The 55169-nt window shown below is 72.7% G+C and carries 55 protein-coding genes (2 of these 55 only partly in view); 31 read left to right on the forward strand and 24 right to left on the reverse strand.

The window, feature by feature from the left end; all coding sequences use genetic code 11:
* Positions 1–471 carry the final stretch of a helicase HerA-like domain-containing protein gene (locus ACFVUH_RS18495; RefSeq protein ID WP_355360655.1) on the forward strand. 1116 nt of this gene lie to the left of the window's left edge, so 471 of the gene's 1587 nt are visible here — the last part of the coding sequence; its start codon lies off the left edge, out of view; its stop codon occupies positions 469–471.
* Between the two features lie 19 nt (positions 472–490).
* Here ACFVUH_RS18495 and ACFVUH_RS18500 read toward each other — a convergent pair whose 3' ends face one another.
* Together ACFVUH_RS18500 and ACFVUH_RS18505 are read right to left on the reverse strand one after the other, a co-directional pair.
* A complete protein-coding gene (locus tag ACFVUH_RS18500) occupies positions 491–1654 on the reverse strand; it encodes a hypothetical protein (protein ID WP_387914305.1) in 1164 nt (387 codons plus the stop codon).
* 85 nt (positions 1655–1739) lie between these two features.
* Positions 1740–2417, reverse strand: a complete 678-nt coding sequence (locus ACFVUH_RS18505) for a rhomboid family intramembrane serine protease (protein ID WP_387914307.1) — start codon at positions 2415–2417, stop codon at positions 1740–1742.
* Between the two features lie 126 nt (positions 2418–2543).
* Between ACFVUH_RS18505 and ACFVUH_RS18510 the strand changes: the two genes are divergently transcribed.
* On the forward strand, positions 2544–3062 hold the full coding sequence (locus ACFVUH_RS18510) for a YbhB/YbcL family Raf kinase inhibitor-like protein (RefSeq protein ID WP_387914309.1): 519 nt from the start codon (positions 2544–2546) through the stop codon (positions 3060–3062).
* A 98-nt stretch (positions 3063–3160) separates the two neighbouring features.
* Here ACFVUH_RS18510 and ACFVUH_RS18515 read toward each other — a convergent pair whose 3' ends face one another.
* Positions 3161–4129 (reverse strand): helix-turn-helix transcriptional regulator, encoded by a 969-nt coding sequence (locus ACFVUH_RS18515; protein WP_387914311.1) that lies wholly within the window; start codon positions 4127–4129, stop codon positions 3161–3163.
* Positions 4130–4303: 174 nt separating this feature from the next.
* Between ACFVUH_RS18515 and ACFVUH_RS18520 the strand changes: the two genes are divergently transcribed.
* The gene (locus tag ACFVUH_RS18520) at positions 4304–5743 is read left to right on the forward strand and encodes an MFS transporter (RefSeq protein WP_387914460.1); all 1440 of its coding nucleotides are present in this window, start codon (positions 4304–4306) and stop codon (positions 5741–5743) included.
* Between the two features lie 78 nt (positions 5744–5821).
* On the opposite strand, the gene ACFVUH_RS18525 is transcribed toward ACFVUH_RS18520, so the two are convergent.
* Together ACFVUH_RS18525 and ACFVUH_RS18530 are read right to left on the reverse strand one after the other, a co-directional pair.
* Positions 5822–6097, reverse strand: a complete 276-nt coding sequence (locus ACFVUH_RS18525; RefSeq protein WP_387914312.1) for a DUF2087 domain-containing protein — start codon at positions 6095–6097, stop codon at positions 5822–5824.
* A gap of 61 nt (positions 6098–6158) precedes the next feature.
* On the reverse strand, positions 6159–6779 hold the full coding sequence (locus ACFVUH_RS18530) for an HhH-GPD-type base excision DNA repair protein (protein WP_355360637.1): 621 nt from the start codon (positions 6777–6779) through the stop codon (positions 6159–6161).
* Positions 6780–6951: 172 nt separating this feature from the next.
* On the opposite strand from ACFVUH_RS18530, the gene ACFVUH_RS18535 reads away from it, so the two are divergent.
* Entirely contained in the window at positions 6952–7149 is a 198-nt protein-coding gene (locus tag ACFVUH_RS18535) for a type II toxin-antitoxin system VapB family antitoxin (protein WP_387914314.1), read from the forward strand.
* Here ACFVUH_RS18535 and cyaB read toward each other — a convergent pair.
* A complete protein-coding gene (gene cyaB, locus ACFVUH_RS18540; protein ID WP_387914316.1) occupies positions 7091–7648 on the reverse strand; it encodes a class IV adenylate cyclase in 558 nt (185 codons plus the stop codon). The genes ACFVUH_RS18535 and cyaB overlap by 59 nt on opposite strands.
* A gap of 348 nt (positions 7649–7996) precedes the next feature.
* Here cyaB and ACFVUH_RS18545 point away from each other — a divergent pair, with 348 nt between their 5' ends.
* A complete protein-coding gene (locus ACFVUH_RS18545; protein WP_387914317.1) occupies positions 7997–9283 on the forward strand; it encodes a VanZ family protein in 1287 nt (428 codons plus the stop codon).
* A 17-nt stretch (positions 9284–9300) separates the two neighbouring features.
* Here the strand turns inward: ACFVUH_RS18545 and ACFVUH_RS18550 are convergent, their stop codons facing one another.
* The 5 genes from ACFVUH_RS18550 to ACFVUH_RS18570 are packed head-to-tail and all read right to left on the reverse strand — an operon-like array spanning position 9301 to position 12472.
* On the reverse strand, positions 9301–9507 hold the full coding sequence (locus tag ACFVUH_RS18550; protein ID WP_387914319.1) for a DUF397 domain-containing protein: 207 nt from the start codon (positions 9505–9507) through the stop codon (positions 9301–9303).
* Positions 9508–9518: 11 nt separating this feature from the next.
* Positions 9519–10253, reverse strand: coding sequence for an HNH endonuclease (locus ACFVUH_RS18555; RefSeq protein WP_387914321.1), 735 nt, complete (start codon positions 10251–10253; stop codon positions 9519–9521).
* Positions 10250–11416 (reverse strand): AAA family ATPase, encoded by a 1167-nt coding sequence (locus tag ACFVUH_RS18560; RefSeq protein WP_387914323.1) that lies wholly within the window; start codon positions 11414–11416, stop codon positions 10250–10252. The genes ACFVUH_RS18555 and ACFVUH_RS18560 overlap by 4 nt, the downstream gene beginning before the upstream one ends.
* Positions 11417–11430: 14 nt before the next feature.
* Positions 11431–11562, reverse strand: coding sequence for a DUF397 domain-containing protein (locus ACFVUH_RS18565; RefSeq protein ID WP_387914325.1), 132 nt, complete (start codon positions 11560–11562; stop codon positions 11431–11433).
* Positions 11525–12472, reverse strand: coding sequence for a helix-turn-helix domain-containing protein (locus ACFVUH_RS18570; RefSeq protein ID WP_387914326.1), 948 nt, complete (start codon positions 12470–12472; stop codon positions 11525–11527). Before ACFVUH_RS18570 ends, ACFVUH_RS18565 begins: the two co-directional genes overlap by 38 nt.
* A 169-nt stretch (positions 12473–12641) precedes the next feature.
* On the opposite strand from ACFVUH_RS18570, the gene ACFVUH_RS18575 reads away from it, so the two are divergent.
* The 10 genes from ACFVUH_RS18575 (at position 12642) to ACFVUH_RS18620 (ending at position 23385) form a co-directional block, all read left to right on the forward strand.
* Positions 12642–12977 (forward strand): hypothetical protein, encoded by a 336-nt coding sequence (locus ACFVUH_RS18575; protein WP_387914328.1) that lies wholly within the window; start codon positions 12642–12644, stop codon positions 12975–12977.
* Between the two features lie 8 nt (positions 12978–12985).
* Positions 12986–13123 carry a hypothetical protein gene (locus ACFVUH_RS18580; RefSeq protein WP_387914330.1) on the forward strand — a complete coding sequence of 46 codons (138 nt, stop codon included), beginning with the start codon at positions 12986–12988 and terminating at the stop codon, positions 13121–13123.
* Positions 13120–13353 carry a hypothetical protein gene (locus ACFVUH_RS18585; protein ID WP_387914331.1) on the forward strand — a complete coding sequence of 78 codons (234 nt, stop codon included), beginning with the start codon at positions 13120–13122 and terminating at the stop codon, positions 13351–13353. The genes ACFVUH_RS18580 and ACFVUH_RS18585 overlap by 4 nt, the downstream gene beginning before the upstream one ends.
* A gap of 163 nt (positions 13354–13516) precedes the next feature.
* Positions 13517–14875, forward strand: a complete 1359-nt coding sequence (locus tag ACFVUH_RS18590; protein ID WP_387914333.1) for a helix-turn-helix domain-containing protein — start codon at positions 13517–13519, stop codon at positions 14873–14875.
* A 100-nt stretch (positions 14876–14975) separates the two neighbouring features.
* Positions 14976–15776 (forward strand): TIR domain-containing protein, encoded by an 801-nt coding sequence (locus ACFVUH_RS18595; protein WP_387914335.1) that lies wholly within the window; start codon positions 14976–14978, stop codon positions 15774–15776.
* A 119-nt stretch (positions 15777–15895) separates the two neighbouring features.
* The gene (locus tag ACFVUH_RS18600; protein WP_387914336.1) at positions 15896–17716 is read left to right on the forward strand and encodes a hypothetical protein; all 1821 of its coding nucleotides are present in this window, start codon (positions 15896–15898) and stop codon (positions 17714–17716) included.
* A 5-nt stretch (positions 17717–17721) separates the two neighbouring features.
* Positions 17722–19212 carry a hypothetical protein gene (locus ACFVUH_RS18605; RefSeq protein WP_387914338.1) on the forward strand — a complete coding sequence of 497 codons (1491 nt, stop codon included), beginning with the start codon at positions 17722–17724 and terminating at the stop codon, positions 19210–19212.
* A gap of 140 nt (positions 19213–19352) precedes the next feature.
* A complete protein-coding gene (locus tag ACFVUH_RS18610) occupies positions 19353–21893 on the forward strand; it encodes a germacradienol/geosmin synthase (RefSeq protein WP_387914339.1) in 2541 nt (846 codons plus the stop codon).
* A gap of 173 nt (positions 21894–22066) precedes the next feature.
* The gene (locus ACFVUH_RS18615) at positions 22067–22870 is read left to right on the forward strand and encodes a VOC family protein (protein WP_355360589.1); all 804 of its coding nucleotides are present in this window, start codon (positions 22067–22069) and stop codon (positions 22868–22870) included.
* A complete protein-coding gene (locus ACFVUH_RS18620; protein ID WP_387914340.1) occupies positions 22867–23385 on the forward strand; it encodes a DinB family protein in 519 nt (172 codons plus the stop codon). Before ACFVUH_RS18615 ends, ACFVUH_RS18620 begins: the two co-directional genes overlap by 4 nt.
* A gap of 44 nt (positions 23386–23429) precedes the next feature.
* Here the strand turns inward: ACFVUH_RS18620 and ACFVUH_RS18625 are convergent, their stop codons facing one another.
* A complete protein-coding gene (locus tag ACFVUH_RS18625; RefSeq protein ID WP_387914342.1) occupies positions 23430–24134 on the reverse strand; it encodes an ArsR/SmtB family transcription factor in 705 nt (234 codons plus the stop codon).
* Between the two features lie 65 nt (positions 24135–24199).
* Here ACFVUH_RS18625 and ACFVUH_RS18630 point away from each other — a divergent pair, with 65 nt between their 5' ends.
* On the forward strand, positions 24200–25609 hold the full coding sequence (locus ACFVUH_RS18630) for a hypothetical protein (RefSeq protein WP_387914343.1): 1410 nt from the start codon (positions 24200–24202) through the stop codon (positions 25607–25609).
* Entirely contained in the window at positions 25606–26463 is an 858-nt protein-coding gene (locus tag ACFVUH_RS18635; RefSeq protein ID WP_387914345.1) for an isocitrate lyase/phosphoenolpyruvate mutase family protein, read from the forward strand. Before ACFVUH_RS18630 ends, ACFVUH_RS18635 begins: the two co-directional genes overlap by 4 nt.
* Positions 26464–26495: 32 nt before the next feature.
* Here ACFVUH_RS18635 and ACFVUH_RS18640 read toward each other — a convergent pair whose 3' ends face one another.
* A complete protein-coding gene (locus tag ACFVUH_RS18640; protein WP_387914346.1) occupies positions 26496–26984 on the reverse strand; it encodes an Lrp/AsnC family transcriptional regulator in 489 nt (162 codons plus the stop codon).
* A 161-nt stretch (positions 26985–27145) separates the two neighbouring features.
* On the opposite strand from ACFVUH_RS18640, the gene ACFVUH_RS18645 reads away from it, so the two are divergent.
* Positions 27146–28696, forward strand: coding sequence for a histidine decarboxylase (locus ACFVUH_RS18645; RefSeq protein ID WP_387914348.1), 1551 nt, complete (start codon positions 27146–27148; stop codon positions 28694–28696).
* 45 nt (positions 28697–28741) lie between these two features.
* On the opposite strand, the gene ACFVUH_RS18650 is transcribed toward ACFVUH_RS18645, so the two are convergent.
* Both ACFVUH_RS18650 and ACFVUH_RS18655 read right to left on the reverse strand, forming a co-directional pair.
* Positions 28742–29410, reverse strand: a complete 669-nt coding sequence (locus tag ACFVUH_RS18650) for a response regulator (protein WP_387914349.1) — start codon at positions 29408–29410, stop codon at positions 28742–28744.
* Positions 29407–30540 (reverse strand): sensor histidine kinase, encoded by a 1134-nt coding sequence (locus ACFVUH_RS18655; RefSeq protein WP_387914351.1) that lies wholly within the window; start codon positions 30538–30540, stop codon positions 29407–29409. Before ACFVUH_RS18655 ends, ACFVUH_RS18650 begins: the two co-directional genes overlap by 4 nt.
* 119 nt (positions 30541–30659) lie before the next feature.
* Here ACFVUH_RS18655 and ACFVUH_RS18660 point away from each other — a divergent pair, with 119 nt between their 5' ends.
* From ACFVUH_RS18660 to ACFVUH_RS18680, 5 genes are all read left to right on the forward strand, one after another.
* Positions 30660–30845, forward strand: coding sequence for a hypothetical protein (locus ACFVUH_RS18660; protein ID WP_387914353.1), 186 nt, complete (start codon positions 30660–30662; stop codon positions 30843–30845).
* 13 nt (positions 30846–30858) lie between these two features.
* Entirely contained in the window at positions 30859–31782 is a 924-nt protein-coding gene (locus ACFVUH_RS18665; RefSeq protein WP_387914354.1) for an ABC transporter ATP-binding protein, read from the forward strand.
* Positions 31779–32774, forward strand: coding sequence for a transporter (locus ACFVUH_RS18670; protein ID WP_387914355.1), 996 nt, complete (start codon positions 31779–31781; stop codon positions 32772–32774). The genes ACFVUH_RS18665 and ACFVUH_RS18670 overlap by 4 nt, the downstream gene beginning before the upstream one ends.
* 303 nt (positions 32775–33077) lie before the next feature.
* Positions 33078–33416: an RNHCP domain-containing protein gene (locus ACFVUH_RS18675; RefSeq protein WP_380681834.1), complete on the forward strand. Its 339-nt coding sequence runs from the start codon at positions 33078–33080 to the stop codon at positions 33414–33416.
* Positions 33417–33444: 28 nt separating this feature from the next.
* The gene (locus ACFVUH_RS18680) at positions 33445–33861 is read left to right on the forward strand and encodes an RNHCP domain-containing protein (protein WP_387914357.1); all 417 of its coding nucleotides are present in this window, start codon (positions 33445–33447) and stop codon (positions 33859–33861) included.
* Between the two features lie 14 nt (positions 33862–33875).
* On the opposite strand, the gene ACFVUH_RS18685 is transcribed toward ACFVUH_RS18680, so the two are convergent.
* Both ACFVUH_RS18685 and ACFVUH_RS18690 read right to left on the reverse strand, forming a co-directional pair.
* Positions 33876–34562 carry a response regulator gene (locus ACFVUH_RS18685; protein WP_387914358.1) on the reverse strand — a complete coding sequence of 229 codons (687 nt, stop codon included), beginning with the start codon at positions 34560–34562 and terminating at the stop codon, positions 33876–33878.
* On the reverse strand, positions 34559–35845 hold the full coding sequence (locus ACFVUH_RS18690; protein ID WP_387914359.1) for a sensor histidine kinase: 1287 nt from the start codon (positions 35843–35845) through the stop codon (positions 34559–34561). The genes ACFVUH_RS18685 and ACFVUH_RS18690 overlap by 4 nt, the downstream gene beginning before the upstream one ends.
* Before the next feature lie 262 nt (positions 35846–36107).
* Between ACFVUH_RS18690 and ACFVUH_RS18695 the strand changes: the two genes are divergently transcribed.
* Positions 36108–38300: an MMPL family transporter gene (locus ACFVUH_RS18695; RefSeq protein WP_387914361.1), complete on the forward strand. Its 2193-nt coding sequence runs from the start codon at positions 36108–36110 to the stop codon at positions 38298–38300.
* Between the two features lie 84 nt (positions 38301–38384).
* Here ACFVUH_RS18695 and ACFVUH_RS18700 read toward each other — a convergent pair whose 3' ends face one another.
* Entirely contained in the window at positions 38385–42512 is a 4128-nt protein-coding gene (locus ACFVUH_RS18700; protein WP_387914362.1) for a hypothetical protein, read from the reverse strand.
* A 392-nt stretch (positions 42513–42904) separates the two neighbouring features.
* Here ACFVUH_RS18700 and ACFVUH_RS18705 point away from each other — a divergent pair, with 392 nt between their 5' ends.
* Genes ACFVUH_RS18705 through ACFVUH_RS18715 form a run of 3 tightly spaced genes read left to right on the forward strand, consistent with a single transcriptional unit; the run spans position 42905 to position 44674 of the window.
* Positions 42905–43612, forward strand: coding sequence for a toll/interleukin-1 receptor domain-containing protein (locus ACFVUH_RS18705; protein WP_387914364.1), 708 nt, complete (start codon positions 42905–42907; stop codon positions 43610–43612).
* Positions 43609–44409, forward strand: a complete 801-nt coding sequence (locus tag ACFVUH_RS18710; RefSeq protein WP_387914366.1) for a hypothetical protein — start codon at positions 43609–43611, stop codon at positions 44407–44409. The genes ACFVUH_RS18705 and ACFVUH_RS18710 overlap by 4 nt, the downstream gene beginning before the upstream one ends.
* Entirely contained in the window at positions 44393–44674 is a 282-nt protein-coding gene (locus tag ACFVUH_RS18715) for a hypothetical protein (protein WP_387914368.1), read from the forward strand. The genes ACFVUH_RS18710 and ACFVUH_RS18715 overlap by 17 nt, the downstream gene beginning before the upstream one ends.
* 65 nt (positions 44675–44739) lie before the next feature.
* Here the strand turns inward: ACFVUH_RS18715 and ACFVUH_RS18720 are convergent, their stop codons facing one another.
* Both ACFVUH_RS18720 and ACFVUH_RS18725 read right to left on the reverse strand, forming a co-directional pair.
* The gene (locus tag ACFVUH_RS18720; protein ID WP_387914369.1) at positions 44740–45003 is read right to left on the reverse strand and encodes a hypothetical protein; all 264 of its coding nucleotides are present in this window, start codon (positions 45001–45003) and stop codon (positions 44740–44742) included.
* Positions 45004–45385: 382 nt separating this feature from the next.
* A complete protein-coding gene (locus ACFVUH_RS18725; protein ID WP_387914371.1) occupies positions 45386–45847 on the reverse strand; it encodes a prevent-host-death family protein in 462 nt (153 codons plus the stop codon).
* Positions 45848–46362: 515 nt separating this feature from the next.
* Here ACFVUH_RS18725 and ACFVUH_RS18730 point away from each other — a divergent pair.
* A complete protein-coding gene (locus ACFVUH_RS18730) occupies positions 46363–47568 on the forward strand; it encodes a PP2C family protein-serine/threonine phosphatase (protein WP_387914373.1) in 1206 nt (401 codons plus the stop codon).
* Positions 47569–47836: 268 nt separating this feature from the next.
* On the forward strand, positions 47837–48082 hold the full coding sequence (locus ACFVUH_RS18735; RefSeq protein ID WP_387914375.1) for a hypothetical protein: 246 nt from the start codon (positions 47837–47839) through the stop codon (positions 48080–48082).
* Positions 48083–48153: 71 nt separating this feature from the next.
* Here ACFVUH_RS18735 and ACFVUH_RS18740 read toward each other — a convergent pair whose 3' ends face one another.
* Positions 48154–49422 carry an ATP-binding protein gene (locus ACFVUH_RS18740; protein WP_387914377.1) on the reverse strand — a complete coding sequence of 423 codons (1269 nt, stop codon included), beginning with the start codon at positions 49420–49422 and terminating at the stop codon, positions 48154–48156.
* Between the two features lie 154 nt (positions 49423–49576).
* The gene (locus tag ACFVUH_RS18745; protein ID WP_387914379.1) at positions 49577–50026 is read right to left on the reverse strand and encodes a DUF5994 family protein; all 450 of its coding nucleotides are present in this window, start codon (positions 50024–50026) and stop codon (positions 49577–49579) included.
* A gap of 259 nt (positions 50027–50285) precedes the next feature.
* Here ACFVUH_RS18745 and ACFVUH_RS18750 point away from each other — a divergent pair, with 259 nt between their 5' ends.
* Complete coding sequence (locus ACFVUH_RS18750; RefSeq protein ID WP_387914380.1) at positions 50286–50714, forward strand: CBS domain-containing protein; 429 nt, start codon at positions 50286–50288, stop codon at positions 50712–50714.
* Positions 50715–51110: 396 nt separating this feature from the next.
* On the opposite strand, the gene ACFVUH_RS18755 is transcribed toward ACFVUH_RS18750, so the two are convergent.
* On the reverse strand, positions 51111–52364 hold the full coding sequence (locus ACFVUH_RS18755) for a serine hydrolase domain-containing protein (RefSeq protein WP_387914382.1): 1254 nt from the start codon (positions 52362–52364) through the stop codon (positions 51111–51113).
* A gap of 491 nt (positions 52365–52855) precedes the next feature.
* Between ACFVUH_RS18755 and ACFVUH_RS18760 the strand changes: the two genes are divergently transcribed.
* Entirely contained in the window at positions 52856–54706 is a 1851-nt protein-coding gene (locus tag ACFVUH_RS18760) for a Shedu anti-phage system protein SduA domain-containing protein (protein ID WP_387914384.1), read from the forward strand.
* A gap of 228 nt (positions 54707–54934) precedes the next feature.
* Here ACFVUH_RS18760 and ACFVUH_RS18765 read toward each other — a convergent pair whose 3' ends face one another.
* A protein-coding gene (locus ACFVUH_RS18765) for a DUF4365 domain-containing protein (protein WP_387914385.1) crosses the window boundary here: on the reverse strand, positions 54935–55169 show its end. Its footprint extends 986 nt past the window's final position; 235 of the gene's 1221 nt are visible here — the last part of the coding sequence; its start codon lies off the right edge, out of view; its stop codon occupies positions 54935–54937.

Consider the following 55169-nt stretch of genomic DNA (forward strand, 5'->3'; position numbering starts at 1 on the left):
TACGACCTGGCGGAGCTGCTGACCTCGCTGGGGACGGGCGAGGCGGTGGTCACGGTGCTGTCCGAGAAGGGCGCGCCGACGCCGGTCGCGGCGACCAGGCTGCGGGCGCCGCAGTCGCTGATGGGGCCGCTGGAGCCGGGGGCGCTGCGCGCGGCGGTGGACGGGTCGGCGCTGCTGGGGCGGTACCGGGACGCGATCGACCGGGAGTCGGCGTACGAGAAGCTGGCGGCGCGGGCGGCCCGGCCGCAGGCGGAGCCGGTGCCGGCGGGGGAGCGGGAGCCCGCGCGGGAGCCGGCCGGGGAACGGGAGCCCGCTCGGGAGCCCGGGGCGCGGCGGGAGAAGGCGGACGCCGGGCTGCTCGGCTCGCTGCTGGCCAACCCGGCGCTGAAGTCCTTCGCCCGGTCCGCCGGGACGCAGCTCGGCAGGGAGATCTCCCGGAGCCTGTTCGGCACGTCCCGGCGGCGCCGGTGAGGGACCGTCGCCCCCGGTGTCAGCGCAGCGCGGCGCCGATCCGGTCGAGGGAGGAGAGGCGCATCAGGCCGTAGTTGTAGAACTCGACCTCCGGCACGCCCAGTGCGCGCAGGACGGCGATCTTCTCCGCGAGGTTCGCCGGGCCGTCGCAGTCCGAGGCCATCGGGCGCAGGATGACCGCCATGTCCTGCGGGCGCACCCCGTGCAGGGCGAAGGCGGCGACCTTCTCGCGCACCGCCTCCGGGGTGCGCGCGTAGCCGAGCGTCTCGATCTGGTGGGCGGCCTTCGCCAGCCCCGGCAGGTCGATCCCGGACAGCCAGCCGGTGCCCGGCCCGCCGCCGTCCATGAAGGTCAGTCGCATGCCGTGCCGCGCCGCCTCCTCGGCGACCTCGGCGGCCAGCGAGGTCACCGTCGCCGCCGAGGCGTCCACGTAGGCGGCGACGGCGCCGTCCGCCAGCTCGTCCAGCGCGGCCGGCTCGGCGGCGGCCGACTCGTCGGCCAGCCGGCGGCGCAGCTCGGTGCGGACCGCCGCGGCCACCTCGTCGGCCGGCACGCCCGCGCGGACGGCCGCCGTCCGGCAGTGCGCGCAGAAGCAGAGGCCGAGCAGCGCCTCGGCGGCCGGGCCCAGCTCCTCGAAGTAGCGCTCGTGGTGGTAGCCGTGGCGCAGGCCGTGGAAGTGCAGCGACTCGGCCCGGATCGCGTCCACGCCGTACCGGGCCAGCTCCGCCACCAGGGTGCGGGCGTACTCGCGGACCTCCGGGTGGGCCGGGCACAGCTCGGTGAGGTGGCGGTCGCCGAAGGCGTTGGCGGGCGCGCAGTCCGGGTGCTCGAAGCCGAGCCGGTCGTTGTGGCAGAACACCGTCCAGGCGTGCAGCTTCAGCCCGCGCCGGCGGGCCTCCTCGGCGGCCTCGGCGAAGGGGTCGCGCTCGCCGATCGCGGTGGACGGCACGGGCCGCAGCCGCCGGCCGGACCAGCGGGCCGGGTCGGGGCGGAAGTAGGCGGCGCCCGGCTCCAGGTAGCGGATCACCCGGTGCGGGTTGTGCGGGAAGACGTCCCGGGCCTCGTGGTAGACCGAGGCGAGGGTGACGCCGCCGACCCCGGCCCGGTCGGTGAGGTTGCCGAAGAACGTGTCGGCGCCCTCGTCGAGGAGGTCGGTGGCGAAAGCGAGGACGGACGACTCCACGGTGCGGCTCCGGAGCAGGGGGCAGGTGCCTGCTCACGCTAACCGCCGTGGTGGGAATGGTCTATACCTGGCCGGGGTGGCGCGCTCAGATGCCCAGGTCGTCGAGTTCCTTGAGCAACGCGGAGCCCGGGCCGGCCGGGTTGGAGGCGGTCTTCGGGCCGCTCTTCGGGCCGCTCTTCGAGGTCCGCTCGCCCCGGTCGCGCAGCAGCCAGGCGCCGGCCAGGCCGCCGATCAGCCCGCCCAGGTGGCCGAGCCAGCTGACGCCCTGGGCGCTCGGCAGCACGCCCAGCAGCAGGTACGAGTACATCGCCGCGACGGCCACGCCGATCACCGTGTCCACCAGGTTGCGGTCGAAGATCCCGCGCAGCACCACGTAGCCGAAGTACCCGTAGACCACCCCGCTGGCACCCGCCGTGACGGTTTCGGGCCGCTCGAAGAACCAGATCGTCAAGCCGCTGGCCACCACGATCAGCACCGTCGCCAGCAGGAACCGCTTCATGCCCCGGTACGCGGCGAGGAAGCCGAAGGCGAACAGCGGCCAGGAGTTGGCCTCGATGTGCTCCCAGCCGAAGTGCAGCAGCGGCATGGTGAGGATGTCCGGCAGCTCGTCCAGCCGCCCGGAGTTCACCCCGTACTCGTACGAGAGCCGGTAGTCGTCGAGCCAGTTCGCCACCTGCACCGCCCAGATGACGGCCAGTGCGCCGAGCATCGTGAACAGCGCGGCGCGGGAGTCACGGAGCAACCGGGCGAATCGCGGGGACATAACCCGACTGTAGGGCCGGGGTGGGTGGTTGGTCACCCCACTAAGGTGAATCCTGCGCATCCCGTCCGACGGCCCGCACCCGGGTCCGGGCGGCCCTTATCCCACCATGCCGAGAGGTGACCCTCCATGAGTGTGCGTCCGCCGCTGCCGTACGAGTTCCTGCCGCAGGTGCCGTCCTTCCCGCTGACCAGCGAGGACATCACCGAGGGCGGGACGCTGGCCAAGGAGTTCAGCTACGGCGGGGACAACCTCTCGCCGCAGCTGGCCTGGTCCGGCCTGCCGGAGGGCACCCGCTCGATCGCCGTCACCTGCTACGACCCGGACGCCCCGACCGGCTCCGGCTGGTGGCACTGGCTCGCCCTCAACCTGCCCGCCGACACGACCGGGCTGGCGCGCGGCGCCGGCGCGTCCGACGCCGACCTGCCGGGCGAGCACTCCTTCCACGCCCGCAACGACTTCCCGGGCAACAAGTACGACGGCGCCGCCCCGCCGCCCGGCCCGGCCCACCGCTACGCCTTCGCCGTCCACGCCCTCGACGTGGACACCCTGGACGTCCCCGCCGACGCCCCGCCGGCCCAGGTCGGCTTCAACATCACCTTCCACACCCTGGCCCGCGCCGTCATCACCGCCGAGTTCGGCGCCTGACCCGCCGCCCGGAGCCCTGACGCCGCCGTCCGTGACCGCACGGGCGGTGGCGTCGTCTTGTCGGCCGGGCACTCGGGCCGGATGCTCGGGCCGGGAGCTCAAGCCGGGCCGGCGGCGTGGGTGGCGCGGGTGGCGAGGGCGCGCAGGCGGGTGCGCATCTCGGGGGGTGAGTGGACCTCGAACTCGCAGCCGAGCATCAGGAGGCGGACGGCCAGCCAGTCCGGGGCGTCGTTGCGGGAGCGGAAGCGGCAGCTGTGCTCGTCGATCGGCTCGATCTCGTCGGCCTCGCCGTAGCCGCCCATGCGGTGGCGGGCCTCGTCGGCGGGCAGTTGGAGGGTGGCGTCCAGGGTCGGGGTGGGGGACTGGCGGCGGAGCTTGCTCGCGACGTACGCGGCGGCGTCCTCGGCGGGCAGCGGGCGCGGGGTGAAGCGGGCGCCGGTGGCGAAGGGTTCGCCGATCCGGTCCACCCGGAAGAGCCGCCAGTCGTCCCGGTCGAGGTCGAAGCCGACCAGGTACCAGCGGCGGCCGGCCGAGACCAGGCGGTCCGGCTCGACCTGGCGCCGGGTCCGGGCGCCGTCGCCGGCGCGGTAGGCGAAGCGCAGGCGCTCGCGGTTGGCGACCGCGCCCGCCAGCACGGTGAGGTCCTCCGGGTCGACGGTCGGACCGTCGCCGCCGAGCAGCGGCAGGGTGGCCCGGTCGAGGGTGGCGACCCGGTGGCGGAGCCGGGTGGGCAGCACCTGGAGCAGCTTGCCGAGGGCGCGCACCGAGGCCTCCTCGATGCCGACCACGGCGTGCCCGGCCGCCGCCCGCAGGCCGACCGCGATGGCCACGGCCTCCTCGTCGTCGAGCAGCAGCGGCGGCATCGCGGTGCCCGCGACCAGCCGGTAGCCGCCGACCGGTCCCATGGTGGCCTCGACCGGGTAGCCGAGGTCGCGGAGCCGGTCGATGTCGCGGCGGATGGTGCGCGGGCTGACCTGGAGCCGGTCGGCGAGCTCGCTGCCGGGCCACTCGCGCGGGGTCTGGAGGAGGGAGAGCAGGCTGAGGAGTCGTGCCGGGGTGTCCGTCATGGGATCCAGGGTGCCGGAAGTAGCGGTCAGGATCTGACCTAGATGCCCGTTAGTTTCGTCGACGTGCTGAAGAGGAACGGCGACGAGGAGCGTGTGGTGGGCAAGGGCAAGGTGGCGGATCCGGCGGCGGACGCGGCGGCGGACCGGCGGAGGTGGATCGCGCTGGCGATCGTGATGACGGCCTCGTTCATGGACCTGGTGGACGTCACGATCGTGAACATCGCGATCCCGAGCATCCAGGAGTCCACGGGCGCGTCGTTCTCCGCCGTGCAGTGGGTGACCGGCGGCTATGCGCTGGCCTTCGCGATCGGATTGATCACCGGCGGTCGGTTGGGCGACATCTACGGTCGCAAGCGACTGTTCCTGATCGGAATGGCCGGTTTCACGCTCGCTTCGGCACTGTGCGGTTTCGCGAGCGGTTCCGAGATGCTCGTCGCGATGCGGATCCTGCAGGGCGGGACGGCGGCGCTGATGGTGCCGCAGGTGCTGTCGATCGTCCACGCGACCTTCCCGGCGGAGGAGCGCGGCAAGGTGTTCGGCCTGTTCGGCGCGGTGGTCGGACTCGGCGCGGTCAGCGGCCCGCTGATCGGCGCGGTACTGACGGAGTGGGACGTGTTCGGCCTCGGCTGGCGCCCGATCTTCCTGATCAACCTGCCGGTCGGCATCGCCGGCCTGCTGCTCGGCCGGGTCTTCATCGGCGAGTCGAAGGCCGAGCGGGCCCTGAAGCTCGACCTGCTCGGTGTGCTGCTGGCCAGCGCCGGACTGCTGATGCTGATCTACCCGCTGACCCACGGCCGGGAGGCCGGCTGGCCGCTCTGGGGCCACCTGGTGATGGCCGGTAGCCTGCCCGTGTTCGCGCTGTTCGTCGTCTACGAGCGGATGAAGACGCGGCGGGACGGCTCGCCGCTGGTGGAGCTGTCGCTGTTCCGCGTGAAGTCCTTCGCGGCCGGCATCGGCGTCCAGCTGACCTTCGGCGTCGTCACCGGGATCTTCTTCCTGGTCTGGACCCTCTACATGCAGCTGGGCCTCGACTGGAGCCCGCTGAAGGCCGGCGCGACCGGCATCCCGTTCTCGCTCGCCTGCTCGACGGCGGCCGGCGTCTCCGTGCAGCAGCTCGTCCCCCGGTTCGGGCGCAAGGTGCTCCAGGCGGGCGCGCTGGTGATGGCGTCCGGCGTGCTGGTCTACATCGCGGAGGCGCACCGGTACGGTACCGGCATCGCGCCCTGGCAGATGGCGCTGCCGCTGGTGCTGATGGGCGCCGGGATGGGCCTGATCGTCGCGCCGATCACGAACGCGGTGCTGGCGGAGGTGCCGCGGGAGCACGCCGGCTCGGCGTCCGGCCTGATCAACACGGTGAACCAGGTGGGTCTGGCGCTCGGCCTGGGCCTGGTGTCGGTGGCGTTCTTCGGCGCGGTGCCGACCGGGACGGTGGCCGGCGAGCCGTTCGTCGGAGCGTTCCAGCACGCGATGTGGTGGGTGCTCGGGGTGCTGACGGTGGTGTTCCTGCTGATGTTCGCGCTGCCCGGGCGGCGGAGCGCGGCGGGTACCGGTCCGGCGGCGGTGGCGGATCCGGAGCAGGAGCAGGAGGAGGAGCAGGAGCTGGTCCTGGTGTAGCCGCCCGGATCGTACGGAGGCCCCGGTCGCGCGGTGTGTGCGCGGCCGGGGCCTCTCGTGTGCGCACCGGGGGAGTCTTCAGGCGTCGGCGCGCCGGTAGCTGCTGCCGTCCTTGGCGCGGGTGAGGAGCCGCCCCTCGACGAGGTAGCGGCGCAGGGCCGGGAAGTCGTCATGGACCGTCCGCAGCACGTCGTTGACCTCGCGCTCGGTGTAGGAGCGGTCCGGCTCGAAGAGCGTCCGGGCGAGGTGGTCGAGCAGCTGCTCGCGGCGGGCGGCACGGCGGGGTACGGCGATCAGCCGGCCGTCGGGGGCGAACAGCGCGGACACGGCGGGGGCGACGGCGGCATCGGTCATGCTCCGAGCGTCGCGCGCGGGGCGGCGGCGGGCAACGGGTTTTCGGCGCCCGACGGTGGTGTCAGACCCGGGCCTTGGCCTTCGCCTGGGCCTCCTTCGCGGCCTTCTCCTCCTTGGCGGCGCGCTTCACCTCCTGCTTGGTGGCGCGCACCTGCTCCAGCGAATCCGGCCCGGTGATGTCCGCGACCGAACGGAACGCCCCCTCCTCGCCGTACACCCCGGCCGCCTCCCGCCAGCCCTCCGGCCGCACGCCGTACTGCTTGCCGAGCAGCGCGAGGAAGATCTGCGACTTCTGCTTCCCGAACCCCGGAAGGGCGTTGAGCCGGCTGAGCAGTTCGCGCCCGGTCGCCACGTCCTTCCACAGAGCGCCGGCGTCCCCGTCGTACTGCGCCACCAGGAACTGGCAGAGCTGCTGCACCCGCTTTGCCATCGCCGCCGGATACCGGTGCACGGCCGGTTTCTCGCACAACAGCGCGACGAACTCCTCCGGGTTGTAGGTGGCGATCTCGTGCGCGTCGAGGTCCTCGTGCCCCAGCCGCTGCGCGATCGTGAGCGGCCCGGTGAACGCCCACTCCATCGGCACCTGCTGGTCCAGCAGCATCCCGACGAGCGCGGCGAGCGGGCTCCGGCCGAGCAGTTCGTCGGCCTGGGGCTGCTGCGCGAGCCGCACGGTGACGTTCATCGGATGGCCTCCTCGGAGCGTGGACTCGGGTCGCGCCCAGTCTGCTGGACGGGGGGTGAGGCGACCGCGTCAACACGCCATGACCGGCTGATTCCTTGGAACCAGGCGGTGGTTCGTCGGCGGAACTATCCGGCCCGGAAACACTGGCGGTGGAAAGGCGGGTGGTGAACGGGTGAGTCGAACCGCACTCGATCTGGACGACGGGCTGCTCGCGCAAGCAGCCCGGGTGCTGGGAACGGCGACCCCGGCCGAGACGGTGGAGAAGGCCCTGCGCGAGGTGCTGGCCGCGCGGAGGCAGCCGGCGGCGTCGGCTACTCCAGGCCGAGGGTCATGTGGGGGTAGCCGAGGTGGATCCGGTCGCCGAGCTTGATGTCCAGGGCGGCGATGAACGCCTCCAGGTGGGAGGTGGCCTGGTCGACCGTGTCGGCGTCGCCCTTGAACTCGAACTCGACGAAGTCGCCGAGGCCGGCCACGCTGTCGAAGGCGACGGCGATCCCGTCGACGTGCCACTCCTCGCGGGTCTTGTCGACGACGGTCAGCTCCGCGAAGTCGAGCGAGCCGAGCAGCCGCCTGACCGCCTCGGCGTCGCCGATGCCGCTCTCGTACTCGTCGCAGTGCGTCTTGACCGGCGACGCGATGGGATGGAACCGCTTGAAGTTGACCGACGCCCCCGCCCCGTCCTCGACCCGCACGCGCAGCCACTCGGAGACGACGTCGTTGTCGAGGAAGTCCCGGTGCGGCGCGTTGTAGTACGTGTCGACCTGCCGCGCCGGCCGGCCCGGCGTCGCGCCGAGGGCGGTGAGCTGAGCCTTCAACTCGGCGGAGGGGCTGAGGAGTCGGAACTTCTGCTCGACCTCGATGTACTGCACGGCGCTCAGGCCCCTTGTCTGTTGTGCGGACGGTGCAGACCAGCGGTCAACCCCATTGTGGAACAGGGGTGTCGGGGGAGTCGAGCCACGACGTCCGGCCGGTCGGTTTGATCGTCGGGCCGAAGCGCTCCTGACCGGGACGCCCTCGCTCGTCCCACCAGCGGTAGGAGGCCTCCGCCTGCTTCCAGCGCCGCGCGGCCCGGTCGGTCCGCAATCCGAGCCGTGACCTGGTCCTACGCGAGCTGACGGTCCGTCATCATCTAAGGGAAGTTGTCTGCCGTCACGGTGGGACCGGCGCTCCGGCGTCCGGACCCACCCGCCGTGCCACCCCACCGGAGCGCAACCAGCATGATCCGCGCCATCTTTGACAATCAGACCGGGCTGTTATGGGCGGTCCTCGTCACTCTGACAGTCTCCGCCGCCCTTGCTGCGGTCATCGCCAGGCGGCGTTCCGCCCCGGTCCTGCTGTCCGCGCTTGCTGGGGCGTGCACCGCCCTCGTTCTCGTCGCCACGCTCTACCCCATCCGCCCCGGTGCACCGGCGCCCCTGATATGCACGGTCCAACGCGACCTCATCGCAGCGATGTCGACCACCCAGGGGCTCATGAACGTAGCCCTCTTCGTCCCGGCGGCCTTCTTCGCGACCCTCCTCGTGCGGCGCCCCGTCGGCGCCGGGGTCGCCCTGATCCTGCTCTCCGCTGCCGTCGAAGCGATCCAGGCCGTCACACCCGGCGTCGGCCGTAGCTGCGACACCGCCGACCTGTGGGACAACGGCCTCGGGGTAGCGGCCGGTTGCGGCCTGGCGTTCCTCTTGATCCGCGGGCGGAGCGGCATGCCACTGGTCACCGCCAAGCGGGACCTGGCGCGTGGATCACTCGCCCTCGGCGGAGGGACCGCCGTCATCGTGGCCGCCACCGTGCCGTTCGTGACCGTCGTCCCCGCCGATGCCACGGAGAACACCCGGGCCGGGGCGGCCCAGCGGGCCGCGGCGGCCAAGGCGTTCCAGGACTTCTTCGGCCCGGGTGCCGAAGTCACCTCCGTCCAGTACGTCCGCGGCTCCTTCGAACAGCCCGGTACCGTCAGCGTCACCGGCGCAGCGGGCAGTCTCACCCTGGCCTGGCCCGGCGGCGAGCCGGTCTCCGGGCTCGTCGGGCCACTTCCCGGCCAAGCCCCGGGGGAGATCACTGATGACGCAGCGGCCTTCTCGGCGACCCGGTTCGCGCAAACCCACTTTCCCTGGGCGCTCACGGGTGGCTACACCCGCATCGACCCCCAGCCGCACTCAGGTGGGGCCAGGACGGTTCAGTGGCGCTCCCGCATCGACGGTGTCCTCATGCCGATGCGCCTCGACCTGCTCGTCACAGGGAACGGGCAGGTCAGTTCGTTCTCTGCCCGGCATGTCGAACCCCCGGCCCTTCCCAGGACAACCGTGGTCGAGGAGACCGCGCGCAACACCGCGACCGCGGTGAATCCCGGGTTCGTCGTGACCAGCGCAGAACTGCTTGCCCAAGCCGACCGCAGCGGCACGTGGCATCCGTGCTGGGTGATCCGCATGGAGAGGCCGGCGGGCCAGCAGCAGGCCGGGCTCCTCGTCACCCTCGTCGATGCTGTCACCGGTGCCGTTGTCACGACCTAGACGAGTGGTTGGGAGTGTCAGTGGTCGAAGTCGCCGGTGCGGAGGGCGGTGAGGAAGGAGGCCCAGGCGGCGGGGGTGAAGGTGAGGGTGGGGCCGTGGGGGTCCTTGCTGTCACGGACGGGGACGGCGTGGGGGGAGCCTTGGGCCACCTCGACGCACTCGCCGCCGTTGCCGCCGGAGTAGCTGCTCTTGCGCCACGGGGAGAGGGCTGTGCTCTGGGGCATCGGATCAGTCCTCACGGGAGTGGAGCGAGTGGGAGAACCACGCCTCGGATGCGGCGTAGGGCGGTGGTGACCTCGGGCCCGAAGACGGCTGGGGCGCCAGGGGATTCGGCTCTGTGAAGCATGGCATGGAGGACGTCGGCGAAGGGGTGGATCCGTAAGGAGTCGAGGACCTCGGAGGCTTCGGCGAGGTCGCCGGACTCGGACTGGAGCAGCCAGTCGCGGAGCATCGAACGGCAGCGGACGTAGGCACGGGCACGGCCCTGTTGCAGGATCGGGCGCTGGAGGCCGAAGACCTCGATCGTGGCCTCGCCCTTGGGCGTGCGGGCGGTGTAGGCGCCGGTGACGAGGGTCAGGCTCAGGTGGGTGTTCGGGTCCTCGGTGGTGGGGTCGACGAGGAGGCAGGCTCCCGAACCGTCGCACGGGTACTGGTCGCGCTTCTGGTTGCTGTTGCAGTGGGAGCAGGCGAGGAAGTGGTTGACCCAGGCGAAGGTGTGGGTCGGGTCGTGGGCTATCGGCGTGAAGTGGTCGATGTCCGTGCCCTGGTTGTCGCCGCAGTACATGCAGCGGGAGAGGCCGGCCGCCATGGCTTCGAGTAAGGACTTCAGGTCGCGGCGGACGGTCCGAGCCCGCTTCCACCGCTCGCGGGCCAGGTCCGTGTTGGCCGGTGCCGCCAGGATCGGGCTGGACGCCCGGGTGAGGCGGGACTGGAACCTGTTGTCGATCGGTAAGCGCTGGAGTGGGATCACTTGCCGCCACCGCTGAGGCGCGCGGCCACTTCGTCGACCCGGGCGGCGCTGGAACTCGACAGGATCCCGGCGAGCTCGTGGTAGCGGGCGGTCTGGCGCTTGGTGGCAGTACCCGCGAACACGGCCTCTTCGAGTGCGATCAGCTCGTGGCGGAGCTCGTCGGCGGCCGGCGAGTAGGGGGAGTCGAGACCGAAGAGTTCGGACAGTGCCGCGTCGTCGCCGCTGCCGTAGATGATGCGTTGGTAGAGGTCCTGGCCGACGACCTCGGGCGAGCGCTCCTCGCCGGGGCCGGCGAGGCGGATGAGGCCGCCCGGGTCGGCAGCCTGGCAGGCGTACGGGCTGTGGGTGGTCACGATGAACTGGATGTTCGGGAAGTGGGCCTTGAGCCAGCCACCGATCCGCTTCTGCCAGGAGATGTGGAGGTGGGCGTCGATCTCGTCGATCAGCACCACGCCCGGGTTGAGGACGGTCTTCTTGGCGATCTTGGAGCGGCCGACATCCAGCTCGTTGTAGACGCTGTGAAGGCTGTGGACAAGGTTGAGGACGAGCGCGGTGACGCTGCGGTAGCCGGCACTCATCTCGTTGAGAGGAAAGTACCCGTCCCCGTTCACGACCCAAAGGCCTCGGGAGTCCACTCGGGAGACCCGGTACCCGTCAGGGAGAAGCCCGTCGCCGAGCAGGGAGAGGACGGTGTTGAGAAGACCGCTGGCACCGGGGCGCTTCTCCAGGCGCTGGAGATGGAGGTTGAGGAGCCAGGCCATCCCTTCGACCAGAGTCGCCTCCTCATTGAAGAGAGTGGCGACCCTGCGGCTGGCGTGGATTTCCTCGGGAATTCCGGCCGTGGCCGGGCTGAGCGAGATGCTTGACGAGAGGCGGCGGAACGGTCCGTAACCCGCGACGAGGAGCGCCCGGCTGCTCGTAGCGTGGATTGCGATCTCGCCCTCGGAAGAGGCCCAGGGGTTCGGTGTGACAAATCTGGTGGCCTCGGGCCCGATGGCCGCCAGCGCGATACAGCGGAGAATGGAGGTTTTGCCGGAGCCGTTGCGTCCGGCGAGGACGGTCCAACCCGCATGAGTGCCGTCGGGGCGTTCGAAGCTGAGGTCAACATTGCGGGGGCCACGGAATCCGAGGATCTCGGAGATCCTCAGTTGAGTGATGTACATCCCCGGACTCCTTCTTAGGCGTCGAAGTCGCCGGTGCGGACAGCGGTGACGAAGGAAGCCCAGGCAGTGGAGGTGAAGGTGAGGGACGGACCATGGGGATCCTTGCTGTCACGGACGGGGACGGTGCGGGGGTAGCCGGGGGCCACCTCGATGCAGCCGCCGCCGTTCCCCTCGGAGTAGCTGCTCTTGTACCAGCGTGCGGTCGACAGATCGATGGCCTCGGACATGGTTCGACAGTCCTCTCATGATGCGGCTGATCAGGTCGACCGACTCCGACACCGACAAGGCCGCGGCTCTGGCCCGATCATAGACAGCGTCCCAGAGGTCCACCTCGACCTCTTCGTCGATGAAGTGGCCACGGTTGATGCTCTCCGAGTAGACGCGTCGGCGGCCGTCGATTGTGTCAAGCATCATCATTTCCTGCATGCGGATCACCTCCGTCGCGGAGAAGGGCAGAACCTGCACGGTGACGTGCGGGAGCTGCATGACGGTGAGCAGATGCTGGAGTTGGCCGAACATGACCGCGGGGCCGCCGACGGTCCTCTCCAGGGTTGCTTGCTCCTGGATGACCAGGACGCGGGGCGGGGCTGTGGACCAGATCACGCGCTTCTGCCGTTCCACTCGGCGCTGAACCATGGTGTCGATCTCATCCGGAGTGCGATTCGGCACCTGTGCGGTGAACAGGGTGCGCATGTAGTCCTCGGTCTGGAACAGACCTGAGATGCGTCCGGCTTGCAGCTCGCGGACAATCCTGGCCTTCAGCTCTGAGCGGGTGAACTCCTCGAACCAGTCGGGATAGTAGTCCCGAATGTAGGGCGCCACGAGCTCGAAGCTGCGGACGAGTTGGCCGCCCGCTCCCACCGCCGTGTCGAACAGCTCGACGTCTCGTCGAACCGGGAAGGCCTTGCCCAGCTCGAACTGGGACACCCGCGTCTGATGCATGTTCACCATCTGGGCCAGCTCTTCCTGGCTCAGACCGGCCGACTTCCTCCAGAACGCCAGCTCATCACCCCACTGCCTGGGGCGGTCTCCGGGCTCGACCTTCCTGCGGGCCATCGTCCCCCACCTCTCCCCGGCGTCAAGAACGCCTGAAGTCTCTTGTGGAATCGCTTGGTTACCCAACGCTCACAGGCCGAGACTCATTTCGCAACCGATTCCGGGAAACCCACCCGCTCTCATTTTCGATAGCGGATGTGGATCGTCAGCGAATGACAGGAGAGCTAATATGACCAGCAATCAGGACGCCCCCTCGATCGTCATCGAACGCAACTTCCCCCCGTGCCGCTGCCCCCGCTGCGGCGACGCCGTCCCCGAGGCCCGCTTCCGCGGCGCCGACCTGCTGCCCGCCGCTCCCGCCGCCGTCCCCCGCCCCGTCGCCCCGGCTCGCCCCTACCGCCCCGCCCAACAGGGCGAGGTCGTGTTCGACGCCCGTACCGCCCGGTGGGGCGTGTTCATGGGCGAGCAGCGCGGCAAGGTGCACCTGCGCCCCCTGAAGGGCGGCGTCGAGTGGGAGGCCGACCCCCGGTGGCTCGTCCGGGCCGGCGGCGCGCAGGGGGAGTGAACGGTCGCGTGAGCATCCTCGGACGGACGGCCGAGCCTGAACAGCCGCCTGTCGCAGCTGTGTTCGAGGAGATCCGGGCCGCGCTCGCGGCCGTCGGCCTCTGGTTTCCCTCGGCCGGCCCGGCCCGCAAGGGGCTTCGGGCGTGAAGCCACACGTCCGGACGGAGGTGTGCGCTGTCCTGCTGATCGTCGCCGCCTCCGTCGGGCTCTCGGCCCTCGCCGCGCTGCTGGTGGATCCCGGGCGGCCCGGCGTGCGTCGGCTGGTGTGGTGGGCGGTGAACTCCGTCGCACTGATGATCGGTATTCCGGCCTGGGAAAGGAGGCGACGAGGAGCGGGGGCCGACCCGGCGAACTCGGTTTGTCCGCAAGGCGAGTAGCCAATTTGTCGGCACGGCGGAAAAGAGGAAACGGGAAACGCCCGCATTCCCCGTTCGGCCCGCCGATGCGCGTGCCACCATTCTTGGCGGAAGCAGGGGAGAGTCCGCTTCCGGTCCCGGGACGACGACAGGTGGCCGGGTGGTTCCCGAGGAGGGGGTTGGCATGCGCATGTCCAGTTCGCCCGCGAGTGAGTTCGGCCCCGAGCTGCGCAGGCGGCGGCTCGCGGCCGGGCTGACGCTCACCCGGCTCGCGGAGCTGCTCAACTACAGCAAGGGTCACCTCAGCAAGATCGAACGCGGGCAGAAGGTCCCGCCGCCCGACCTGGCCCGCCGCTGCGACGCCCAACTGGGCGCCGGCGGTGAGCTGGAGAGACTGGCGCCGCCCGAAGGCCCCGCCGGGCGCGGAACGGGGGCGGGCGACATCGCGGCCGACGAGGAGTCCGTACTCCTGCGGGTCGACCGCGACGGCGTCCGCTGGCCCGGCGGCCTCGGGCGGCGCCAACTGCTCGCCGCGGGTGCGACGTCCGTGCTGGGACTGGGCGTCGCGGGGGCGGCCGGAGCGGGCCGGGCGGTGGCACAGGAGGTGCAGGGGGTGCAAGGGGCCTGGGAGGTGTCCCGGCCGGACGTCTCGCCGACGGAGATCTTCCGCGCCCAGTTCGACCAGATGCGCCTGCTCGGCCAGAGCACCGACCCCGCCCTGCTGCTGCCCATGCTCACCGTGCAGACCCACACCCTGCGCGAACTCGCCCTCCAGGCCGACACGGTGGCCCGCGTCCGGCTGCTCGGCCTCGCCGCGCGGTACGCCGAGTTCGCCGGGTGGATGGCCCAGGAGGCCGGCGACAACCCGTCCGCGCTCTGGTGGACCGCCCGCGCCGTCGAGCTGGCCGAGGGCGGCGACGACCGGGACCTCGGCTCGTACACCCTCGTCCGGCGCGCCCTCGTCACCTTCTACGCGGGCGACGCCGCCGCCACCGTGGGCCTGGTCGACCCCGTCGCCCGGGACGGCCGCCTGCCGCCGCGCATCCGCGGCCTCGCCGCCCAGCGGGAGGCCCAGGGCCACGCCCTGGCCGGCGACCACACCGCCAGCCTGCGCAGCCTCGACCGGGCGCGCGAGCTGTTCGACCGGTCCGCCGCCGACGGGGGTGGCGGCGGACCGGTGCTCGGCACCAGCAACCTCGCCGACCCGGCCGCCATGGTCACCGGCTGGTGCCTGTACGACCTCGGCCGCCCCGCCCAGGCCGCCGAGGTGCTCGACCGCGAGTGCGCCGGGATCCCCGCGCACGCCGTGCGCACCCGCGCCCGGTACGGCCTGCGGCGCGCCCTCGCCCACGCGGCGGCCGGCGAGGCCGCGCACGCGTGCGCGATCGCCGCCGAACTGCTGCCGCTGGTGACCGGGTTGCGGTCGGCGACGATCGCTACCGACGTCGCCCGGCTGGACCGCGAGCTCTCCCGCTTCCGGGCCGACCCGGCCGTCCGGGACCTCCAGCCGGCGCTCGCCGCCGCACTCCACCCCAGGTCCTGAGGGCCCCACCGTCGCGCTTCCCCGGCGCCGACCCGACCCGGCCACCCCGGCCGACCCGGCCGTTCACCGGCATCCCCTTCACCGGAGAGGTGTTTCCGCCATGCCCGACATCTTCGTGAACTACCGCAGCAGCGACGAGGACACCGGCGCCGCCATGATCGAACGCGAGCTCTCCCGGCGGTTCGGCAGCGAGCGGGTGTTCCGCGCCAGCAAGTCGATCAAGATCGGCCGCCGCTTCCCGCAGGAACTCCTCACCGCCGTGCGCCGCAGCAGCGTGCTGATCGCCGTCATCGGCGACCGCTGGGCCGACGCCCGCACCGCCGACGGCTCCCGGGCGCTCGACGACCCCGAGGACTGGACCCGGCGGGAGATCGTCGAGGCCTTCGAGAGCGGCGCCCTCGTCGTCCCCGTGCTGATCGGCCGGGCCACCCGGCTCAACCGGCACGAGCTGCCGCCGGAGCTGGCCGAGCTGGCCGACTGCCAGTACCGCCGGCTGGACACCCGCAACGCGGACGGCGACCTCGCCCGGATCGGCGACGACCTCGCCGAGGCGGTGCCCCGGCTCGCCGAGGCGCAGCGGGAGATCGCGCGCAGCGCGGACGCCGGCGGCGAGGTGCGCAACCGGGTCGGCCGGGTGGACGGCAGCGTCGTCCAGGCCCGGGACTACACGCACCGCCAGAGCGGCGGCATCGGCAACGTCGGAGGGGACGTGGGGACGTTCATCAACAACGCCAGTGGTCCGGTGCACACCGGGGACGGGCCGCAGCACAACGACCTGCGCAGCGGCGGCGTGCACTTCAACGGCGACGGCGGCAGCTTCGGCGGCAACTACGTCGAGCGGGGGACGGCGCAGCAGTGGTCCGACGGCCGCCGGGCGGAGCGCGAGGACCGGGACCGGTGACGGACGGCGGTACCCGGATCGACGAGGCGCGCGGGCCCACTCACACCGGGCCGGGCCCGCAGTACAACGTCTTCGGGGGAGACTTCCGGCCTCCCCGACCAAGGGTGGCCCCGTCCCGGGTGGCGCTCGAACACCGTCTCTGGCTGCAGGGGAGGTTCGTCCCGCCCCACGGATTCGGCGAGGCGCGGAACCGGCTCGCCAAGCCCGGCACCACCGTGCTGCTCGCCGGTCCGCCCGGTAGCGGACGGCGGACGGCGGCGGTGATGCTGCTGCACGATCCGGACGACCCGACGACCTCGTTCGTGGAACTGTCGTTCTCCCCGGAGAACGAGGACAGCACGCCCCCGGAGGCCGGCGACCGGTTGCTGCTGGATCTCTCCGGCATCGCCGAGGAGGACTACGAGGCGGCTCAGCAGCAGTTGTACGGCTACTGGGGCAGGGTCGAGCAGGCCGGAGCCCGCATGGTCGCGGTCCTCCCTTCCGCCGACCAGGAGTTGTTGCTCCCCGCCCTCCGGCAGCTGGTGATCGCGATCGGACGGCCGAGGGAACTGGCGGTGCTCCGCCGGCACCTCGAGGGCAAGAAGGTCCGACTGGCGTCCGACGACCTGGAGGGCGAGGAACTCGTCGCCACGCTGCGCCGGTTCGCGATGCGGGACGTGCAGCGCTTCGCCGATGTGGTGGCCCGGGCGAGGGCGGCCGACCCGGCCGGGCCGGCCGCCGAATGGATCCGGCAGGCGCTTGGCGCGCTGAGCGACCGTTCCGGGGAGGTGGCCGTGAAGGTCGCAGGCCTCTCCTCGGGGCAGCAGCGCGCGCTGCTGCTGACGGCGGCCATGCTGGCCGGGGCGCCCGCGGACGCGGTCTTCCACCACACGGAGCGGCTGCTCGGCCTGGTCGAGCACACACCCGACGAGCGGCCGCTGTTGGAGCGGTCCGATCTGGCCGAACGGCTGAAGAGCCTGCCCCTGGAGATGGACGCGCGTGGCCGGATCCGCTTCGCCTCGCTGGCGTACGACGGGGCCGTGCGCACGCACTTCTGGACCTACCTGCCCTGGCTGAGGGAGCGGCTGCGCCAGTGGGTGGCGGACCTCGTGGAGGAGCCGCACCCCGCACTCGTGGTGCAGGACCGGCGGCGGCTGGTCGAGCGCTTCACGGAGCAGAGCCTGCGGGCCGCCGACTGGAAGGTGCTGCACGTCCTCGCGGGTGAGTGGGCCGCCGAGCCCCAGCGCTCGGAGGAGGCCTTGGCCGTGCTGCGGCTCGGTCTCGACCACGACCGGTACGGCGCCGGGTTCCGCTCCAAGATCTACGAGTGGGCGATCGGCCAGCCCTCTCCGGCCCTCGCCCGGGTGCTGGCCCGGGCCTGTGGCGAGGTCATGGCCCGTACGCATCCGGACCAGGCCCTCGTCCGGCTGCATCACCTCGCGCGCCGGACCGGCGCGAAGGGCCCGGCGGAGGTGCGCGAGACGCTCTACGAACTCGTGCGGCAGGACCGGCGGTTGTACCTGAAGCTGCTGTCCCGCTTCTGGGACGGGCTGGCGGCCAGGGGGGAGACGTCGGCGGACATCCGGCTCTTCCTGGAACTGGTGGGGGAGCCGCCGCCGCGGCGCCTGGCCCCGGACGAGGCGCTGGCCGCCACCTGGGCCGAGGTCCTGGCGGTGGCCCGGCGTGAGCAGTGGGTGGCGGCGGTCCACCGGTGGCTGTCGGTGGCCCGGGCACAGCCGCAGACCGGGGAACGGCTGATGGACGTGCTGGTGACGGCCGCCACGGCGCGGCCGGACCGGTTGACCGCGCTGTACCTGACCGGACGCGAATGGGTCGGCGACGGCCCGCGTGAGGAGCGGTCCGGTCGGACCGAGGTGGCAACGCGGCTCTGGCAGAAGATCGACAGCGCTCAGGGGATCGAGCCGGCTCAGGCGCTGCGAACCGACGAGAGGATGGGATGAGCTCCATGGAGAAGACCCGTACGGCGGCGCTGGCCGTCGCTGCCGGGGCGGTGCCCGTCGCCCTGGGGGTGGGGCTGAAGTGGCCGGTCTGGCTCAGCGTGGTGACTTCGGTCGTGGTGGTGGTGCTGGTGGTGCTGACCTCGACGACGCGGGTCAGGCCCGCCGCGCACCGGCGCTCGGCGCCCGAGCCGGGCGTCTACGGACCCGCCTCCTTCGCCCCTGACCCGGTCCCTGCCCCCACCCCCGAGCCGGCCCCGGCGCCGCAGCCGCAGCCGCCGGTCGAGCAGCCCTTCCAGACGACCTCGGTGACGGGGGTGGCCCTGCCGAGTTCGGTGCCGGACTACGACTTCGTCTTCTCCGCCACGGTGTGGTGGCGGCAGTTGCCGACCCCCGGTGGCGTCGTCCACTTCGCGCCGGACACCCTGGCCACCGATGCGGTGCTGGCCCGCGCCAGGGCGATCACGGAACGCGAGCACCCCGGGCGGCCGGAGTTGGTCCGGCACCGGCTGGACGGACTGCTGGGCACGCTGAGCCCGGACAACTCCGGGATCGTGGTGGCGATGGCCGGGCAGGTCAGTCTGGCGCTGCCCGAGGCGGACCGTGCGCGGCTGGACAAGCTGGCGGAGGTCCGGAAGACGGAGGAGATCTGGGACCACGAGCGGAGGTACGAGCGGAGCAAGCGCAGCTACCTCGGCGACGACGTGCTCAAGTCGCCCGGCAGCGCGGTGGTGTGGTGGCTGGCGCGGAACGACGAGGAGGTACAGGGGGCGGTGGACATGATCGGGCCGCTGGCGCAGCTCGCGGCGGCCGCGAACGACCAGGCGGTGGACGTGCTGTACCGGCACCTGGTGGCGACGGGGGAAGCGGGGTCGGTGGACGACCTGCCGTTCCTGGACGTCGTCGTGCCCGCGGCCGCCACGGGGAGCGGGGGGAACACGGGGGATGCGGGTGACGCGGGGCCTTTCGAGCCGGTGGGCCCAGTGGGTCCGGTGGGTCCGGTGGGTCCGGAACGGGGGCCTTCGGTGGTCGGGCCGTTGAACGACCTGATGGACGACATCGAGCTCCGGGAGGACGGCGATCGGACCGTCTACGCCCATCGGGTGGCCAGGTTCACCGAAGCGGCGGGGCGGCCCGACGCCGCGGATCGGATCCGGCGGAGTCTCGGGGACGAAGGGGAGTTCGGGGACGGCGGGGACGGCGGATCCGCCGGTGGCGGTGGGGGAGCCGGTGGCGGGGTTCCCGGCGGTGGGGGAACCGGCGGGAACCCGGCCGGGCCGTCGCAGCCGGAAGCGGCGCCGCCGGACGCGCCCGGTGGGGTGCCGGGGCCGCGGGTGTTCGTGGTGGGGCCGGTGCAGCCGCAGGGTGGGGGCGAGGCCGAGTCCGGGCCGGTGACCTCGGCGTGGGAGGTGCTGCGCGGTTCCGTCAACGGGGATCCGCGGGGGGCGGGGGGCGGGACCGAGGAAGGGTGGGGTGGGGCCGACCAGTCGCACGAATGATCTAGTCGGGGGTGGCGAGTTGGGCAGATGTTCGAGTGGGTCGGTAAATCTCATATGACTGTTCCGGTTCTCCGGCTGAGATCGTTGAACTCGGGTAAAGCTGAGTCGGCCTTGTCGACGCGTCCAGAAAGGCTCGCCCGGTGTCCCAGCCGTTCGAACTGCCGTCCTTCTACGTGCCGCACCCGGCGCGGCTCAACCCGCATCTCGACGAGGCCCGGGCCCATTCCTCCGGATGGGCCCGGGAGATGGGCATGCTGGAAGGGTCGGGGGTCTGGACGCAAGCGGATCTGGACGCCCACGACTACGGACTGCTCTGCGCCTACACCCACCCCGACGCGTCCGCCGAGGCGCTGGCGCTGGTCACCGACTGGTACGTCTGGGTGTTCTTCTTCGACGACCACTTCCTGGAGGTCTTCAAGCGGACCAACGACCGGGTGGGCGGCAAGGCGTACCTGGACCGGCTGCCGCTGTTCATGCCGGCCGACCCGGACGCGGCCGTGCCCGAGCCCACCAACCCGGTCGAGGCCGGGCTCGCCGACCTGTGGCGGCGGACCGTGCCGGCGATGGGCGAGGACTGGCGGGTGCGGTTCGCGGAGAGCACCCGGAACCTGCTCAACGAGTCGCTCTGGGAGCTCGCCAACATCAACGCGGGCCGGGTCGCCAACCCCGTCGAGTACATCGAGATGCGCCGCAAGGTGGGCGGTGCGCCCTGGTCGGCCGGGTTGATCGAGTACGCGGCCGGGGCGGAGGTGCCGGCGGCGGTGTCCGGCTCGCGGCCGCTGCGGGTGCTGATGGACGCCTTCTCGGACGGCGTCCACCTGCGCAACGACCTGTTCTCGTACCAGCGCGAGGTGGAGGACGAGGGCGAGCTCAGCAACGGCGTCCTGGTGCTGGAGAAGTTCCTGGAGTGCACGACGCAGGAGGCGGCCGAGGCCGTCAACGACCTGCTCACCTCGCGCCTCCAGCAGTTCGAGAACACCGTCGTCACCGAGCTGCCGCAGCTGTTCACGGACACCGGGCTGGACCCGGAGGGCTGCGCCGGGGTGCTGGCCTACGTGAAGGGGCTGCAGGACTGGCAGGCCGGCGGGCACGAGTGGCACCTGCGGTCCAGCCGGTACATGAACGACGGCGGGGCGGCGGCGGACGCGTCGGGCACGGCGGGGGCGGGCGGGGCCACCTGGTGGGACCCGTTCGCGATCGGCGGGGTCGGCACCTCGGCGCTGGACGTGCTGAAGTCGAACGGCGCCCTGGACGATCTGGCCGACGAGCTGGGCTCGTTGAGCCGGTCCGGGCCGGTGACGAAGGCCTGGGCGCCGACCGTCGGGGAGTCGCCGGTGGCCGCGCTGCTGGGGGCTCTCGGGATCGGGGCTCCCGGGGCCCTCGGGCTGGGGGCGACGGGTTCGGGCGCGTCGCTGGAGTCGCCCGGGACCGGTCCGGTCGGGGGTTCGCGCGGGGACGTCGACCCCGGGGTGCGGCGGGCGCGGTCGCACGCGCACGTGCCGTTCCAGGCCGTCGGGCCGTCGCAACTGCCCGAGTTCCGGCTGCCGTTCAAGGTCCAGCTGAGCCCCTACCTGGAGTCCTCGCGACTGCACACCCTCGACTGGGCGGGCCGGACGGGCCTGCTGGAGATCCGGCCGGACGACCCGACCGCGGGTGTGTGGACCGCCGAGAGCATGGCCGACTACGACCTGGCGCTCTGCGCGGCCGGCATCCACCCGGACGCCAGCTCCGACCAACTCGACCTCACCACCGACTGGTTGGCCTGGGGCACGTACGCGGACGACTACTTCCCGGTGGCGTTCGGCCGGACCGGCGACCTGGCCGGCGCCAAGGCCGCGCACGAGCGGTTCCAGCTGCTCATGCCGGTCGACGGTGAGCCGGGGGCGGAGCCGCTCACCGCGCTGGAGCGCGGGCTGGCCGACCTCTGGGAGCGGACCGCCGGGCCGATGACCACCGAGGCGCGCGGAAAGCTGCGCGAGGCCGTCGTCACGATGACGCTGAGCTGGATCTGGGAGCTCAACAACCAGGTGCAGAACCGGATCCCGGACCCGGTCGACTACCTGGAGATGCGCCGGGCCACCTTCGGCTCGGAGCTCACGATGAGCCTCGCCCGGCTGGCGCACGGGGCCGTCGTACCGGCCGGGGTCTACGTCAGCGGCCCGATGCGTTCGCTGGAGAACGCGGCCGCCGACTACGCCTGCATGATGAACGACCTGTTCTCGTACCAGAAGGAGATCGAGTTCGAGGGCGAGGTGCACAACGCCGTCCTGGTGGTGCAGAACTTCTTCAACTGCGACTACCCGGCGGCGGTGCGGATCGTCGACGACCTCATGCACGCGCGGCTCGACCAGTTCCGGCACGTGGCGGCCGAGGAGTTCCCGGTGCTGTTCGAGGACTTCGCGCTGGACGGGCCGGCGCGGGCGGTGATCGCGGGGTACGTCAAGGAGTTGGAGAACTGGCTCGCCGGGATCCTGGGCTGGCACGAGGGCTGCCGGCGGTACCGCGAGGAGGACCTGCTGCGGCACTTCGGGCGGGAGGCGGCCGAGGCGCCGGGCACCGTCGCGGAGGAGGCCGTCGAGCCGGGCGGCGGGGTGCTGGGCGCGCTGCTGGTGCGGCCGACCGGGCTGGGGACGTCGGCGGCCACGCCGGCGGGCGCGATCGGCCGGGTGGCGGTCGGGTAGCGAACCGGCCCGGCGGTCGGCCGGGCAGCCGGTCGGCCGGAGGGTGCGCGGCGGTCCGTCGGGGGTTCCGGCCCCGACGGGCCGCCGTCGTGCCGCGCTGCGCGCGCGGACGGGCGGCGGACTGGCTAGGGTGGCGAAACGGGGCGGATCGTCACATACGAGAGGGCTTCGTCATGGCTGTGCCACCCGAGGGAACGCCCTGCTGGGCCGACGCGATGTTCGCCGACCTGGAGGGCGCCAAGGCGTTCTACGGCGACGTGCTCGGCTGGACCTTCGGCGAGTCCTCCTCCGAGTACGGCAACTACACCCAGGCCTACTCCGACGGCAAGGCGGTCGCCGCGATCGTCCCGCCGATGCCGAACCAGGAGGGCGAGGCGGTCTCCGCCTGGTGCCTCTACCTCGCCTCGCCCGACGCCGCCGGCACCGCCGAGAAGATCCGCGGCAACGGCGGCGAGGTGCTGATGGGCCCGATGGCGGTCGGCGAGTTCGGCTCGATGGTGATCGCCAAGGACCCGGCGGGCGTCGTCTTCGGCGTCTGGCAGGCCGGCACCCACGAGGGCTTCGAGAAGCAGGGCGCGCCGGGTGCCTACACCTGGGCCGAGGTGATCACCCGCGACGGGGCCGCCGCGGACGGCTTCTTCCCCGCCGTCTTCCCGTACGCCGTGAAGCGGATGGACTCCGGGCAGGTCGACTACAAGATCTTCCACGTCCGGGAGCAACCGGTGCTCGGCCGGATGCAGGCGGGCCCGAAGGACCTGCCGCCCGAGGCGCCGAACTACGTCAGCGTGTACTTCGCGGTGGACGACTGCGACGCGACGATCGCCAAGATCACCGAGCGGGGCGGGAAGCTGTACTTCGGCCCGATGGACAGCCCGTTCGGCCGGTTCGCGGCCGTTGGCGACCAGCAGGGGGCGGCGTTCGGCGTGATCGACCTCGGGAAGACGTCCGGGGACGTGCCGGGCCTGGTGGCGGAGTGACCTCCGGCGGTGCCGTGCCGCGCGGCGAGCGGGCCGACCTGCTGCAGACGCTGGACAAGCACCGGGGCTTCCTGCGGCACACCGTCCGCGACCTCACCGACGAGCAGGCCGCGCTGCGCACCACGGTCAGCGAGCTGTGCCTGGGCGGGCTGATCAAGCACGTCAGCGGGACGGAGGCGCGCTGGATGCGGTTCGTGGTCGGCGGCGCGGAGGCGATGAGGGCCGAACCGGGCGGACGGGCGGACTGGCAGGCGCAGTTCCGGATGGCCGAGGGCGAGACCCTGGCCGGGCTGCTCGCCGGTTACGAGCGGGTGGCCGCCGAGACGGACGGGCTGGTGGCGAGCCTGCCGGACCTCGACCGGGTGCACGCGCTGCCGCAGGCGCCGTGGTTCGAGCCCGGGGCCGTCTGGTCGGTGCGGCGGGTGCTGCTCCACGTCATCGCCGAGACGGCGCAGCACGCCGGGCACGCCGACATCATCCGGGAGGCGCTGGACGGGGCGAAGACGATGGGCTGAGCAGGGGGCGTGGAGGGTTCGAGGGCCCGGCGCGGCTCGGCCGCTCAGAGCGTGACGCCGAGGAGGTCGCGCAGGGCGCGGTCGCCGTCCGGGGTCACCCGCAGGGCGCGGCCGGAGCCGATCCGCTCGACCCAGGCCCGGTCCAGCGCCGTCCGGCAGAGCACCGCGCCGAACGCGCCGCCCAGATGGCTGCGCCGCTCCGTCCAGTCCAGGCAGGTGCGGACCACCGGACGGCCGCCGGAGCGTCCGGCCCGGGGCGGCAGTTCCACGCCCAGGTCGGCCAGCCAGGACCGGCCGCGGTCGGTGAGGGCCGGGCCGTCCTCGTCCGCCACCAGGCCGCGGGCGAGGGCGGCGTCGCGGACGGCCACGCCCAGGCGGCCGGCCAGGTGGTCGTAGCAGGTGCGGGCGCGGGCCTCGGCGCTGGTCCGGGTGGCCTCGCGCAGGGAGCCGGGGGCGGGGGAGGAGGGCCGCTCTCCCGGTCCGGCCGGGAGCGGGAAGGACGCCAGGTCCTCGATCAGGGTGGCGGCCTGCGGGCCGGCCAGCCGGACGTACCGGTGCCGGCCCTGGCGGTCCTCGGCCAGCAGACCGCCGGCGATCAGCCGGGACAGGTGCTCGCTCGCCGTGGACGGCGCCACCCCGGCGTGCCGGGCCAGCTCACCGGCGGTCCAGGCGCGGCCGTCGAGCAGGGCCGTGCAGAACGCGGCGCGGGTCGGATCGGCGAGCAGGCCGGCGAGGTGGGCGAGGGACATGGGTCCATGGTGCCGCGGACACGGTTCGGCGGGGGCCGAAACGTTTCGGTCCTAGCGTGGCGGACATGGCCGATCCCACCGCTTCCGCCGCCGTTGCCGTGCTCTCCTTCACCCGGTACGAGGACGTGACCGCCGCGCTCGCCGATCCGGCGCTGGTGCCGCCGCCCGCCGAGTCCGGGCCGGTCGGCGGCATGGCCTGGCTGCGTGCCACGGTGGCCCGGTTCAGCACGGGCGAGCGGCACGCCGTTCGGCGGGCGTTCGTCGAGGCGGACCTCGCCGGGCTCGACCCGGACGCGCTGCGTCTGGCCGCGGCGGCCGGGTTCGAGGCGGACGTCCGGGTGCAGGCGGTCCGGGTCCTCGCGCAGGTGCTCGGGCTGGCGGAGCCGGAGGCGGTGGCGCGGGCCGTCGGGGTGGTCGCGCGGTCGTACTTCGTGGAGCGGCCCGAGGACCCGGAGGCCGACGCGGCGGTGGCCTGGCTGCTGCCCCGGATGTTCCCGGGGAGCGAACACGCGGGGGACGCCGGGGACGCCGAGGACGCTGGGGATGCTGGGGACGCCGAGGGCGTGGAACGCGCGGCCAACCGGATCGGACTGCTCGTCCAGGCCTGCGACGCCACCGCCACCCTGGTGGAGCACGCTCGGGCGGCCGGGGCCGGGAGGGCGGATCCGCTCGGCGCCGCGCTGCGGCACGACCCGCCCGTGCGGACGATGCGCCGCCGCGCCGCCCGGCCGACCGAGGTGGGCGGGGTGCCCGTGCCGGCCGGGGCGGACGTGCTGCTCGACGTCGCCGCCGCCCAGGCCGACCGCCCCGACCTGCCGCCGCTGACCTTCGGCGCCCCGCCGAGACTCTGCCCCGGCCGGACGCACGCGCTCGCCGTGGCGGCCGGCATCCTGCACGGCGCCTCGGCCGTCCCGCCGGCCGACGGTGGGGCGTCCGACGGTGGGGCGTCCGAGGGCGAGGCTTCGGCGGCCGGGGCGTTCGCGGCCGAGCCCGTTCCGGCCACCGACGACCGCGACCCCGTGGGGCTCGTGCCCGCCATGGTCGAGCACGTGCTCGCCCTCGCCGAGACGTGGACCGGGTGGGACGGCCGCCCGGTCACCGCCGACGGCCGGACGTACACCCCGCACAAGGCGATCCGCCGGGTCACCGACCATCTCCTCGACCACCTGGCGGAGTTGGAGGCCCGGCTGGCCGGTGAACCGACCCGGCCCGACCACTGGCACGCCTCCGCCGTCACCACCCCCGCCGACCTCGCGCCGTTCACCCCGGCCGACCTGGACGAGGCCCGCAGCCGGCTCACCCGGCTCGCCCGGATCTGGTCCGCCCGCCTCGCCGCGCTCGACCCCGACCAGCTCGACCGCTCGCCCGGAACCGGCTGGTCGTTCCGCCGGATCGCCTTCCACGTCGCCGAGTCCGCGTACTACGCGAACGCCGTCGGCGACCTCCGCCCGCACGAGAGGACCACGCCCCGATGAGCCACGCCCCGATGAGCCGCGCCCTGCTGAGCCACGCCCCGATGAACCACGTCCTGCTGGACACGCCGTTCGCCGCCCTGCACCGCCGCCCCGGCGAGCCGCTGCTGCTCCCCAACGCCTGGGACCACGCCTCCGCCGCCGTTCTCGCCGAGCAGGGCTTCGACGCCGTCGGCACCACCAGCCTCGGCGTCGCGGCGGCGGCCGGGCTGCCCGACGGCGCCGCGGCCACCCGGGACGAGACGCTCCGACTGGCCCGCAGGCTCGGCCGGTCCGGGCGCTACCTGCTCTCCGTCGACGCGGAGAACGGCTTCAGCGACGATCCGGCCGAAGTCGCCGCGTACGCGGTTGAGTTGGTGGAGGCCGGGGTCGTCGGCATCAACCTGGAGGACGGTCGCCCGGACGGCACGCTCACCCCGACCGCGGTGCACGCCGCCAAGATCGCCGCGATCAAGGCCGCCGTCCCGGCCCTGTTCGTCAACGCCCGCACCGACTCCCACTGGCTGGCCCTGTCCGGCCCCGCCGAGGAGACCGACCGTCGTCTCGACGCCTACCAACTGGCGGGCGCCGACGGCCTGTTCGTCCCCGGCCTGACCGATCCGGCGGCCATCGAGCGGCTCTGCGCCGGCCTCGCCCGGCCGCTGAACATCCTCTGGACCCCGACCGGCCCCACCCTCCCCGAACTCGCGGCCCTCGGCGTCGCCCGGGTCAGCCTCGGCTCGTACCTCTACCGCACCGGCCTCGCCGCCGCCGTCTCGACGGCCCTCGCCATCCGCTCCGGGACCTCGGCGGCGCACGCCTCCGGCGGCACCCCCGGCTACGCCGCCGTCCAGGCCCTGTACGCCGACGCGCGGTAGCGGCGGGCGGTAGCGGGGGCGATCGGCCGGGGTCAGCCGTTGGTCAGGTACCGGCGGCCCGGTATCTGCTCGAAGATCAGGTTGGTCCGGGTCTGCGCCACCGCGGGGTGAGTGGTGAGGTGGTCCACGACGAAGTCGCGCAGTTCCTCCGGCCCGGCCACGCCGACGTGCAGCAGGTAGTCGTCGGACCCGGCCATGTGGAACACCGCGAGCACACCCGGCAGGTCGGGGGCGGTGCTCCGGAAGCTCTCGTTCTGTTCGCGGGTGTGCGCCCGGAGCCGGACCGAGATCATCGCCTGCAGCGGCAGCCCGATCGCCGCGGGGTCGATCTCGGTGCGGAAGGCGCGGATGACGCCGCGCTCGCGCAGCGCGCGCACCCGCGCCAGACAGGTCGAGGGCGCGATGCCGACGGCCTCGGCGAGCGCGTTGTTGGGCGTGCGGGCGTTCTTGGCGAGGACGCGCAGGATCGCGCGGTCGATGTCGTCGATGGGCGCCCGGTGGGCCTGCGGAAAATTCGGCACGCGGGTCAGGGTCCCCGACCGGGTCGCAGATCCGCAAGGCAGGGGTGCCTGTTTCCGAATCTTCTGCGGAACGCTTTCGCTCGAACGGTGGAAAGTTCCATCCTTTCGAGTGAGCGGCCCTGGGCCGACCCCGTCCCCAGTGAACCCGGAGCGCTGCACCCATGAGCCCGACCACCGCCCCCGTCGTGCCGGTCCGCACCGCCGCCGCCCCGGTGCACATCGACGCGGAGCCCGAGAGCGGGGACTTCGCGATACCCGCCGAAGGCCTCACCGACGGCGAGCGGCTGCGCGCCCTCGACCGGATGGACGGGTACCTGACGCGCAAGCGCCGGCACCTGGTCGGCTACCAGGCCACCCAGGAGCTCGCGGGCAGCGCCCTCGACCTCGCCCGCTTCATGCTGAGCAACATCAACAACCTCGGCGACCCGTTCCAGAGCGGCGGCTACAAGCCCAACACCAAGATCGTCGAGCGCGCGGTGCTCGACTACTACGCGCGACTCTGGCACGCCGGGCGCTCCTACGACCCGGCCGACCCCGAGTCGTACTGGGGCTACATGCTCTCCATGGGCTCCACCGAGGGCAACATGTACGCCCTCTGGAACGCCCGCGACTACCTGACCCGCCCCGGCGCGCCCCGCCCGGTCGCGTTCTACTCGGAGGACACCCACTACTCCTTCGCCAAGGCCGTCCGGGTGCTGGGCGTGGACACCTTCCACGCGGTGGGCACGGCGGACTACCCGGGCGAGTGCCCGCTCGGCGGCGACTGGCCCGCCGAGGTGCCCTCGCTGCCCGGGCCGTCCGGCCACTCCTGGGACGGGCCCGGCGCCGTCGACGTGGACGCGCTGGCGGTCCTGGTGGAGTTCTTCGCGGCCAAGGGCCACCCGATCTTCGTCAACTTCAACCTGGGAAGCACGTTCAAGGGCGCGCACGACGACGTCCGGGGCGCGTGCGAGCGGCTGCTGCCGGTCTTCGAGCGCCACGGTCTGCTGCCCGCCGGCGGCGGTGACGAGCGCCGGGGCTTCTGGATCCACGTCGACGGCGCGCTCGGCGCCGGGTACGCCCCCTTCCTGCGGATGGCGGCCGACGACCCGGCGGCGTACGGCTGGGCGCCCGGACCCGCCACCGGGGCACCCGAGTTCGACTTCGGCCTCACCCTTCCGAACCGGACCGGCGAGGACGTCGACCTCGTCGCGTCGATCGCGATGAGCGGCCACAAGTGGGCCGGCGTGCCGTGGCCCTGCGGCGTCTTCATGACGAAGGCCAAGTACCAGCTCGAACCGCCGACCCGGCCCGAGTACATCGGCGCGCCGGACAGCACCTTCGCCGGCTCCCGCAACGGCTTCTCCCCGCTGGTGCTCTGGGACCACCTCTCCCGGCACTCCTACCGCGACCAGGTCGAGCGGATCCGCCGCTCCCAGGAGCTGGCCGGCTACCTGGAGCGCCGGCTCCACGAGCTGGAGGCGGAGACCGGCGTCGAACTCTGGCCGGCCCGTACCCCCGGCGCGATCACCGTGCGGTTCCGCAAGCCCAGCGCCGACCTGGTCGCCAAGTGGTCGCTGTCCTGCGAGAACGTCCTGACCACCCCCGGCGACCCGACGACCCTGCGCGGCTACGTGCACGTCTTCCTGATGCCCTCGGTGGACCGCGCCAAGCTGGACGCCCTGCTGTCCGACCTCGCCCGCGACCCGGTCATCCTCGCCACCCCGGCCTGACCGGCACCCGTTGGGCCAGCACGTCGGCCCCTGCCGCCCGGTCCGTCAGACGGGTGGACCGGGGGAGTCCATGAGGCGGGACTCCCAGGCCCAGGCGGCGATCTCGACGCGGTTGCGGAGGCCGAGCTTGCTCTGGACGGTCGCCAGGTGGCTCTTGACGGTGCTGAGGGTGATGAAGAGGGCGGCGGCGATCTCCTGGTTGGTGCGGCCGCGGGCGATGGCGCGGATGACCTCGGTCTCGCGCGGGGAGAGCGGCTGGGCGGGGCGGGCGACCGGCGCCGGGCGGGTCGGGGCGAGGTCGCGCAGCAGGCGCAGGGTGATGGCGGGGGAGAGCAGGGCCTCGCCGGCGTGGGCGGCGCGGACGGCCTCGACGAGCAGCGCGGGGGCGGCGCCCTTGAGGACGAAGCCGACCGCGCCGGCGCGCAGCGCGCCGTGGACGTACTCGTCCAGGTCGAACGTGGTGACGACGACCACCCGCAGCGGGTCGGCGACGCCGGGCCCGGAGAGGGCGCGGGTGACGTCGATGCCGTCGAGGCCGGGCATGCGGATGTCGACCAGGCAGACGTCGGGCCGTAGCCGGCGGGCGAGTTCGACGGCGGTGGCGCCGTCGGCGGCCTCGCCGACCACGGTGATGTCGTCCTGGTCCTCCAGGATGAGCCGCAGGCCGCCGCGGATCATCGCCTGGTCGTCGGCGAGCAGGACGCGGATGCTCAACGGGCCCCCTTCCCGGGGAGCGGCAGAGCGGCGCGGACCGACCAGCCGGTGTCCGGGCGCGGTCCTGCGGAGAGCCGGCCGCCGAGTGCCTCGACGCGTTCGCGCATGCCGATGAGGCCGTAGCCGCCGGGCTGCTTGTGCGGCCGGGCGCGGCCGGGCGCGGCGTCGTCGGTGACCGTGACGGTGAGGGTGTCCGCTCCGTGCGCGATGTCGACGGTGGCGGCGCGCGCGTGTGCGGCGTGGCGGGCGATGTTGGTGAGGGACTCCTGGACGATCCGGTGGACGGTGGTGGCCACCTCGGGCGGCCAGGGGGCCGGCTCGGCGGGCAGCCGCAGCTCCACCGCGGGGCCGTGGCCGTCGAACCGCTCGACGAGACCGGCCAGTTGCTCGGGCCCGGGGACGGCGGGGGCGGTGCTGGCGACGTCCTCGGTGTCGCGCAGCAGGCCGACCACCCGGCGCATCGAGGCGAGCGCCTCGCCGCCGGCGTCCTCGATCCCGGCGAGGGCGGCGTCCAGACTTCCGGGCTGCCGCCGGGCCATGATCCTGGCGGCCTGGGCCTGGACGACGACGCCGGTGATGTGATGGGCGACCACGTCGTGCAACTCCCGTGCCAGGGCAAGGCGTTCCTCCCGGCGAACGGCCTCGACGGCGGCCCGGCGACGGTGGTCGAGCAGACGCAGGCCGAGCCCGGCCGCGAGCGCGAGGATCCAGACCTCGATCCCGACCCGGAACGGCGTGCCCGGCCCCTCGACGGTCAGCAGTCCGGCCGCCATCAGGGCCAGCCCGGCCACCGCGACCGCGGCCGCCTGCCACCGGGCGAGCGTCCGCACGGCCGCGCCGCCGAGGACGAGCAGCCCCAGGACGGCGGCGGCCCCCGGTTCGCCGGGCAGGTGGGCGAGCCGGGCGGTCACCGCCGCGGCGCCCGCGAGCGCCAGCCCGAGGGCGGCGGCCCAGCCCGGGTGGCGCCCGCGGCCGAGCGCGACCAGGCAGACGGCGGTGCCCGTCGCCGTGTCGAAGGCCCAGACCCGGCCCTGGGCGGCGTACTGGATGGCCATGACGACCAGGGCCAGGGTGAACAGCACCGCCAGTGCCGCGTCGACCCATGCCGTCGAACGCTTCGCTGAACTCACCCGGCTCACGCTAGGGGATCCGGGGCCGGCGCCGAACCGGCCGAAAGTACGACTCGGCGAGCGCGGACCGTCCCTTCGGCCGCTGCGGCGGGCGGCGGCGGTTGCCCAGGCTGGGGCGCATGGTTGATCTCAGTTCCGCACCCACCCTGCTCGCCGACCTGCTGGCGGTCCGACCCGAGAAGACCGAGCGCAGTCCGCTGCTCTACGCATGGTGGACGCTCAATCTGGCCGTCCTGGTCGCGGCCGGCTACGGCCTGTTCCGCCTCGTCCGGTCCTGGCGCGGCAAGCGCGCGCGGCGCGGCTGACCGGGGGAGCACCATGACACCGGTACTGGAAACCGTGCGGCTGGGCAAGCGGTACGGCCGCCACCACGCGCTCGTCGACGTCGACCTGAACGTCCCGCCGGGCCGGGTGACCGGACTCGTCGGCCCGAACGGCGCCGGCAAGTCGACCCTGCTGCAGCTGGCCTGCGGACTGACCGCCCCCAGCTCGGGCACGATCCGGGTGCTGGGCGCTCCGCCCGCCGCCGGGCCCGCCCACCTGGCCAGGGTCGGCTTCGTCGCGCAGGACACCCCGGTCTACGCCGACCTCTCCGTCGCCGACCACCTGCGCCTGGGCGTCCGGCTCAACCCCGGCTGGGACGAGGCGCTCGCCCGCCGTCGGCTCGCCCGGTCCGGCCTCGACCCCCGGCGCAGGGCCGGCCGGCTCTCCGGCGGCCAGCGGGCGCAGCTCGCGCTGACCGTCGCCGCCGCCAAGCGGCCCGAGCTGCTGATCTTCGACGAGCCCGCGGCGGCCCTGGACCCGCTGGCCCGGCACGCCTTCCTGGACCACCTGCTGGAGTCGGTGGGCGAACTGGGCGCGGCCGCCGTGCTCTCCTCGCACGCGCTGCCGGACGTGGCGCGGGTGTGCGACCACCTGATCGTGCTGGCCGACGGGCGGGTCCAACTGGCCGGTGACGTGGCCGACCTGCTGGCGGGTCACGTCCTGGTCGTCGGCCGGCGCCGGGACCTCGCGGCGCTGCCCGCCGGGGCGGAGGTGATCGCGCCCGCCGAACCCGCCCCGGACGACGTCACCGCCGGGCCCGTCACCGCCCCCGTCACCGCGGTGGTGCGGGCCGACCGTTCGCTGCTGGCCGGCGGTCCCTGGACGGTGACGGACGTCGGACTCGAAGAGCTCGTCCTCGCCCACCTCGGCCGGGCCGCCGGCGCCACCACCCCGACCTCCGTGGAGGACCACCGATGATCTGGCTGACCTGGCGCCAGTTCCGCGCCCAGGCGCTCGTGGGGCTGGCCGCCCTGCTGCTCCTGGCCGGCTACCTTGTCGTGCTCGGCACGCAGATCCACGACGCCCACGCCGACACCCTCGCGCACTGCGCGGGCGGTCGCGCCGACTGCGCCGGACCGCTCGGTGCCTTCGCCGACCGCTACCGCCTGCGGGCCGATCTGCTCGGCTACCTGCTGCTCGCCGTCCCCGGCGCGATCGGCGTGTTCTGGGGCGCCCCGCTGGTCGCCCGGGAGCTGGAGGCCGGCACGCACCGGCTGGTGTGGAACCAGAGCGTCACCCGCGGCCGGTGGCTGGCGGTCAAGCTCGGCCTGGTCGGCCTGGCGGGCGTCGCCGCCGCCGGCCTGTACAGCCTGCTGCTCACCTGGGCGACCGGCCCGGTGACCGCCGTCCTCGGCAACCGCTTCGAACCGGCGCTCTTCGCCTCGCGCGGCCTCGCCCCGCTGGGCTACGCGGCCTTCGCCGTCGTTCTCGGCGCGACCCTGGGCCTGTTCCTGCGCCGCGCGGTCCCCGCCATGGCGGCCACGCTGGTGGTGTTCGCCGCGCTGCAGATCGCCGTGCCCGCGCTGGTCCGCCCGCACTACCAGCCGCCGGTGCGCACCTCGGTGCCGCTCACCGCCGAGCTGATCGGCCGGCTGACGAAGATCGGCACCTACGGGGACATCGGCGGTCTGCGCGTGCCCGGCGGGCCGTGGGTCGTCGGGACCAGCCCGATGCTCGACGCCGCCGGGCAGGAGGTCGGCCACTCGGCCTGGTTCCAGGACTGCATGGACCGCAGCTCGCTCGCCGAGCTGCCCGGCTGCCTGGCCGGGGGCGGCGTCCAGGTCGAGATCGCCGAGCAGCCGGCCGGCCGCTACTGGGACTTCCAGCTCCGGGAGACCGCGCTCTTCGCCGCGCTGACGGCGCTGACGGCCGGCCTCGCGTTCCACCGGGTCCGGCGGCATCCCGTCTGACGGGGGCGGCGGGGGCGGCCTGTGGGCGGCGAAATTCGGTGGCACGGGCGTTGGCGGCATTGTTACGCTCGCCGCTCCGTTCCGTCTGCCACGGGCCGCCGTGCCCTTCGAGAGGGTGTCTTGATGTCCCGGACCGCGCCGAGTGCGCCTCGCCACACAGCCTGACGGATCGTCGTCGAGGCCGCTCGGCCTGCTCTTGCTGTCATCGTTGACCTCCAGCAAGGAGCACCCCGGGTGTCCAGCACCACCAACACCACCGGTGTTACCGGTAACACCGGTAACACCGGTAACACCAGCAACGCCCTGAAGACCGCAACCTTCGGCTGCGCCTGGTGCGGTCTGACCGTGTCCACGTTCGCCGCCGACGGCGCGCGGCGCAACCACTGTCCGTCCTGCCTGCACTCGCAGCACGTCCTCGACCACGTCGAGGGCGGCCCGAGCGCCTGCCACGGGCGGATGTCGCCGATCGCCATCGCCGTGCTGCGCACCGGCGACTGGATGCTCGTCCACCGCTGCGTGCGCTGCGACGAGTTGACGTCCAACCCGGTCTGCCGGGACGACAACCAGCTCATCCTGATGCGCATCGCCGTCCGGCCGCTGGCCCAGCCGCCGTTCCCGCTCGAAGCCTTCGGCTCCCTCTGAACCGCTTGCGCGAGAAGGAGGACCGACCGTGCCACGACAGAGGAACACCAACGGCCACCGCCGCCGGCAGCGCCCCAAGGACGTCCTGCACGCCCGGGGCGGGCACCGGGCGCACGACTTCCGGTGCGTCGGCTGCCGGCTGGACGTCCCGCTGGACGCCCCCGGCACCGCGCACCGCAACCACTGCCCGAACTGCCTGGCCAGCCTGCACGTCGACCGCCGGATCCCCGGCGACCGAGCCGCCGACTGCCGCGGGCGGATGGAGGCACTGGGTCTCGCCGTCCGCGCGGACGGCGAGTGGATGATCGTCCACCAGTGCTTGTCCTGCGGGGAGTTGAGCACCAACCGGACCGCCGGTGACGACAACCCGCTGCCGCTGCTGCGGCTCGCGCTGCAACCGCTGCGGGACGCGGGCTTCGCCCGTCGTACGCTGCTCAGCCTGTGACCCCGCCGGCCTGGTCACCGCCCCCCCGCACGGGCGGTGACCAGGCCGGACTCGTAGGCCGCGATGACCGCCTGCGCGCGGTCGCGCACGTCGAGCTTGCCGAACAGACTGGTGATGTGGTTCTTCACGGTGGAGTGGCTGATGTCCATGGAGCGGGCGATCCCCGCGTTGTCGAGTCCGGTGGCCATCAGCCGCCACACCTCCACCTCGCGGGGCGTGAGCTCCCCCGTCGTGACGGCGGGCGGCGGCGGGGCGCCGAGCGGCGCGCGGACGTAGGCGGAGATCAGCCGGGTGAGCAGGCGCGGGGCGACCACCGCCTCCCCGGTGTGGACGGTGCGGATCGCCGCGGCGAGGTCCTCCGGCGAGACGTCCTTGGGCAGGAACCCGTGCGCGCCGGCGCGCAGCGCGGCCACCACGTACTCGTCCATGTCGAAGGTGCTGAGCGCGAGGACCCGGCACAACGGCAGGGTGCGGGCCAGCTCCTCGGTCGCGGCGACCCCGTCCAGGACGGGCATCCGGATGTCCATCACCACGACGTCGGGGCGCAGCCGGTGGGCGAGCGCGACGGCCTGCTGCCCGTCCTCGGCCTCGCCGACCACCTCGAAGGCGGGGTCCGGGGAGAGGATCAGCGACAGACCGCGCCGGACCAGCGGCTGGTCGTCCACGATGAGGACCCGGATCCCGGGCGTCGCGGCCGTCACCGGTGGACCGCCTCTCCGTGCTGGACGGCCGCCTCTCCCCGCTGGACGGCCGCCTCGGCGGTCTCCTCCGCCGCCAGCGGCAGCTCGGCCAGCACCGTGAAGCCGCCCTCCGGCCGGGGCCCGGCCACCAGGGTGCCGCCGTGCAGGGCGACCCGCTCGCGCATGCCGATCAGGCCGTAGCCGCCCCGGCCCGGCTCGGGCTCGGCGTCCCGGGGCGGTGCGCCCCCGCCGTCGTCGCTCACCTCGACGGTGATCCCGTCCGCGCGGTACGCCAGCAGGACGGAGGCGCGGGCCGGTCCCGCGTACTTGCGGGCGTTGGTGAGGCCCTCCTGGACGATCCGGAACACCGTCAGCCCGAGCGTCGGCGGCAGCGGACGCGGGGAGCCGTGCACCCGGAGGTCGGTCGGCAGTCCTGCCCGGCGGGACTCCTCCACCAGCCGGCCGAGGTCGTCCGCCCCGGGCTGGGGCGAGGCGGGGACGGCGTCCGGGACGTCGTCGGCCCGCAGGACGTTCAGCAGCTGGCGCATCTCGCGCAGCGCCAGCCGTCCGGAGGACTCCAGGGTGACCAGGGCCTCCCGGACCACCTCCGGGTTCGCGAGGTTGGCGCGGGCGCCGCCGGCCATCAGCTGCATGGTCGTGATGTGGTGGGCCACGATGTCGTGCAACTCCCGGGCGATGCGGCGGCGTTCCTCGGCCACCGCGCGGTCGGCCAGCAGCCGGCGGTTGGCCTCCACCTCGCGCTGCCAGCGGGCGACCGCGAGGCCGGCGCCGGCCACGATGGCGGAGGACGCGGCGGCGGCGGTGACCGCCTCCAAGGAGGGCACGCGGAACGCGCTCTGGCCCAGCATCGTCATCAGCGCCGTCGCCGCGGCGGCGCCGGTGACGACCGGCCAGGCGCGGTGCCGGGCGACCGAGTACAGCGCGACCGTCACGACGGTGCCGAAGTGGGTGCCCATCGGGGTCGTCAGGTCGACGGCGGCCTGGAGCGGCAGGACGACGGCGAGCGCCCGGACGGGGTGGCGGCGCCGGGCGAGCAGGGGCAGGCCCGCCAGCGCGAGGAGGACGAAGTCCGGCACGCCGACGCTCCGGGTGCCCGCCACCTCGCTGAGGAGCAGGTGGGCGAGCATGTCCAGGGTGCCGGTGACGACGGCCACCAGGGCGTCGGCCTGGGTCCACGGGAGGCCGCCCGTGCGGTACGTGCGGCTCGTGCGGCTCCGCGGCTTCTCCGGGTGCTGCGGCACCTCGTCCACGACTTCCGCCCCGGGGCGCTGACGCCCGTCCATCCTCGTCCTCCCGGCAGACCAGCGCTGATGCCCCCATTCTGGCACCCGCCCACCCCGCCCCGGATGGTCCCTCCGGCCGAACTCCGGCGGCCCGGAACCAGGAGCACGGTCCCGGTTCCGGGCCGCCAGGGGGACCGGGGGCCCCGGCGCGGATCGTCCGCTGCCCGGACGCCCGGCACCCCCTCCACCTGATGGTCTGGAAGCCGGCCGGGAACCCCCGGCCGGCTTGGCCGACGCTCGCGTCCATCAGCCGGAGGGCACCGTGATCCGCGCACTGACCGGATTCTCCACCAGAAACGCGTGGAAGGTCATCGTCCTCTGGGCGGTCCTGGGGCTCGGGCTGACCGCGCTCGGCCCGATGCTGCTGGGCCGGGTCACCGACGCCCAGACCGCCGGCTTCCTGCCGAAGAGCTACGACTCGGCCGCCGCCCTGCGGATCGCCGAGGAGCAGTTCGGCGTGAAGCCGGACGCCACCACGGTCACGGTGCTGGTCGCCCGGAGCGACGGCAAGGCGCTCACCGACAGCGACCGGCAGCGGATCGAGACCGAGGCGGCGGAGCTCGGCCGGCGCCGGGTCGTCATGCCCAGGGCGGAGGACGAGCCGTCGTTCCTGCTGCCCGACCGCTCCCAGACCCCCCGGGTCGCCCCCGCGATGACGGCGCCCGACCGGAGCTTCGAACTGCTCTCCGTCGAACTGACCGGCAGCACCGTGGACGAGGGCGTCCAGAAGGTCTACCGGGTCTTCCGGGACTCCGCCCGCGCGCAGTTCGCCGACGCCGGGATGCGCACCGGGTTCACCGGCGGCCTCGCCGAGGCCGCCGACAGCGCGGACGACAACCGGACCGCCGCGCTCATCGGCAGCAGCCTGATCATGGCGCTGATCGTCCTGCTCAACGTGCTGGTGTTCCGCAGCGTGCTCGCGGCCGTGCTGCCGCTGCTCGTGGTCGCGCTGGTCGGCGGCGTGGCCGGCGGCGCGGTGGCCGGCGCCGCGGCGCTCACCGGCCTGCGGCTGGACGCCTCCACCCCGAGCCTGATCTCCGTCGTCCTGCTCGGCATCGGCGTCGACTACCTGCTGTTCCTGCTCTTCCGGTTCCGCGAGCACCTGCGCGCCCGGCCCGACCAGCCCGCCCGCGAGGCCGCCGCCGAGGTGTCCGCCCGGGTGGGCACCGCGATCACCTCCGCCGCACTGACCATCGTGGCCGCCTTCGCCACCCTGGGCGTGGCGAGCTTCGGGCAGTTCCGCTCGCTCGGCCCGGCGATCGCCGTCGCCGTCCTCGTCATGCTGCTGGGCAGCCTCACCCTGATGCCGGCCCTGCTCGCCGCCTGCGGCCGCGGGATGTTCTGGCCCTCCCGCAGCCTGGACCGGGAACCGCGCGAGGGCGTGGCCGCCCGCTACGGCGCCTTCGTCGCCCGGCGCCCGGTGGTCCTGCTGCTCGGCTCCGTCGCGCTGCTCGGTGCCCTGACCGCGGGGATGACCGGGATCCGGATGGACTACGGCCAGGGCGGTGGCTCGAAGACGGCGGCCGCGGCCACCGCCGCGGAGATCTCCCGCGCCCTGCCGGCGGGTGTGTCCGACCCGACCACCGTCTACGTCACCGCGCATGACGGCGGCACCCTCGACCCCGCCCGGCTCGACGGCCTCTCCCGCGGCCTGGCGAAGGCCGACGGTGTCGGCCAGGTGGGCGGCACCGTCCTGAACGAGGACCGCCGCGCCGCCCGGATCGACCTCTTCCTCACCGCCGACCCGCAGAGCGCGCGGGCCCGTGAACTGGTGTCCGGCCCGGTCCGCGCCGCCGTCGCCGCCCACACCCCCGCCGGAACGAGCGCCCACGTCGGCGGCACGGCGGCGATCTTCGCCGACGTCTCCGTCGCCGTCGACCACGACCTGAGGGTCGTCTTCCCGGTCGCCGCCGCCCTGATCGCCCTGATCCTGCTGCTCCTGCTGCGCAGCGTGCTCGCCCCGGTGGTGCTGATGCTCGCCGTCGGGCTCGGCTTCGCCGCCACCCTGGGCGCCGCCACCCTGCTGTTCCAGCACGTGCTGGACGAGCCCGGCGTCAACTTCACCCTCCCGCTGGTGCTGTTCCTGTTCGTCGTCGCCCTGGGCACCGACTACAACATCCTCATCACCGACCGGATCCGCGAGGAGATGCACCGGCCCGGCCCGGCCCGCGCCGCCGTGGCCCGCGCCGTGCGCCACACCACGCCCGCCGTCGCCACCGCCGGCCTGGTCCTGGCCGGCTCCTTCGCCACCCTCGCCACCACCCCCGGCAGCGCCCAGATCGCCTTCGCGCTGACGCTCGGCATCCTCCTCTCCGCCGTCGTCCTCTCCCTCGCCCTGGTCCCCGCCCTGGCCACCCTCCTCGGCCGCGCCCTCTGGTGGCCCCTGCGCCCCACCCCGGCCCCCACCCCCACCTCCACCCCGACCCACCCCCCGGCCCACGTCTTCACCCCCTGACCGGGCGCCCGCCTGCCCCGAGCGCCCACGGAGGCCCGGCCCCCCACCCCGAGGGCGCCGGGCCTCCGGCCTGCGCGGGAGAGTTCAGCGCTCCCCGTGGAGCGCGCTGCTCAGGCTGTGCGCGTTCACGAGGTAGAGGCTGTCGATGATGTCGAGGCACCGGGCCCGCGTTTCCTGGTCCCCCTGGCGGTACAGGCGCAGCACCGTCTCGATCAGGTCGCCCTGGACGACCGTGTTTCCGCGCGGCCCGGTCCCGTGGTTCGGCGTCGAGGCCATCGCCAGGGCCCGACACGCTTCGAGCGTTCGGGAGGGCAGGCGCAGGGTGGACCTGGACAGCGAAGCGGCCAGCGGCTCGGGGTGCTCGAAGAAGGCGGGACTGGAGAGAAAGGAACCGATGAGTTCGTCCGCGACCTCCTGCCGCAACGAGGCCACGGCGCGCATGGACTGGGCCGCGGCCTGACGCACCTGCGCGTCGTCGTCGTGGAACATGCCGGGGAGCAGTTGAGCGCCGCGCGAGGGATCGTCGGCGACCGCCCGTGCCGCACCCCGGCGTGCCGCGGGACGCAGGGACTTCGGGTCGGCGGGCAGGCCGGGGAGCAGCCGCTCCCGTACGGCGAGCGCCGTCCAACTCGCTCCGGCGTGCGGTGCCGCGAGGTCGGGCCCTTCGAGTGCTCGGACCAACCGCGGTGCGAAGCGCCCGGCGTCCTGGAGGAGGGCCCAGGTCAGCAGTTCATTGGGTGCGTGGGCGACGTGGATGTCGACAGGGGCGTCGGCGAAGAGGGATTCGGCGAGATCGAGGGCCGGCCCCGGGGCGTGGCGCACGAGCGCGAGCACGGGGTCGGCGGCGCACACCCGGACGGCCGCGCTGGTGTCCCGCACGAGTCGTTCCAGCAGTGGCAGCAGCGCTCGCACCGGCGCGTCCGTCGTCCTGAGCAGCCCCCCGACAGCCAGGGCGGCCGCTCCTCGGGTGGAGTTCGTTCCCGTGATCCGGAGACTCGCACCGTAGTCCTCCTCCCGGTGCGACCCGTTCCGGACCGGGTCGGCCGGTGGGTCGGGATCGTCCACGCAACCGCTCAGGAGGCCGATCGTGGTCGCCCGGTCGGCCACGTCCGCCGCCCTGTCGAGGATCGCGTGGCAGACGGTCCGTCCTACGTATTCGCCGGCCACGAGCCGGGCGTGCTCGCAGAGCCGTAGGAGGAGGCCGGCCTCGACGCCCGGGGTGACGCCCTCGATCAGGGCGGTGAACGCGGGGAGGGGGATGCCCTCGTCGAACCTGCACCCCAGCCGGGCGAACCGGTGCGGCCAGTGGCCGGCCGTGGTCCCGAGCAGCGACGCCAGTTCGGTGGCCCCGCCCCTCGGGCGCTCGCCACTCCATTCGACGCCCTCCTGGGTGTACTTCCGCAACGCGCGCAGCCACTGGGAATCCGTCATGTGATCGCCGGCCGACGAGGCGATCGGGGGTTCGACCCAGTGGGCTTCCACCGGGCGGGTGTCGCGCAGGGAATCCCGCCCGAACTTGCGTTCCAGCTCGCCGAGACGTCTCCTCGCTTCAGGGGTCAGGCGTCCCTCGTCGACGGCTTCGAGCAACTCGTACTGGGCGCGCCCGAAGAGGTCCCGGTGCTCGGGGGTGCGTTCGTGGTCCGGGTAATGACGGAGAAGGGTCCGGAGCAGCCGGAGCAGGGTCTCCTCCCCGCAATCCCGCGTTGCTGCGGAGATGAGTTCGCGCGAGGCCTGGTAGGGGCTGTCGAGCCAACCGAGACCGAGACGTCCGGGAGCCGTGGTGAGCCACCTCAGCGCCTCGTCCGGCCGGTTCCACGTGGCGTAGGTCCGGCAGGCGAGGAAGTCCAGCGCCCACCCCTCACCCGCCGTCAGGATTCCCATGGCCTCCACGACGGCGGAGGGCTCCCGCTCGGCCAGAGTCCTTAGGGCGTTGTGCGCCGCCGCGTACAGGGCGTCGCTGATGCCGGGTTCGAACGAGGAGGGCGGATGCGTCCACCGGGACTGCGGGACGTCCGCCTCCGGGTCGGCGGCGTGGTTCGACTCCACCACGGCGATCACGAACGGCAGCACGTGGTCGAGTGCGCCCCTGGGTGCCGTCGCGGCCGTCTCGACGACGAGGGATCCCAACCGGGATCCGCCGGGTGTGGGCAGGTGCCCGGAGTCGAACGGGTCGCTGTAGCCGGCGGCGGCGGTCCGACGGAGCGCCCGGGTGAGGAAGAACCCCAGCACACGGATCGCGGATTCCGCGTCCTGCTGGGCGAGTTGTTCGAAAAGGCCCCAGAACGCCGCGCCGGTGCCGATCCGCCAGTCGGTGCTGTCGTCGAAGTCGCCGCGGTCGATGAGCCGGCGGACCAGAGCAACGGAGGACGGCGTGGGCCACCTGCCGACCCACTCGCGGATCCGCCGCCGCCACGCTTCGTCGGCGTCCACGTACGGCTCGACGATTTCCAGCACCCGCTCGGGGCGCTGCTCCGTGCACCACTCCAGTTGCCGGAAGACCAGCGGGACCGTTCCCGGGTCGGCGAGCCATCGTTCCCACCGGCCCGTGTCGGCAGCGTCGAACCACGCGGGCCGGGCCAGCAGCCCTCGTAGCCGCTCCGCGGTGACCCCCTCTCCCCACGCGAGCGGGTCCAGGACGGCCCAGTCCTCGCTCGTGGCGTCGAGTTCCTCCAGTACGGCGAGGGCGATGAAGTGCAGGTGCGGCCGGACCAGCTCGGAGGTCAGCAGGCGGACCACCGTGCGCCGGAACTCCGTGCGGTCCGTATTGCGCAGGTGCTCCAGCACCTGCCGGGTCTGGGCCCGACGGAACAGGGCCTGGCCGCTCGCTGCCAGGAAGTCGTGGAGGTCGTGGCCGGCGCCGACGAACGCGCGGGCGAAGAGGTAGTCGAAGTACGTCTCGTGGAAGAACCCGGTGCGCTCGCCGTCCGCCTGGAACAGGACTCCGGCCGAGACGAGCACGGCCAGATCGGCTCTGGCGAAGCGGTCCAGCAGGGCGTCGGGGACGGTGAGGGTCTCGCGCCGGCTCATCTCGTCGACCAGCCGGCCGGTGATCTCCGGCCAGGCACCGGCGGGCAGCGAGCGCTCGATCGTGCGGCGGGTCTCCTCCGTGTACCGGGCGTAGAGCTCCTGGAGGCTCCGGTACGGCGCCGTCCGCGCGGTCGGCGAGAGCCTGCCGAAGACCGCGAGGTGCAGCGGGGTGCGGAGGAGTTCCAGCGTGTCCGCGCCGAGTGCCCGCGCCGAGGTGCCGTCCGCTTCGAGAACGGAACGCACGGCCTCGTCGTCGAGGGGGCCGAGGGCGAAGCGTTCCGTCCTCCCCTCCTGCCTGACCAGGCTCGTCAGCCGAGGGTCCTTCTCGACGTCGACGGTCCTGGCCACCAGGACGATCCGGACGTGCGGTGAGTCGGCCAGCGCGTCGAGCATCTCGTCCACGGCCTCGAAGGCGTCGGGCATGCGACCGCTGTAGCTGCTCGCGGCGTCGAGCTGGTCCACGACGAGCAGCGCCGGGGCGTCACTCGCCATCCGGGCGAGCAGTGCGGCAGGTGAGGCGGGCAGGCTCAGTCGGCGTCCCACGGCCTCCGCGGTCCGGTCGTCCGCGTCCATCTCGTCCATCCGGAAGGGCAGCACCGGCCACCCCCGGTCCTCCGCCAGGGCGACGACCTCGCCCACCACGGTGGACTTTCCCATGCCTGCGGAGCCCTCGCACACGATGGTCGTGGGCGCGTCCTCCGCGACCAGCCGGGCGAACAGCTGCTGCGCGTAGGGGCTGGTGGCCAGCCCGAACGTCGGGCGCAGCCGGTCCGCGCGCAGGAGGAACCGTCGCTTGACCGCGTGGACGGCGCGCAGATCGGTGTCGGCGGTGTCCGGGTGGGGCGGGGCGGAAGTGACGACGACGAGGTTCGCGTGGTTCTCGATGACGCAGCCGGCGCCGAGTGGGCCGGCGAGCCGACCCGAGTCGGCGGTCGGCCCGCTGCTTCGCCCCGCGCCGTGCTCGCGCACCAGCCGCTGCAGACGCGATGCTGCCGCCTCACGCTCCCCGGGATCGAGCCGCCCCAGCAGGTCGATGAAGCGGTCCTGCCAGGCCACGGCGCCACGGTGGCAGACGGCCCAGGCCTCCGCCTCGTCGGCCGTCCGCAGCTCGGCCGCGGTCGCTGCCAGACGGTCCCGTTCCGAGCGTTCGTCCGCTCCGCCCACCCGGGCGAGCCAGTCGGCCATTCGGGGCAGGAACGACGGCCAGTGGGCGGTGCCCGCCGAATCCACGACGGCGGTACCGGCTTCCGTCGCGACAACGAACAAGGATTCCGGCAACACGCATTCCCCCTGGTCGGTCGCCGCCACGATAGCCGGTCAGGGCGGTCGGTGCGGGGAATTCCCCGATACCGCCCTCCGCTGCACCCATCTCCTCAACCAAGCGCCACGGAAGGCATGTTCACCGTGGTAATGGAGGCGTTCCGCCCGGCATCTCCGGCGGTGGAGAAGGAGGAAACGGGAAACACGTATTTCCTCTGCGGGCCGCCACCCTGCGGTGTCAGAGTGGGCGACAGGGCGATCGGGGGAAGTCCGGCAGCCCATCGGGCCGCTGTTGTGCGAAAAGGACGGAATTCTGCATGCCTTTGATCTTCGTGAATTACCGGACCGGTGACGAGGAGGCGACCGCCACGCTCGTGGACCGTGAGTTGTCGCGGGTGTTCGGCACCGGGAACGTGTTCCGGGCGAGCAAGTCGATCGCACCGGGGAGTCGTTTTCCCCAGGAACTGCTCACGGCCGTGCGGCGCAGCAGTGTGCTGCTGGCCGTGATCGGCCCCCGGTGGCTGGAGGCGGGGGAGCCCGGTGGGCGGAGCCCCCTGGAGGGCGAGGAGGACTGGACCCGGCGGGAGATCGCGGAGGCGCTCGACACCGGAGCCGTGGTCGTCCCTCTGCTGGTCGGCGGGGCGAAGCGGCTGCGGCACGAGGACCTCCCCGCCCGGATCAGGGGCCTCGCCGACTGCCAGTACTGCAGGTTCAGCCACCGCAACGTCGGCGCCGACCTCGGGAAGCTGGTCGACGACCTCGTGAAACTGCCCGAACTCCACGCCGCCGCACGGGACAACGGGTACCGGCGGGCCCCGGCCCGGCCGGAGGAACCCCTGCACCGGACCGGCGTCGCCCCGGTGATCCAGCACACGCAGCACGGGGGGATCGGGAGGGTCGGCGAGTTCTCCGGGACCTACATCCATGAGGCCGGGGGACCGGTCCACACGGGCAGCGGTCATCTCTACCAGTACCTGCCGGGTGACGGCGGCGCCGCGCACGGTACGGATGACGAGCAGCCATGACCGGGGCCGACCGGATGCGGGTGTCACCAGCTGCGGACGTCTTCACGGGTATCTGCCGGAGCGTCGAGGCGTTCTGCGCCGACACGGCGCTGCCGTGCTGGCCCGCGACACCGTGCGAGGCCGGTGCGCCCGGCTCCTGGGAGGAGCTGAGGCGTCACGCCGGCGACTCCGCTCCTGGCGGCCCCGAGCGGATCGCCGCTTGGCATCATGTCGCGCACCACCTCCGCGAGGAGTCGGCGACCGGCGACGAACGGATCTGGACGCTGACCGCCGTCGGGCTGCTCGCTCCCCGGCTGCGCGGGGCGGCGTACGCGATCGCCCGCCGGACGGGAGCCGAACGGGCCGATGTCGGGTCCGCACTGCTGTTGGGAGTACTGGAGGGCGCGCGGACTCTCCCGGAGCGCTCGGCGGACGTCGAACGGCACCTGATGGACGCGGCGTTCGCCAGCGGCTGGCGGACCGGGCGACGCGGTTGCCGGGAGGTCCCGGTGGCGGAGTGGGGCGAGGAACGGGACGGGGCGGTGCCCTTGTCGGCGGTCCGGACGCCCGCCGGCGTCGTGTCCGCCGGCGCGATGTCCGGGAGGCTGCTCCAGCGGGTCCAGGGCGAACGCCTGGGTGCGCTGGCCCACCGTCTGGGCCTTCTGCCGCACGTGCGCCAGGTCCGCCGGACCGCCCGCTCCCGGTCCCGCGGACCCAGCGGCGGACTGCACGGCGGCGACCACCGCGCACGAGGCGAGCAGCCCGCCCTCTTCCAGATGCCCGAGACAGGAGGAGCCGCCCATGCGGGGCCGTCGTGACGAGTTCGTGCCGTTCTCGGTGGTCTTCGGCCTTCCGACGGAGGTCGGTCTGTGGACCGCCGCGAACGCCCTGGGCCTGAGCCTGGCCACCGCGTACCGCCGGATCGGCCGCGGCGACTTCCCCTGCGCCCTGCGCAAGGTCGGCCGGACGTACGTCGTACGGATGCCGGACCTGATGCGCGCACTGCGCATCCAGGACGTGCGCGTCCATCACGACGACATCGAGGCGGGCGCCCGTTTCGCGGCCGGGATGACCGACGACTGACCCCGGATGCGACGAGGTTCCGGACCGCACGGCGCGGCCCGGAACCTCGTGGCGGCGTTCGGTGCTCAGCCGCCGTAGGTGGCTTGGGTGACGGCGAAGACGTTGCGGCTGCCCGTGGTCTCCTGCAGTGACCACAGCAGGTCGGGATCGATGGCGTCCTCCCAGTAGGAGAGGCTCTCGCCGCCGCCCACCCAGGGGAAGGTGGACGGGCCGGCGGTCGGGGTCCAGTAGTGGAGCTTCTTCTGCCCCGAGGAGTTGAACCACCACCGGCCGTTGTGGGACGCCGTGCCGAGGATACGAGATGGGAACTCGTGAGGGGTTGACCCCAACACGCTTTCCAAACGGCCTCGAGTCCTTGTCAGTTGTCGGTGTCCTCGGGGTTCCGGGGCGAGGCGTAGACGAGATGGACGGTCCGGTCTGGTGCGTCGACGAGGTACCGAACGCGTCCGCCGGCAGTCACCTCGTACTCCCACTGGGGCAGCTCGTGCCCTCCGAGGCTGCGGGACGCCAAGCGGCCCCGCAGGCGATGTTGCCGATCGGGGTCGGTCAGGGACAGCGGGTCGGCGCGGAGCGCTTCGACGCATCGGCGGGTGTTCCCAGGAGCCTCTGCGCAGAGACCGCCCCATCCCTTGGCCGCTTCATTGGTGGCAAAGCGTTGCCTCCACTCGTTGCCGGTCGGTGGTGGCGGGACATCGTCGCCGCGTTTGGGGCTCATGGTGCGAGCACCTCGCCGTGGTCCTCGTCGGGAAGCGGTTCGGCGAACTGCGCGGCGAGCTCGGGATCCGCCAGGATCCGGGCGGTGGCGCGCCACTCGACGATCACGCGGTGCAGGTTGGCGTGGACGTCCAGTTCCACCGCGTCGCGGGTGGCGTTCACGAGGTCGACGACGAACTCTCGAACCTCGTCGGCCGACAGATGCCGACTCCAGGGAAATACCTCGGGGAACGCGAGAAGGACGGCGCGGGCCCCCTCGTCGCTGGTGATCAGCGCGGCGAACAGGCGGGCGGTGACGTCTGCGGTCTCCTCGCGCTGGCGGTCGTGGCGCTCGGTGGTGAGGTACAGATCCTCGCCGTCACGGCGCGTGACGTGAACGCGCTGGGCTTGTTCAACGGTGTCCGCGACGCGCTTGGAGTTCTTCGACAGATCGGAGAACGACACAGTGAGGGTGGACATGGAGCGACGCTACTTCGGAATGTGTTCCGAAGTTAATCGAGATGCCCGTCGAGATCGTCACCCCCCGGTGCCCGTCCTGTCAGAGCCGGCTCGGCTCCACCAACGGCCGGTCGAGGCTGGAGAACGACGAAGGCCCGGGCCGCCGAGCGGTCCGGGCCTTCCGCCGGCGGAGGATACGAGATTCGAACTCGTGGGTGATGGCCGCCAATACGCTTTCCAGCTGTTCGTCCGGCTGTCCGGAAGGGGCCGCCGCATGTGGCCTGGCCTGCGGCGGAGCGTCCGGTCACCAAGGTTCTGACGGCAATGGACGGAAGCGAACGCAACCAGAACCGCACCCGGAGCCGGGCCACGCTCCGCCCGGCCCGGCGGTCGTGCCGGCGGGTGACCGGGGGCGCGATGCACTGCGGTCGGGCGTAATGGAAGGACCCGCACCGCGGCGGACTCCGCGGGGGGTGCCGGGACCGATCGAGCCGGTGCCGAGTGCCGCGACCGGAGGAGGACGGCGGTGAGCGAGGATGAGCGGTGAGCAGCCGGCCGGCGCAGCGGGGCCGGACCAGTCGGAGGGGTGCGGCGAACGCCTGTTGGGGGCGCTGCTCGACCAGGCCCACGAGCTTCCGCCCCCGCTGATCGCCCCGCTGGTCGCCGACGTGGTGCGCGGGTTCGGCGGCCGTGACCCGGTGCTCCTGCTGCAGGACTACGGCCAGCTGGCGCTGGTGCCGCTGCCTGGGCGGGGGCTGGACGCGGGGGAGCCGGTGCCGATCGACGGTTCCCCGGCGGGTGCGGCCTTCCTGCGCGGTGTTCCCGTCGAGGAACCGCAGACCGACGGGGTGCGGGTGTACCTGCCGCTACTGGACGGCGGTGACGAGGCGGGGGTCCTGGCCCTCACGCTGGATGCCGTCGATGACGAGGACCGGCGGTTCCTGCGGCGCCTCGCCGCCCTGGTCGCCGATCTGCTGATCACCAAGAGCGGCTACACCGACCGGATCTTCCAGGCCCGGCGCCTCGAACCGATGAGCGTGGCCGCCGAGATCCAGTGGTCGCTGCTGCCGCCGCTGTCGATGTCCGTTCCGCAGGTCGCCGTGGCCGGCATCCTCGAACCCGCCTACCAGGTGGCCGGCGACAGCTTCGACTACGCGCTGAACGACGGCCTCCTGCACGTGGCCACGATCGACGCGATGGGTCACGGACTGGACGCCGCGACCATGGCGACCGTGGCCATCGGCGCGTACCGGCACGCCCGGCGTGCCGACATCGGGCTGGCCGAGATCTACGCGTTCATGGACCGGGCCATCGCCGAGCAGTTCGGCCCCGACCACTTCGTCACCGCGCAGATGATGCGCCTGGACACCGGGACCGGCCACCTGCAGTGGGTCAACGCCGGCCATCCCCAGCCGCTTCTGATCCGCGACCACGTCGTCGTCGAGCGGCTGGAGAGCGCCACGACCCTGCCGGTCGGGTTCGGCGGCGAGGAGCCGGTGATCAGCGAGCGGGCGTTGCGGCACGGTGACCGCGTCCTGTGCTTCACCGACGGCCTGGTCGAGGAGCGCGCGCCCGGCGGGGAGCAGTTCGGGGAGGAGCAGCTCATCGACTGGGTCAACCGCGTGGAGCGCTCGCAGACCGGGGTGCGGGCCGTGGTGCGAGCACTCTCCCACGTCCTGAAGGAGAAGCGGGGCGGTCGCACGAGCGACGACGCCACCCTCTTCCTGATCGAGTGGCGCTGACGCACCGGCCCCGACCACGGCGTTTGTCACCCGCCAGGTCGGCCCGGCAGGGGCGGAGTACCGTGGGGATGTCGGAGCGGCCCGATCCCGCCGCTCCCCGGAGGCCGGCCCCCGCGCGGCGGCCGGTGCCCGTGCCCGTACCCGTACCCGTACCCCTGCCCGCGGACAGCCGGCGAGCCATGTCGGACGGAACCGGTGCCGCGATCCCGGAACTCCGTCCGGCCGGGGCGTTGACCGAACGGGCAGACAGGAAAGGCGGGGTGGAGAGATGTCCGTCTACGTGAAACTCTCGGCCGACGCCCGGGTGCCGGCCGAGCCCTCGAAGGGGCCGCTGGACCTGCAGTACGAGGACAGTGCGGACGGTGTCACCTTCGAGTACGACCTGCACCCGAGCGGTGCGCTGCGCGTTCTGCGGGTCTTCGAGGACACGCCGTACCGGATCGAGGTCTGCTTCGGCCCCGGGGCGTGGCTCCAGGTCGTGGGCAACTACCTGCGAAGCGGCGCCGAGTACTGACGGCACCGACGGCACCGACGGCGGTCCGTTCCGGGCGGACCGCGGGCCCTCGGCGGCGGTCGCCCGGCTGCTCAGACGCGCCCGTAGCGGACCGCCTGGTCGGCCAGTTCCCGGGCCATCTCCTCGGAAACGGTCGGACGCGTGCGGTGGATGGCGTTCAGATAGTCCTCGGTACCGGGTTGGGTCCGTTTCCCCGTGTCGAGGGTGCGTTCGAAGGTGCTCTGGGCGACCGCCATGGCGACCTGCCGGATGTCGGCGGGGGTGAAGCCCTCACTGGCTTCGGCGAGGACCGCCGTGTCGGCCGCGGTACCCGTTTTCGCCGTGTAGCCGGCCCACAGCGCGTCACGGGCCGTGGCATCGGGCGGCCCGACCGGAAGGACGTAGTCGAACCGGCCGTGACGCAGGAACGCCGGGTCCAGGGCGGCCACCGCGTTGGTGGCGCAGACGAGGAGCCGGCCGTCGCGCTCACGGAACCGCACGATCGACTTGAGGAGCTCGTTGACCACGCCGACCGACGTGGGGGCGGCGAGGTTGCGCGTACCGGCGATCTCCTCGACCTCGTCGATGAAGAGCAGCACGTGGTCGAGCTGTGCCACCTCCTCGAAGCGGCGGCCGAGTTCGGTGGCCAGCCCGTCCTCGGACGCGAGCCGGGAGGGGAACAGCTCGATGAACGGCCAGCCGAGCCGACCCGCCACGGCCTTGGCGAACGTGCTCTTGCCCGTGCCCGGCGGACCGAACAGCACGACCGCGCGGGGCGGTTCCACCCCGTGGGCGTCCGCCAGCTCGGGGTTCGCCAGGGGCAGCACCAACCGCCGTTCGATGAGCCGCTTCTCGTCGGTCATGCCCGTGAGCCGTTCCCAGAGGCCGGCTTCGGGCATGACCGCGCCCAGCATCGCCAGGACCGTCGGGCCCTGGGGGCTGACGACCTCCGACTTCTCGAAGTACGTGAGCCCGCGGTGGCGGCGGAACCCGGAGTCGGCCAGCGCGGTGGCGCCGGTCTCCTCCTCGGGCAGCAGCGCTGCGACGATCCTGGCACCGGCGTCCCGCAGCCGGCGCTCCAGCGCGGACAGCAGGGCGCTGCCGACGCCCAGGTTCCGCCAGCCGGGGTGCAGGGCGATGCGCAGCACCCATGCCCGGTCCCCGTCGACCCGGCCCACCGCCGCGCCCACGAGACGTCCGTCGGCGACCACGACGACGCCCGGATCACGTGCCTGCAACGCGGCGACCACGTCGGAGAGGCGGAAGACGGCGGCGCGGTCCGTGGTGGCGCTCTCCGCGTCGAGCCGGACCACCGCTTCGAGGTCGTCCGGTGTGAAGTCCCGGACATGCCAGACCGCCATACACCGCCTCGATCGAACGTCGCGCGCCCCGCCCCTCGGACCCATCATCGGCCGACCCGGGTGTGGCCGCCTGCCCGGGCGGAGCGGCCCGGCGCGTGCCTGGGACCCGCGCGCGCCTGGGACCCGCGCGCCCGGGGCCGTTCACCGGGGCCGTTCAGCCGAGCAGGAGTTCCGCGGCCGGGGTGTGGTTTCCGGTCGCGGAGGCGCCGGCCATGGCCGAGGCGGCGGTTGCCGGATCGGTGCCGGGCGGCACCACCAGCAGGAGGAAGTGGTCCTGGAGGCCCCGGGTGACGCTGATCGTCGCGTCGCTGCCGGTGAACCAGTTGATCCTGACCGTCAGGCCGTTCGCCGCGACGGACCGGGGCACGCCGTTCCAGGCCTCGGTGTCGAGGCCGACCCGCAGGATGCGCCCGTAGTGGGCGCCGAGCGCGGTGATCAGGTCCGGCAGTTCGGCGAGGACGTGGTTCGAGCGGGGCCACCAGGCCCCGTCGAAGACACCCTCCCGCGACATCGTCGGCTCCAGCGTCAGACGTGGCAGCAGTGGGGCACCGGGCACCGTCCATGGCCCGGGGGAGGAAGGAATGGGAAGGGGGATCGGCATCATCTGAGGCCGCCCGTCCGGTCCGCGAGGGACCCGTCATGACCCAGGGCGACGTCGACGCTGATGCCGGTGTCCGGAATGTCCTCGGTTGCCCTCCACGTTACTCCGCCGTAGCCGCCCCTGGCCCGACCGGCGCGGGAGTAGCCTCGGAGACATCCAGGGCATCCCGTATCCCGGTCCCCGTTCCGGCTTCGTTCTGGGTGCAGGACAGCCCGGCAGGCCCCGCCCCGGCGGGCGGCCGGAGATGGGAACGGTGAACGCCGTGACTACTCACTCGCCCCAGCCGGCCCGGCCCGGCCACGGCCTCACGGTCGCCGACGCCATGGAACCCTGCGACTACCAGATAGCCGACGACAGCACCGTCGACCAGGCCGACGACATCCTTCGCGGCGCCCACCTGGACTACCTCCTCGTCCGCGGCCACGACGGCCGGTGCGAAGGGCTGGTGACCCGCACCGGACTCCACCCGTTCCTGGCCCGCACCTGGTCCACCGACCGGACCGCGATCAGCGCCACCTCGCACCAGCGCGGCCCGTTCGCCTGGCCGACCATGGGCCTGGCCCTGGCCGCGCTCGCGATGCGGATCAAGCACCTGGCGGTCTGGCCCGTCGTCGACGAGGACGGCTACATCCTCGGCGTCCTCACCGCGGACCGCGCCACCGGTCTGCTCGCCGTCACGCCCACTCCGTGAAGCCGTCGCTGTCCGCACCGTGAGAACCAGTCGGACCGCCCGGGACCAGAACCGGGACCACGGCATGACGAAGGCCCGGACGCAGTACGGTCAGGCCTTCGTCCGCCCGGCTGTCCGGGGGCGGTCGGATGCGTCCTGACCAGCGGTGGAGCGACTTGCTCACCAGGCTCCGGACGGCGCTGAACGAGCGTGAACGCAACCAAGACTGCAACCACGGGTACCCGTGTGCCGGGTCGTGCTCCCTGCGTCGGCCGGTCGCACGAGCACGCTCGCGGCAGCGACCACTTGTCTCGGCGCTCCGCACGCGACTTCCCGGGAGCGGAGATCGGTCGGCAGCCCTTGCCGGACAGCACACCCGGCGCCGTCAAGCCCTGAACGGGGGACGCCGCCGGTCGCTCACCCCAGGCCGGCGCAGGTTCCGGCGTCGACGAGGCCTTGCCACGCCTTCCCGAGGGCCTCCCGGTCGGAGACGTCGTAGAAGTTCACGGACACGGCGAACTGGCGCCGTCCGTCCGCCGAGCCGAACATGCCGGTGCTGTAGCCGGGGATGCCGCCGGTGAGGCCCCAGTACAGCCCGCACGGCGTGTCGTACCGCATGAGGCCCAGGCCGTAGTCCTTGCCGTCGCCCAGGCCGGTGGTGCGCTGCATCTCGGCGAGTTCGGCGGGGCGGAGCAGCTTGCCTCCGAGCAGGCCGGCGATGAAGCGGTTGAGGTCGGCGGTGGTGGAGATGCCGCTTCCGGCCGGGCCGGCCCAGGAGGGGTTCTCCAGGGTGACGTCGACCGGCCCGGTGGGCAACTGGAGGTATCCGTGGGCATGCGGGCCGGGTACGAACGGCGAGCTGACGGGCATGGAGGTGTGGGTCAGGCGGAGCGGGCGGATGATCCGGCGCTCCACCTCCTCGTTCCAGGGGTGCCCGGTCACCTTCTCGATGATCATCCCGGCCAGGACGTAGTTGGTGTTGGAGTAGCTCCACGCTGCGCCGGGAGCCGAGGAGGGCGGGAAGGTGTTGGCGATGTCGACCAGGTCCTGGGCCCGGTAGTTCTTCCACCGGCCGCTCTCGGCCCAGTCGGGCTTGCTGAAGTCGAACGCCGGGGCGCCGGTGTGGTTGGGCAGGCCGCTGGTGTGGTTGAGCAGCTGGCGCACGGTGATGGCGGCGCCGTTCGGCACCTCGCCGGGCAGGAGGCGCTCGATCGGATCGTCCAGGCCCAGCCGGTGCTCACCGGCGAGTTGGAGGACCACCGTGGAGACGAAGGCCTTGGTGACGCTGCCGATGCGGAACCGGCCGTTCTCGTCGACCGGCGCGCCGGTGGCGACCTCCGAGGTGCCGGCCGCGCCCCTCCACACCGGACGGGAGCCCTCCCGGACGGCGCCCAGGGCGGCCGAGGCGCCGCCCTGCTTCACCATGGCGGCCACTGCGGCGTCCAGGGCGCCCCGGTCCACCCGGGCGGCGCCGCTCCCGGCCGTCGGGCTCGGGCCGCCGTCGGCCGGGGCACCCTGCGCCGACGCGGCCGACGTGGCCGACGCGGCCGGGGCCGCGGTGGCCAGCAGGCCGGCGCCGACCAGCGCCGTCACGGCCAACCGGAGCCGCTGGCGGCGCGGTCGCGTTCCTGGTGTGCCGTAGTCCGACAGAGTGCCGTTGTTCCCCGTCATGTGCCCCGCCCCTTCCGAACGGGCGGCGCCCTGTCGGCCTCCGTCCCCTTGCGTGACACCCTGTCAGTTCGCCCCGGGACCAGTCCTCCGCCGCAGGTGCCGTCCGCATCCCATCCCTGGCGTGACGTCTCCCCCTGGACGGGTAGGCCTCAGGTCGGGGACGGCCTGCCGGGTGGCGGCGGACGTCGGTTCAGCGGTGGGGGTTCTCCGAAAGGCCTGTGAACGACGAAGGCCCGGACCGCTGAGCGGTCCGGGCCTTCTGCCGGCGGAGGATACGAGATTCGAACTCGTGAGGGGTTGCCCCCAACACTCTTTCCAATTCTCTCGAACCCTGTACGTCGCAGTCCGCGGCTGTTCTGACCAGCGCCGGAGAGGCTTGGGGGGAGGCCTCTGGACCCTGCCGTACGGGTATGAACGAGACCAGAACTGAGACCAATGTGCTTGGTCCGGGGGCTGTTCGGGCCTCTGGACGGCCGAAGGTGCTTCGTGGATTGACCTGCAAGGAAGTTGATGGCGTGTCAGTCATGCGCGCGATGATGGTGACGGGGGCGACGTGCCCTCCGATCGCGCGGAGAGGAGAACTGGTGAAGCGCTGGTTGCTGATGACGCAGGAGAGGGGATCGTCCTCCAGCTCGGATCCCAAGATTGAGGAGTGGGAGAACGGGCATTTCGCGGTCGGGGACGCGTCTGCCCATGTGGGTGACTCCGTCCTGTTGTGGCGCCGCGGGCGTGGTGGCGGGGCCGTTGCGCTCGGGCGGATTGTCGAGACGGCTGTCATCGGGTCGCCTGCATCGCTTCGGTCGATGATTCTAGGCCAGCCGGACGTTGAAGAGCCCGCGCAGACTGATGAGGCCCGTCCGGCTCGATGTAGGGTGCGTGTGGACTTTGACAGGCTGTTTCCGGCCTCACCGTTCTCGGCTGGCTCGTGGGGTGTTCCCGCGCTGGGGCAGATCGTTCGGGCGGCGGGCCGTGACCTTACAGCAATCTCCTTGACGGACGCACAATGGGAGGCGCTCAATCGATGGATTGAGCGACCGCAGCCGCCAGCGGAATGGCTTTCGGCGTGGAACATTCCCCCCGGGTCTGTGGTCAGCCGTGCCCAACTGCACGATGTCTACGGTGGGAACTCACGGGTTGTAGCCGGTCCAAGTGCGAAAACGCGGAACGTATTCCTCTTCCTAAACCGAGATCCCGCCGTCCCTGAGTTGACTCCACGTCTGAGCGGAGATGTTCTGCTCGCGCCTGGGCAAGTGCAACTTGGCGATCGCCTTTCCATGGAGAATCTCGGGGTTCTGAGCCATCTTCGACGCGGACTGCCGTTGCGCGTCTTCGAGGTGCGGCGCGGCGAATGCTTCTACCTCGGGGAGTTCGTTATCATCGAGAACCTCCCGGTCGCCCGGTGGATTGAAAGCGGCGAGCCAAAAGTCCGCAACTTTGGAGATATTGAATTCGTCCAAGTGCGGCATGCGCCAGTTTTTCGGCTTCGCCAACTGAACGGTATCCGACCGTTTGCAGACGGATCCGACTCCTTCGACAGGGCTCCCCGGATCAGTCTGAGTCTTCGGTTGGCTAGTACGGACGATGAGTGCGATGCGGCCCCCAGGTGTAGCGACTATGAACCGCCAGTCGAGGCGGCCCCGGCGGAGGTATCCGGCGAGGCGAGTGGCAGTACGGGAGCGAACACCATTCGAAGGCTGCTGAGCCTGCTGGAGCATGATCCTGAAGCCGCCCAGGCGATTGGCGAGATCGACGAAGCCCAGGCATTCGCGACTCTTGTGCAGCACGCGAGGAGGCGTGCCGATCTCGCTGAGTTGCGTGTGGTGGCAGAGAACCCGGATAGCATGGAGAGTGATCTCCAGAAGTGTCTGGAACGCATGACCTGGGTGTTCGGTGCGGAGTTCCTCTCTGGCTCCGCTCGGCGGGACCTAACAGCGCAGGATCAGCTCGACCTGTCCCTGATCAGGCCGGATGGGTCTCTGCACGGTGTAGAGATCAAGAAGGCCAAGATCGGTAGCCTCGTCAAGAAGCATCGCAATCACCTCACTGTCGGCGCAGACATCAATGATGCGATGGGTCAGGCGCTGAACTACCTGCGAAGCCTCGACGAGCATCGGCATCAGATCTTGGCTGACTTCAGCATCGACTGCCGCCGTGCCACGATGACCGTTGTAATCGGGCACGCGTCGTTCGTTACAGGAAAGATCACTGCCGAGCAGGTTGCCGAGACGATCAGGACCTACAACAGCAACATGACCCGGATCACGGTCGTCACGTATGACCAACTCATCGAAGCCGCCCAGCGCAGTCTCGATCTCGCGGAGCCGTCTGTTGCTGACCGGTAGGACGTGCCGCAGGATCTGGCGAGGTCGGCAACGTACGGGCGTCCGAGTCGGTGCCCTGTCGAATTGAGGCGCCGCCGCGTGGCGCTTCAAGGGCTGGGCGCACTTGAGTGCAAGACGTGGAGACGAGGTAGGGCCCCGACCGTAGTATGGTCGGGGCCCTCGTTCTCCCCAACGAGCAGGGGCCGGAGGCTCACGGGAAGCCGGATTCGGCAGTCTTCGACGGACGCATCATCCGGGCTCGGGGATGCGCCAGACGATCCGAACCTGCTCGTCCAGGGGGAGCGAGGGGCCGCCGATGTAGATGCGATGGATCAAGTACAGCACCGCGAGCTGGAACGCTTCCGGCCCGAGGTCTTTCATGGTCGAGCGGCTCAGCCTTTTCACCTGCCGGACGGTGCGCGGATCGGCTTCGAGGGGACCGAGTTCCGCCACGAGTTCCGGTTCGAGCTCGCCGTCCTCGCGC

This window comes from Kitasatospora sp. NPDC058032 (genome assembly GCF_042885845.1).
Classification (GTDB): domain Bacteria; phylum Actinomycetota; class Actinomycetes; order Streptomycetales; family Streptomycetaceae; genus Kitasatospora.

Bases quoted from the DNA above. Each gene is read 5' to 3' on its own strand.
- ACFVUH_RS18735 (WP_387914375.1), top strand. From the start codon at position 47,837: ATGTCCGTCTACGTGAAACTCTCGGCCGACGCCCGGGTGCCGGCCGAG.
- ACFVUH_RS18670 (WP_387914355.1), top strand. From the start codon at position 31,779: ATGATCTGGCTGACCTGGCGCCAGTTCCGCGCCCAGGCGCTCGTGGGG.
- ACFVUH_RS18715 (WP_387914368.1), top strand. From the start codon at position 44,393: ATGCGGGGCCGTCGTGACGAGTTCGTGCCGTTCTCGGTGGTCTTCGGC.
- ACFVUH_RS18605 (WP_387914338.1), top strand. From the start codon at position 17,722: ATGGAGAAGACCCGTACGGCGGCGCTGGCCGTCGCTGCCGGGGCGGTG.
- ACFVUH_RS18615 (WP_355360589.1), top strand. From the start codon at position 22,067: ATGGCTGTGCCACCCGAGGGAACGCCCTGCTGGGCCGACGCGATGTTC.
- ACFVUH_RS18520 (WP_387914460.1), top strand. From the start codon at position 4,304: ATGACGGCCTCGTTCATGGACCTGGTGGACGTCACGATCGTGAACATC.
- ACFVUH_RS18745 (WP_387914379.1), bottom strand. From the start codon at position 50,026: ATGATGCCGATCCCCCTTCCCATTCCTTCCTCCCCCGGGCCATGGACG.
- ACFVUH_RS18550 (WP_387914319.1), bottom strand. From the start codon at position 9,507: ATGCCCCAGAGCACAGCCCTCTCCCCGTGGCGCAAGAGCAGCTACTCC.
- ACFVUH_RS18660 (WP_387914353.1), top strand. From the start codon at position 30,660: ATGGTTGATCTCAGTTCCGCACCCACCCTGCTCGCCGACCTGCTGGCG.
- ACFVUH_RS18690 (WP_387914359.1), bottom strand. From the start codon at position 35,845: ATGGACGGGCGTCAGCGCCCCGGGGCGGAAGTCGTGGACGAGGTGCCG.
- ACFVUH_RS18545 (WP_387914317.1), top strand. From the start codon at position 7,997: ATGATCCGCGCCATCTTTGACAATCAGACCGGGCTGTTATGGGCGGTC.
- ACFVUH_RS18755 (WP_387914382.1), bottom strand. From the start codon at position 52,364: ATGACGGGGAACAACGGCACTCTGTCGGACTACGGCACACCAGGAACG.
- ACFVUH_RS18515 (WP_387914311.1), bottom strand. From the start codon at position 4,129: ATGACGGACACCCCGGCACGACTCCTCAGCCTGCTCTCCCTCCTCCAG.
- ACFVUH_RS18530 (WP_355360637.1), bottom strand. From the start codon at position 6,779: ATGAACGTCACCGTGCGGCTCGCGCAGCAGCCCCAGGCCGACGAACTG.
- ACFVUH_RS18560 (WP_387914323.1), bottom strand. From the start codon at position 11,416: ATGTACATCACTCAACTGAGGATCTCCGAGATCCTCGGATTCCGTGGC.
- ACFVUH_RS18505 (WP_387914307.1), bottom strand. From the start codon at position 2,417: ATGTCCCCGCGATTCGCCCGGTTGCTCCGTGACTCCCGCGCCGCGCTG.
- ACFVUH_RS18665 (WP_387914354.1), top strand. From the start codon at position 30,859: ATGACACCGGTACTGGAAACCGTGCGGCTGGGCAAGCGGTACGGCCGC.
- ACFVUH_RS18740 (WP_387914377.1), bottom strand. From the start codon at position 49,422: ATGGCGGTCTGGCATGTCCGGGACTTCACACCGGACGACCTCGAAGCG.
- ACFVUH_RS18710 (WP_387914366.1), top strand. From the start codon at position 43,609: ATGACCGGGGCCGACCGGATGCGGGTGTCACCAGCTGCGGACGTCTTC.
- ACFVUH_RS18645 (WP_387914348.1), top strand. From the start codon at position 27,146: ATGAGCCCGACCACCGCCCCCGTCGTGCCGGTCCGCACCGCCGCCGCC.
- ACFVUH_RS18635 (WP_387914345.1), top strand. From the start codon at position 25,606: ATGAGCCACGCCCCGATGAGCCGCGCCCTGCTGAGCCACGCCCCGATG.
- ACFVUH_RS18705 (WP_387914364.1), top strand. From the start codon at position 42,905: ATGCCTTTGATCTTCGTGAATTACCGGACCGGTGACGAGGAGGCGACC.
- ACFVUH_RS18725 (WP_387914371.1), bottom strand. From the start codon at position 45,847: ATGTCCACCCTCACTGTGTCGTTCTCCGATCTGTCGAAGAACTCCAAG.
- ACFVUH_RS18730 (WP_387914373.1), top strand. From the start codon at position 46,363: ATGAGCGGTGAGCAGCCGGCCGGCGCAGCGGGGCCGGACCAGTCGGAG.
- ACFVUH_RS18525 (WP_387914312.1), bottom strand. From the start codon at position 6,097: ATGACCGATGCCGCCGTCGCCCCCGCCGTGTCCGCGCTGTTCGCCCCC.
- ACFVUH_RS18700 (WP_387914362.1), bottom strand. From the start codon at position 42,512: ATGGCCGACTGGCTCGCCCGGGTGGGCGGAGCGGACGAACGCTCGGAA.
- ACFVUH_RS18590 (WP_387914333.1), top strand. From the start codon at position 13,517: ATGCGCATGTCCAGTTCGCCCGCGAGTGAGTTCGGCCCCGAGCTGCGC.
- ACFVUH_RS18625 (WP_387914342.1), bottom strand. From the start codon at position 24,134: ATGTCCCTCGCCCACCTCGCCGGCCTGCTCGCCGATCCGACCCGCGCC.
- ACFVUH_RS18595 (WP_387914335.1), top strand. From the start codon at position 14,976: ATGCCCGACATCTTCGTGAACTACCGCAGCAGCGACGAGGACACCGGC.
- ACFVUH_RS18575 (WP_387914328.1), top strand. From the start codon at position 12,642: ATGACCAGCAATCAGGACGCCCCCTCGATCGTCATCGAACGCAACTTC.
- ACFVUH_RS18570 (WP_387914326.1), bottom strand. From the start codon at position 12,472: ATGGCCCGCAGGAAGGTCGAGCCCGGAGACCGCCCCAGGCAGTGGGGT.
- ACFVUH_RS18630 (WP_387914343.1), top strand. From the start codon at position 24,200: ATGGCCGATCCCACCGCTTCCGCCGCCGTTGCCGTGCTCTCCTTCACC.
- ACFVUH_RS18510 (WP_387914309.1), top strand. From the start codon at position 2,544: ATGAGTGTGCGTCCGCCGCTGCCGTACGAGTTCCTGCCGCAGGTGCCG.